This is a genomic window from Mesorhizobium sp. M8A.F.Ca.ET.181.01.1.1 (assembly GCF_004792025.1).
GTDB lineage: Bacteria > Pseudomonadota > Alphaproteobacteria > Rhizobiales > Rhizobiaceae > Mesorhizobium.
Genome location: NZ_SRTV01000014.1, coordinates 1 through 55,589 on the forward strand (window position 1 = coordinate 1; position 55,589 = coordinate 55,589).

The window sequence follows — 55,589 nt, forward strand, 5'->3', positions numbered from 1 at the left end:
AACGGTAAGCAACCAAAGGTCGCCATCGTCGCCGTGGCCCGAAAGATTATGACCATCCTCAGCGCCATGCTTCGACACAACCAACCCTGGTATCCAGACAAAGCCTGAAAACACAGTTGCTCATCCGTCTTGCCGCTTCGCGGCAATCCACCTTCTCCCACAAGGGGAGAAGGAAGGCCCGCGTCGCGCGCCGCCCCCGGGGTTCACCCCTGCCCCGGATACGGCGTTCCATCATTGTGCAAAAACCGCCCATCCCTGCTCGGGCTCATCACGTCGATGTCGGAGCAGGTAATCACATCGTCCTGACAGCGCGAGCCGACTTCCAGATAGCGCGCGGTGGCCGACGAGCGGTTGATCATATGGTGGCCGTTGCCGCTGTTCTTGGCGAAGGCAGCACTGTCGCCCGCCTTGAGCAGCGTCTCGCCGCCATCCTCGACCAGCACCAGTTCGCCCTCCAGCACGTAGACGAGCTCGTCCTCATGGCTGTGCCAGTGGCGCTGGCTCGACCAGCCGCTTGGCGGCAGCGTCATCAGGTTGACGCCGAAATCGCCGAGCCCGCCGGCATCTCCGAGGCGCTGGCGCGTGCGGGTCGCGCAAGGGGCGTCGAAGGGCGCGGGGTAGCCGGAGCCTTTGCGGACGGGCACGGATGCGAGATCGATCTTGGGCATGGAGTGCTCCCGAGGGTGATGCCAGCAGTGTAGTTCATGGCCGGTGGAGGCACAGGGCCATGTTGGGTGTGGGGTTTGCCGCGGGCTAGAGCGCCTGACACCCCCACCTTCGTCATCCTAGGGCGAAGCAGCCGCGGAGCGGCGTCGCGGAGACCCTAGGATCCATGCCGCGACATCAATCGAGGACGCAGCGGAACAGAATTCCGCACTGTAGCGACGCTTTGAAGTCCCGGCATGGATCCTCGGGTCTGCGCCGCGTCGCTGCGCTCCTTGCTCCGCCCGTGGATGACGAAATGAAGGGGGCTCCACCAGCCGGAAGGATGGCCTGCACTCGAACAACTCGCCCAGCCCCTAATGCACCGCCGCCACGTCCTTCAAATGCATCTCGTGCATCTTCAGCACCTCCAGCGTCTTCTTGGCGAATTCCTTCAAAGCCGGGTCGTCGCCGGAGCGGGCGTAGGTGGAAAACAGCGCCACAGCCTGCTTGTGCGCCTCGGTCTGCAAGGTGATGTACCTGGCCTGCAAGGCCTCGCCATCCAGCGTCTTGAGCTGGTCGAGCATTGCCTGGTCCTTCGGCAGCATCGGCGGGCCTTCGGGCTTGATGGATGCCGTGGTCTGGCTCTTTTCCAGCGCCGCCTTGAAATCCTGGCCGGCCTTGGTGTGGTCCTTGACCATCAACGCGGCGAAATCGGCCACATCAGCCGCGACGCCCTTTTTCTGCGCCAGCTTGCTGCTTTCGATCTCGAAGCGGTTGGCGCTGACCACCGTCTTGGTGAAGGTGTCGGTGTCGACCTTGTTCTCCGAGACCGCCGGCAAGGTGCTGACCGCCTGCTGGGCAAAGGCTGAAGGCGTTCCGGCCAGAAGGGCCAGCATGGCAATGGCGAGATGCGGTTTCATCGAAACGCTCCGTGAAGGTGTCCTCGCAGACCCAACGCGGCAGATGCGGTGAGGTTGCCAGCCGCGTCCCTTCTCCTCAGGGAAGCAGCCTTGCGACCGCAACGTGCCCACTCCCTACGGGCGACGAGGCCCCAGCAGAAAGGCTGTCATCATTGCGCTCACGCTCGCCACCGCCAACAACGCCACGGCACCCGAAGAGCTGGGCCTTCGGCGAATTGAAACAAGGTTTTGTGGAGCGGGAGCAGTTTGAACCCACCCGTCCAGGTCGGACCTGCTCCCATGGCGAACGGAATAGGCGCGGGTCAGCTCCGCGCCGAGCAGAAAGATCTCCGATGAATAATAGACCCAGAGCAGGATGACGAGCAGCCCTCCGGCCGCACCGTATGACGATGCGATCGCACTCGTGCCGATATACCAACCGATGAGCGACTTCCCCAATGTGAACAGGGCGGCGGTCACGACAGCACCGATCGCGACATCCCGCCATTCCAAGGCGCGGTCCGGCAGGACCTTGTAGATCGCCGCAAACATCACGGAGATCAGGGAAAAGGAAATCAACGTGTTGATCGCGCTCAGAACAAATTCGCCGAACGGCAAATGAGCGCTGATCAAATTGCCCAGGGCGGAGATCGCCGCACTCGCCACCAAGGACACCAGCAACATAAAGCCGAGGGCGGCGACCAGGCCGAGACTTGCCGCACGCGCCCGCAAGAGACGCGACAGCGAACTCCCTTTCGCTTCAACCTTCCATATTGCATTGAGGGCCTGCTGCATCTCGCCAAACACCGCGGAGGCGGTGACGAGCAAAGTGGCCACGCCGATGATGGCCGCCAGGGTCCCCGATGATTTGCTGGATGCCCCTTCGAGCGCTGTCTGAAGGAGCGCCGCACTTTCTGCACCCATCAGCCCCGATATCTGGGCCGACAAAGCCAACTGTGCCGCGTCATGGCCAAATGCGATGCCCGCTATGGCGACGACAATTATCAGAACCGGGGCCAGCGACGTGGCGGCATAAAAGGCCATCGCCGCGCCATGACTAAGCGCATTGTCGTCGACAAAGCCAACCACGCTTTCTCGCACCAGGTCCCATACGTTTTTGAGTGTGGGTCGCACTTCGAATCCGTGAAAGGGGTCGCAAACCGTCTCCTATCAATGCAGCGGGTCTTCCGATGTTCCGGCCGACTTGAGCGAGAGTTTCAGCAAGAGCGCGCCTGCCTCAGTGACAGCACGCCTCGCCATATTGCAGCTGCTCGTTCCAGTCCGGCCGGCCTTCCGGGGTGAAATCCATCAGATTCCACAGGATCTCGCAGGTGCCGATGGCGCGCGGGTCCTGGCCGGGTTCGGTTGGCGCGAAGCCGAGTTCCGACGACCAGAAATGCCTGATGCCGTCACCATCCCTATGAAACACCGATAGCAGCGGGATCTGCGCACCGTCGGCCGACTCGGCGTTGTAGTCACGCTTGAAGCTGTTGTTGGCCGAAGACACCAGCCGCATGTTGCGCCAGCCGCGATCCCGGCCCAGCGTGACCAGATTTTCCAGCGCCGTCTTGGCCACGACGGCGAAGTTGAAGCTTGCGGCTTCCAAATGGCCGACCGCGCCGTCGAACTGGTCGAGCAGCGCGGTGCAGGACGGGCACGGCTGGTCGGGCCGCGCGAGCTTCGCCGTGCCGCCGCTGGTCGCCACCTCGCGCGTCTCCTGCGGGTGGCGCGGAAACATCATCTGGTAGAGGATCAGCGTGTCCTTGCCGGGCGCGAACAGCTCCGACAGTCTTATCTTCGCGGTCTTGCCGGCGATATCCAGCCCTTCGAACACATAGTCCTTCGGCACCAGCCCGCCCGGCGGCAGGGTGCGCCGCGCCTCGGCCACGGCTTCCATGGCGCGGCGCAGCTCGATTTCCTTTTTCAGCAGCTTTTCGCGCGCGGTGCGGTATTTGGCGGATTCGTTGGGAAAGGTGATCATGATCTGCTCCTTCAAGTCGTGCCGGCGTCCCGGCAGGGTGCTCTACCCCCTAAGGACGCGACACGCCGGCCGGTTCCGACATTTTGCATCGGAACCGCTCCGGCTTTGCGACATTCCCTTCATCGGCTACAGCTTCCAGCACGGGGGGACGAAATGAGCGAGACCGACGAGATCGACCTGCGCTGCCCGCAAGTGGTGGCCGATAACGCCACCAAGGGCTTGCGGCTGCGCAAGCAGTTCGGGCGCGGCGGCACCGAGATCGGCGTCGCGCGGGCCACCGAACTGAAGAACCGCGACAAGCTGGCGCCGTCTACCATCCGCCGCATGGTCAGCTACTTTGCCCGCCACGAGGTCGACAAGCGCGGCAAGAATTACGGCAATGAGGACAATCCCTCCGCCGGATACGTCGCGTGGCTGCTGTGGGGCGGCGACGAGGGCCGCGCCTGGGCGCTGGAGCTCAAGCAGAAGATTGGCAACGCGCCCGATATCTGAGCGCTGGTTCCCTGCTCACCCCTTGACCCCACCGGCGGTGAGGCCGGAGACGATCTTGCGCTGGAAGATCAGCACCAGCACCACCAGCGGCACCGTGACGATCACCGAGGCGGCCATGATGTTGCCCCATGGAATCTCGAACTGCGAATTGCCCGAGAGCAGCGCGATCGCCACCGGCACGGTCCGCCGCGCATCATTGGAGGTGAAGGTCAGGGCAAACAGGAACTCGTTCCATGCGCCGATGAAGGCCAGCAGTCCGGTGGTCGCCAGCGCCGGCCACATCAGCGGCAGAAAGATGCGGGTGATGATGATCCACGGCGTCGCGCCATCGAGGATCGCTGCCTCCTCGACCTCGACCGGCAGGTCTCGCACGAAGGCGGTGAGCACCCAGACGGTGAACGGCAGCGTGAAGATCATGTAGGAGAAGATCAGCGCGAAGAGCGAATTGTAGAGGCCGAACATCCGCACCAGTTCGAACAGCCCGGCCAGCACCGCCACTTGCGGGAACATCGAGACCGACAGGATGGCGAACAGCAATGCCGAGCGGCCGCGAAAACGGACACGCGCCAGTGCGTAGGCCGCGGTGACTCCGAGGAACAGCGAGAGTGCGACGACCGCGCCCGAGACGACCAGCGAATTCAGGAGATTGCGCATGAAGGCACCCTCGGCCAGCACGTTGCGATAATTGTCGAGGCTGGGTGCCTTCGGCCACGGATCGGCCTGGAACAGCTCGGTCCCCGATTTCAGGCTGGTGACGATGGCATAGTAGAACGGGAACACCGCGATCAGCACGATTGCCCCGACCAGCAGATAGAAGGCCGTGCGCTTCAGGAGCCACATCTCAGCGGCCTCCTTCCAGGCTTATCCGGCCGACGCGGATGGTGAGGATGGTGAGCAAGGCGAGGATGAGGAAGAGCAGGGTCGAGGCGGCCGAGCCATAGGCGAACTTGTCGAACTCGAACAGGTTCTCGCGGGCGAACACCGACATCGACTTGGTGTGCGCATTGTTGGGCGTCAGCACATAGATCAGGTCGAAGATGCGCAGCGCATCGAGCGCCCGGAAGATCACGGCCACCATCAACGCCGGGCGGATCAGCGGCAAGGTCACCCGCCAGAAGATCTGCCATGGATTGGCGCCGTCGAGCCTGGCGACCTCGATGATCTCGCGCGGCAGCATCTGCAGCGCGGCCAGGATCAGCAGCGCCATGAAGGGCGTCGTCTTCCAGATGTCGACGATCAGCACCGCCGCCATCGCGGTGTCGGCACTGGCTGTCCAGGCGATCTTGGTGTCGATCAGCCCCAGATTGATCAGCACGACATTGATGATGCCGAACTGGTCGTTCAGCATCCACTGCCACATCTTGGCCGAGACGATGGTCGGGATCGCCCAGGGGATGAGGATCGCCGCCCTGACGATGCCGCGGCCGGGAAATTCGGCGTTGAGCACCAGGGCGACGACCATGCCGAGGATCGTCTCGCAGGTCACCGAAACCACCGCGAACCGCACTGTGTTCCACACGGCGCCCCACCAGACCGGGTCGAGAAGCAGCCCGTCGTGGATGACCCTGCCGCTCGGCATGCGCAGAACCGAGACATAGTTGGCGAGGCCGACCCATTGGCGGGCGTCGAGATCGGACAGCGAGGCATCGGTGAAGCTGAAATAGACCGTGCGGGCAAGCGGCCAGCCGGCAGCGACGGCGAGCACCAGAAGCATCGGCGCCAGGAACAGCCACGCCGAGCGCACACGCTGGCGCATCAGCCGCGAGCCCTGGCGCCGGTCGGCGGCATCAGACGGTCGCGCGCTCACCAGCCCTTGCCTTTCAGCCGGGTCAGCGTCGCCTCGAGGTCGGCCAGATTGTCGGCGGCGCTGCCTTCGCCGGACAAGGTCTTGTGGACGGCGTTCCAGAACTGGCTCGACGCCTCGTTGTACTTATTCCTGGTCACCGCCGAGGGCCGCGGCCCGGCATTGAGGAAGACATCCTTCCAGTGCGGTATGATCGGCTGCTGGCTGGCGATGTCGGCATCGTCATAGAGCGCCTGGATGGTCGGCAGGTTGGCGGTCTTCAGCGTGCGGTATTTCTGCATTGCCGGCGAGGCAATGAACTTGACCAGTTCGATCGCCGCATCCGGGTGCTTGGAATATTTCGAGACCGCGAGGTTCCAGCCGCCGAGCGTCGCCGCCGGGCGGCCGCCCTCGCCCGTGCCCGCCGGCAGCGGCCCGACGTCGAACTTGCCCTTGATCGGCGACCCCTGGCTGTTGCCCAGCGCATAGGCATAGGGCCAGTTGCGCATGAAGACCGCATTGCCGGTCTGCCATACGCCGCGCGCCTCCTCTTCCTGATAGGCGAGCACACCCGGCGGCGCGATGGTGCCGATCCAGCCCTTGGCCATGTCGAGCGCGGCCGCCGCCTGGGCGTTGTTGATGGAAATCGCGCCATCCGGCTCGACGATATGGCCGCCGCCGTTCGACACCACCCATTCGAACGCGTCGCAGGTCAGCCCTTCATAGGCGTTGCCCTGGAAGACGAAGCCCCAGATATCCCTGTTGCCCGAGGCCCGCTCATTGTCCATCACCAGCCTGGCGGTGTCGCCCAGTTCCTTCCAGGTGGCCGGCACCTTGGCACCATATTTGTCGAGCAGATCCTTGCGGTAATAGAGCGCCGGCGCATCGGTGAAGATCGGCAGCGCCACCAGCCTGCCGTCGACGGTCTGCGACTGGATGATCGACGGGAAATGACTGGCCACGACATCCCTGGTCGCCTCGGTCAGGTCGACGAACTGCCTGGCGAGCTGCGGCGCCCAGATGACATCGGTCTGGTAGACGTCGACGTCGCTGTTGCCGGCGGCGAGCCACAGCCTGTACTGGCCGAACTGGTCGGTCCCGGACGACGGCATGGCGACGATGGTGACCTTGTCGCCGCTTACTTTCTCATAGCGGTCGAGGATCTCGCGCAGCACCTTGAGGCCGTTACCGGTGTCGCCCGACACAATCGACAGCTCGACCGCGCGCGCCGGACCCGCAGCGAGCACGGCAGCGACGCTCAGCGCCAGCAATGCGTGGAAAACCTTCATCGCGGTGGATCTCCCTTGGGAGCCGGCGGCGCACAGCACCGGCAGCCGGTCAGACCCCACCGTTCATTGAATGCGGAGCGGCGCTTTGGGTTCCGAACAGGCCATCACCGGTGGTCGAACAGGCCATGACGGTGACGGGTGGGTTAACGCCCCCGGTCAGCCTTCCCAGGCGACCGGCCGCATGCCCAGCCGCTCGTAGAGCCGCACGGCGGCCGCGTTCTCGAGCGTATTGGTCTTGAGATCGACATGGGCGGCACCCCGGTCGCGAAAAATGGCGAAGGCGTGCCACATCAGGGCCTCGCCGACACCCTTGCCGCGTGCCTCCGGATGAACGGCAAGGTCCTTGACGAATGCCGAGCTCCAGCACAGTGCGGCCGCCGCCAGCCGGCCCTTGGCATCGATGACGAGGAAACACAGCGCCGGGTCGAATTCGGGATCTTCGGATATGCGTGGCCACCATTCGTCGAAGGGGCCGTCTGTGCCATCGTCGAACACTTCGCCCAGCAGCGCATGCAGCGGCAGCGCGTCACCGCGCTCGAAGCTGCGCATGACAAAACCGTCAGGCCAGTGCGGCGCAACCAGCGTCTCGTCGAGGATCTTGCGCAGCCGGATGTCGTTTGGAGCCGGCGGACGCGGTTCGGGCATCGCGCTCAGGCGTCGGGCTGAAGACGTCCGCGCTTGCGGTCGACACCGAGGCCGGTCGCCTCCAGCAGGCCCTTGCGCTTGGCGTCGAAATAGTAGCCGGTCTGGTAGAGCCAGTCGGCCTTCTTGGCGTTGCCGTTCGACACCAGCCAGGCGCCGCGCAGATATTTGACCGCGTATTTGAGATTGGTCTCGGCGTCGAACAGGCCCTTGGCCGGCCCGTCATAGCCCATGCCGCGCGCCGTCGCGTGCTTGATCTGCATCAGTCCCCAATGGCCGTTATTGTAGGCCTTGGGATTGTAGGTGCTTTCGCGGTTGACGACATGGCGCACCAGATCCACCGGCACCTGGTAGAAGGCGGCGTATTTGACGATCAGCCGGTCGACGTCGCCGCGCATGCCGGTCGCATGCTGTTCTTCCGCCGGCTCGACCGGCGCCGACGGGAACTGCACCAGGGCAGCCGGGTTCTGCGGCACGACATAGGCCACCTGTTGCACGCCGGGCATTTTCTGGCCGCCCTTGGCAACCGCCGGCACGATGAGCCCCGCGGTCGTGTAGGTCGCGGCGACCCCGACCGGCTGGCCGGCCTTGGACGGCGGCGGCGCCTGCCAGGCATTGGCGGTCATCACGGCGGGGACTGCCGGCGTTGTAGGCGTTGCCCCGGCAAAGGCGGCGGTCGCCGCGGCCGGCTGGGCGGCGGGATCGAGTGCCGGGGTGGCCGGGCCGGGGGTCAACTCGGCCGTCTGAACCGGCGTGATTCCGGAGGATTGAGGCAGCACCGAAACCGTGTCCGGCAGCGGCACGGTGAAGCCGGCATCGCTGCCTGCCATGGTCGCGGTTTCGGTCAGGGACGGCGCGGCCTTCATCTGCGAGGTCGAGGTGCAGCCGCTCATGCCGGCTGCCGCGACGATCACACCGATGGCGATAAGGGTTTGTTTTGCTGGCAAGCCGCGCTCGGAGTCCGGTTTGTCGGGTCGTTAAGATTTCCCTTACACCAGCGATTCTTGGGTAGCAATCGGGGCCATCTGGTGGTTTTCGGGTGGCGGGATGCAGGCGGCGATGCCATATTGTTCCTGATATGTACCAGCAGGAATCCCGGATTCCGCCGCTTTGCGGAAAGGAGCGCAGCATGGAAACGACCTCTTCGATCACAGCTGGCCACGCAGTGTTAGAAACAGTGATCGGCTTCATGGGCATCGCCTGGAGCGAAAAGGGCCTGATCCGGCTCTGCCTGCCCGAACGCAGCCGCGAAGCGGTGGAGCGGCGGCTGATGCGCCACGCCGGTGTTTCCGCCTCCACCGCCCAGCCGTCATGGGTGGTCGAGCTGATTGCCTCGATCAAGGCCTATGCCGCGGGCGAGGACGTCGATTTCACCGGCTTTCCCGTCGATCTCGACGGCATCGACGATTTCCGCCTCGCCATCTACGACGCCGCACGAAAACTCGGCTATGGCGAAACCACCACCTATGGCGAACTCGCCAAGCGCGCCGGCCATGCCGGCCTGCCGCGTGAAACCGGTGCCGCCCTTGGCGCCAATCCGGTGCCGCTGGTCATCCCGTGCCACCGCATCCTGGCCGCCGGCGGCAAGATCGGCGGCTTCTCGGCGCCCGGCGGCTCCGTCACCAAGGAAAAGATGCTGGCCATGGAAGGCGTGCGCGTCGGCCCGCCGCCGCCGGCGCAGGTGTCCTTCGGGTTTTGAGAGCAGTAAGCTGCTCCCGGGTGTGTTGAGATTCAGGTCAGGCCAAGCCGAAAACTGTGGCTTTCGAGAACCGGAGCGGAGCGTACTTGAAGTACGTGAGCACCGGAAGCGGAGGAAGCCACGGTTTGCAGGCCGGCATCACCTGAATATCGGCACACCCTAGTGGCGGCGTATGAAGCGATGCCTGAAACGCTCATTGTCCGGCCGCTTGCAGATATAGACCGGGCAGGACTTGGTGTCGGCGCTGGGCACATAGGCCCGCGTCCTCACCTCGCCCATGGTGCAGAACTGCTGGCTCTGCACGTAGCGGTCGTAGAGCGGCAGCCCCGGCACCCGTTTCGACTGATAGCGCAGGATGACCGCACCTTGGCGCGCGATCGTCGACTGAACCTTGCCGCAGCTCATGCGCGTCGGGTCGTAGCGCGAGATCGCCTGCGCCTGGGCGGCCACCAGCGTGAGGCAGGCGGCAAACAGGATGGTTTTCATGGTCCTCTCCCCTCGATCCGCCGCCCGGGGACGGCGCGATCGTGCGTCACGGTTTCACCAGATTGGGGCGGCCGTTGGGCGGCCCCCGATCACGGCTTTTTCACGCAGTCTTGTTTTTTGTGCGAAAGCAGCCTATATCAGCCCCATTGATATTTCGGCCGATCGATCCGGGCCTCGCGATCTTCGCGTTTGCTGACGTCTATCTCCAAAATCTCGATGCACACCGGCTGGATTTCGGTCCGGTCATACCAAAGCAAATGTGAAGGACTATTTTTATGGCAACTGGAACGGTCAAGTGGTTCAACGCCACCAAGGGTTTCGGCTTCATCCAGCCTGACAGCGGCGGCGCGGACGTTTTCGTCCACATCTCGGCTGTCGAGCGCGCTGGCCTGTCGACCCTGGTCGAAGGCCAGAAGATCAACTTCGAGATCGAGCAGGACCGCCGCACTGGCAAGTCGTCCGCTGGTTCTCTGAGCAAGGCAGCCTGATTTTGAAAATGGCGCGCGCCGGACGAGAGTTCGGGGCGCGCGGCAAGTCACGGATGTACTGACGGTCGCGCGAGAAGCGCGCCGGAGTGGAAAGACCCGACAAGCTGGAACAGCAGATAGCTGCCAGCCCGGACCGGACGCTCCCGATCAGGCTACCGAAATGGGAAGGCGGGATTTATCCCGCCTTTTTATTTGCCTGGATTTTGGCCATCTAAGCCCGGCCTATGTCCCACCGGTGGCACCATATGGCCAACAATGGTACCATCCAGGTCATGACCAAGCTTGAACAAATCGAAAAATCCATCACCGAGTTGAGCCCGGAAGAACTGAAGGCGTTTGCCGCCTGGTTCGAGGCACTGCAGGCGGACATCTGGGATCGGCAGATTGAAGCCGATGTCAAGGCAGGCAGACTGGACAAATTGGTGGCCGAGGCTCGCGCTGAGATTGCCGCCGGTAAATTGCGCGACCTGTGAGACATCGCGCCACGGCAAGTTTTTGGACGATGTATCGGTCCTTGCCGAAATCGGCTCGCCGTTTAGCCGACAAGAGCTTTACATTGTTGAGGGAAAACCCACGTCATCCCTCCCTCCATTTCAAGAAAGTCGGTGAGCTTTGGTCGGCGAGAATAGATAGCAACTATCGTGCCTTGGCTCTGGAAAGTGCTGACGGCTATAACTGGATATGGATCGGCAGCCACGCAGAATACGACCGCCTTACAAATAGCACACAGACCCCAACGCACAATTCGGAACGACCGAGACAGACCTACCCCACCCACTCGATCGGCACATGCCCCGGATCCGCCTCCACGCGGCCGAGCCAGGCCACCACCTCGGGATAGGCGTCGAGCTGGAAGCCGCCCTGCTCCGCGGTGTGGGTGTAGGCATAAAGCGCGATGTCGGCGATGCTGAAGGCGCCGCCGGCGAAGAAGGCGTTGTTTTCCAGATACGTGTTCATGACGCCGAGCGCCTTGTTGCCGCGCTCCAGCGTCGTCGCCAGCCGCTCGGGCGTCGCGTCCGCGGCCCGTTCGGGAAAAGTCAGCAGCGCCTTGCGCACGGCTATGTAAGGCTCGTGGCTGTACTGCTCGAAGAACAGCCACTGATAGGCGAGCCCGCGCTCGTATCTGTCGGCCGGCAGCAAGCGCGTGCCTTCCGCGAGATAGAGCAGGATGGCGTTGGATTCGGCCAGCCGCCGGCCATCGTCCAGTTCCAGCAGCGGCACCATGGCGTTCGGATTCTTGGCGACGAAATCGGCTTTGCGCGTGTCGCCGGTATGCGAGCTCACCTCGACGGTGGTGAAAGCGAGGCCGAGCTTGGCCATCAGCAGCCTGGGCTTGTAGCAATTGCCGCTGTCGATCATGCTGTAAAGTATCATTGCCGGTCCCCGAGCGCTGCTTCTGCGGGCGGACTATCGCAGCGGCGGCATCCTCAACCAATGATTTGTTTTGGCGCGACCATCAGCGCCGCTTATGCAACGGCACGACCTTGTTGTCGAAGCCCAGCAGCCCATCGACCGCAAGCGGCTCTTCGTTGAAAATGGTGCCGGCAAGCGCCGGACGCCCGAGAAGAAAACCCTGCAGCAAATCGACCCCACCTTCGAGCGCGACGCGCAGGTGGGTGGGCTGCTCGATTCCCTCGACCAGCACCTTGGCGCCACGGTCGTGCAGGCTGGACACCAGCGGGCGGAAGAAGCGTTCCGCGGCGGCGTGGCGGCAGAATTCCGCGAACCAGCCGCCATCGATCTTGACGATGTCGGGCTGAAGCAGGCTCACCCGCTCCTCGGTCGAATGGCCGGTCCCGAAATCATCGATGGCGATGCGGATGCCGTCGCGCCGCATTTCACGCACCAGCCTGGCCAGCAGCGCATCGTCCGCCGCCTGTTCGGTGATTTCACAGACCAGCATGGCGGGCGCCAGGCCGAGTTCGTCGAGATGCCGGCTCATCAGCCGGATCTCGGCCAGCGCCCGGCCAGCATGGTCGTTGACCAGTGGATTGTAGTTGAAGAACAGGTCGAGCCTATCGACGCCGATATTGTGGAAATTCCTGAGATGCAGCATCCGGCACATGGTTTCGACGAACAGGCGGTCCGAGGCCGCGACGCTGTCGAAGAACATCCGCGGCGACCCCGGGCGGCCGGCCCGGTGCGGCTCGATCAGGCCTTCCACGGCCACCGGGTGCAAGCTGCCGCCGTGCGGGGCGTAGATCGGCTGGTAGGCGCTGCGCAGGCGGAAGTCGCCATGGATGCCATATTCGATGCCGATCTCATCGACGAAGATCGCATCGCCAATGGTGCGCCGGCGCTCGACACTCATGGCACGATCCTGCGCCCGAAAGCCTTTGCCCGCCGCCCCGTGCGCGGCGCAACCGCGGCGGGAGCGGTCGTATGGCTTGCGGCGGGGACAGGTTCGGGACTGCTCATCGCGAAAACACGGAAACTTGTCGGCGCGAGTTCTGGACGGGCCAGCACGTAGCCCTGGACCATCGAGGCGCCCGATCGCTCGGCCAGCTCCAGTTGCCAGCCTTCCTCGATGCCCTCGAACACGGTGCGGATGCCCTGGTCCTCGAAGCTCCTGACCATGGATGTCAGCAGCGCGAAACCAGCGCCCGATTCCATCAGTTGCGTGATCCAGTGCGCATCGAACTTGACGATGTCGGGGCGCAACTCCTTGACGCGGGTGATGTCGGAATCGTCGGCGCCATAGTCGTCGACGGCGATCCGGAAGCCGTTGGCTCTGAGCGCGGTGACGAAGCTGTGCAGGGTCTCCTGCGATGCCGATCTCTGCTCCGTCACCTCGCACACGACGCGGCCCGGATCGATACCGGCTTCGTGCAGGACCAGCCTCATGTCACGCAAGGCGTTGTCGACGATCGATCGCTCGGTGAACACCGAGGGATCGAAATTCACGAAGATCGATGCCTCCTGCGGCAGGCAGGCGCCGGCATTGAGCAGATGCAGTGTCCTGGTCAGCGCTTCGACATGCAGGCGGTCGGCCGCCGGACATGTCGAGAAGAAGGTCATCGGCGATTGCGGCTCGCCGTCGCGAAACGGGCGGATCAGCCCTTCGAACGCGGCGACCGACAGCTTGCCCTCGCTGAAGGCAAAGATCGGCTGGAAGGCGCTTTGCAGCGTATAAATGCCCCAGACACCGCTCGAGGTGCCGTCATCATGACGGATGATATGGGCAAGTCCGATGCTGCGTGACAAGGGTTCCTCGCTCCGCGACCTGGCGGAATTGAACCGCGATCCTGCCATGCAAGCCTCTACCGCCCGTTAATGAACTTTCTTTTGCCGATCACGCCTCATTGACCGCGCCACGCCACCTGGCCCAGCCGACAAGGCTTGCGCTGGGGGGAATGATGCGACATGAGAAGCGCCGCGGCCGCTCCTGGCCGCGCCTATCCTTTGGAGAGACAGAAGGTCATGGCCTTTCTTGCCGACACCCTTTCCCGCGTTAAGCCTTCCGCCACCATCGCGGTGACGCAGAAAGCCCGCGAGCTGAAAAATGCCGGCCGGGATATCATTGGCCTTGGCGCCGGCGAGCCCGATTTCGATACGCCCGACAACATCAAGAATGCGGCGATCGAAGCCATTCGCCGTGGCGAGACCAAGTATCCGCCGGTTTCGGGCATCGTGCCGCTGCGCGAGGCGATCGCGAAAAAGTTCAAGCGCGAGAACAATCTCGACTACAAGCCCGAGCAGACCATCGTCGGCACCGGCGGCAAGCAGATCCTGTTCAACGCCTTCATGGCGACACTGAACCCCGGCGACGAGGTCATCATCCCCCGCCCCTACTGGGTCAGCTATCCCGAAATGGTGGCGATCTGCGGCGGCACGTCGGTGTTTGCCGACACTTCGATCGACAACGGCTTCAAGCTGACCCCGGCGGTGCTGGAAAAGGCGATCACGCCGAAGACCAAATGGCTCTTGATGAACTCGCCGTCCAACCCGTCGGGCGCGGCCTATACCCACGCCGAACTGCGCGCGCTGGCCGATGTCCTCCTGAAGCATCCGCATGTCTGGACGCTGACCGACGACATGTACGAGCACCTGACCTATGGCGACTTCGTCTTCAAGACCATCGCCGAGGTCGAGCCGAAGCTCTACGACCGCACCCTGACCATGAACGGCGTCTCGAAAGCCTATGCCATGACCGGCTGGCGCATCGGCTACGCGGCCGGTCCGGTTCAGCTGATCAAGGCGATGGACATGATCCAGGGTCAGCAGACGTCGGGCGCCTGCACCATCGCGCAATGGGCTTCGGTCGAGGCGTTGAACGGCCCTCAGGACTTCATCGCCAAGAACAAGGCGATCTTTCAAGGCAGGCGCGACCTCGTCGTCTCGATGCTCAACCAGGCGCGCGGCATCACCTGCCCGTCGCCGGAAGGCGCCTTCTATGTCTATCCGTCCTGCGCCCAGCTGATTGGCAGGAAGACCAAGGCCGGCAAGGTGATCGACACCGACGAGACCTTCTGCTCGGAACTGCTCGAGGCCGAGGGCGTCGCGGTGGTGTTCGGCTCGGCCTTCGGCCTCGGCCCCAACTTCCGCATCTCCTACGCCACCTCGGAGACGCTGCTGGAGGAAGCCTGCACCCGCATCCAGCGCTTCACGGCATCCCTGACCTGATCTGGTAAGTCCAAAACAAAACCCGGCGTCAACGCTCAGGCGTTACCGCCGGGTTCGTCAATCCAGGCTCAGCACTCAGCCGCCATATTGCGCCGGCGTCACTGCTTCCAGCCAGTCGGCATGGATGCCGTCGAGCGCCTCCTGCATGGCGATATGCGTCATCGCCGATTTCGGCGCCGCGCCATGCCAATGCTTCTCGCCGGGCGCGAAGGAGATGACGTCACCGGCCCTGATCTCCCGGATTGGCCCGTCCCATGTCTGGGCCAGGCCGGCGCCCGCGGTGACATAAAGCGTCTGCCCAAGCGGATGCGTGTGCCAGTGGGTGCGCGCGCCGGGTTCGAAACTGACCAGCGTGGCCCTGAGCCGCGCCGGCGCCTCGGTCTCGATGATCGGCGTCTGCAGAACCCGGCCGGTGAAGTATTTGTCCGGCGCTATGATGGTCGGCACGCTGCCGCAAGCAATTATTTTCATCGTCTGTTCCTGGAACTGGTCGGAGCTGGCGAGGCGCCGGCCCCTTGAAGTCAAATGCATTCTCGGCCCGGATTGGCCCGGACGCAACCGGCCGGGTCGCCCGCTCGGCCTGATTTTTCTTGACTACGAACCTTGCCCGCATGGGACGGCCGCGCTGTTTGCCGGGCGCTCGGTCGAACCGCTCGCGCTCAGCGCCTGAGCCGGCCAGCCGCGCCGGCTTCCTATTTTTCTTGCCCTGCCGGCAAACAAGTGGGACGATGCATCAGGGCAGGTGGACATGAAAAGAACCCCGCCCGCGACGGTCGAACAGGCCGGCCGCCGCTCAGGACCGATTGACCACGCCTGAACCATGCATGCCAGTCGGTCCTACGGGAAACGCCTGAGTGGAGGTCAGCCATGGGTACTCGCGCCGGAGGACGACGCACGGGACCGAAATGCATTGCCATAGTCGGTCCCTTCGCAAGCGGTAAGACGACACTTCTCGAAGCCATATTGGCCCGTACGGGCGCCATCCCCCGCCAGAATCCGGTTTCATCGGGCAACACCGTTTCAGATCATTCGCTCGAGGCCCGCGCCCACGCCATGAGCGTCGAGGCGTCGATCGCCACCACAGAATTCATGGGCGAGCAATTCACCTTCGTCGACTGCCCCGGGTCGATCGAATTCTCCTTCGAGGCCGAACCGGTACTGGCGGCCTGCGATGTCGCGGTGGTCGTGGCCGAGGCCGACGAAAAAAAGATTCCAGCCCTGCAGCTCATCATGCGCAAGCTTGACGATCTCGGCGTGCCACGCATCCTGTTCCTCAACAAGGTCGACAAGGCGATCGCGGGCGTGCGCGACACGCTGAAGATGCTGCAGCCGACAAGCGCGGCGCCGCTGCTTCTGCGCCAGATTCCGCTGCGCAAGGACGGCGTCGTCATCGGCTCGATCGATCTGGCGCTGGAGCGCGCCTACATCTACCGCGAGTACGCCGAGAGCGAGGTGGCCGAGATACCCGGCGACGACAAGGCGCGCGAACTGGAGGCGCGCTTCTCCATGCTGGAGACGCTGGCCGACCATGACGACCAGCTGATGGAGCAGTTGCTCGAGGAGATCGAGCCGCCCAGGGACGCGATCTTCGACGATCTCGCCGCCGATCTGCGCGACGGCGCGGTGACACCGGTGCTGATCGGCACCGCCGAGAAAGGCAATGGCGTGCTGCGCCTGTTGAAGACGATCCGCCACGACGCGCCCGACATCGAGGCGACCCGCAAGCGGCTCGGTGCCCCGGACGGCAACGCGACGGTGGTCCAGGTGATGAAGACCATCCACACGCCGCATGGCGGCAAGCTGTCGGTGTCACGCATTCTGTCGGGCCAGGTCGCCGACGGCTTGGAACTGTGGCTGCCCGGCGGCGACACCGCCAAGGTTTCCGGCATCTACAGGATGCTGGGCAAGGACCAGGTCAAGCTGACCGCCGCCAGAACCGGCGACACCGTGGCGCTCGGCAAGCTGGACGCGGTCAAGACGGGCCAGACGCTCAGCTCCGCCAAGGGAGGCATCAAACAGCTCTTCGATGTCGAGCCGCCGCAGCCGGTCTTCGCCTTCGCGCTGCGCCCCAAGGAGCGCAAGGACGAGGTCAAGATGTCGGCGGCCATCCAGCGCCTGGCCGAGGAAGACCCCTCGCTCAGCCTGCGCCAAAACCAGGACTCGGCCGAGACCGTGCTGTCGGGTCACGGAGAGATGCATCTGCGCGTGGTGCGCGAGCGGCTGGAGGGCAAGAACCAGATACCGGTCGAAGGCCATGCGCCGGCGGTGCCCTATCGCGAGACGATCCGCAAACCGGTGCAGCAGCGCGGCCGTCACAAGAAACAGTCGGGCGGCCACGGCCAGTTCGGCGATGTGGTGATCGAGATCAAGCCGCTGCCGCGCGGCTCCGGCTTCCAGTTCACCGACACCATCACCGGCGGCGTCGTGCCCAAGACCTACATCCAGTCGGTCGAGACCGGCATACGCGACTATCTGAAGACCGGCCCGCTCGGCTTCCCCGTGGTTGACGTCGCGGTCAACCTGTCGGACGGCTCCTACCATGCGGTCGATTCCTCCGACATGGCGTTCCAGATGGCGGCAAAGCTCGCCATGAAGGAAGGCATGGCCGCCTGCTCGCCGGTGCTTCTGGAGCCGGTGATGAAGATCGAGATCGTCACGCCGTCGGACGCGACATCGAAGATCATCGCGCTGATCCCGCAGCGGCGCGGCCAGATCCTCGGCTATGACGCGCGGCCCGATTGGCCCGGATGGGATGTCGTCGAGGCGACCATGCCGCAGGCCGAGATCGGTGATCTGATCATCGAGTTGCGGTCGGCCACTTCAGGCGTTGCCAGCTACCGCGCCGCCTTCGACCATATGGCCGAGCTGACTGGCCGTCTCGCCGACGAGGCGATGAACGCCAACGGCAAGGCCGCCTGATTTCACTCGTTTCATGAGAAGCCCCCTCGAAGGATCGAGGGGGCAAAAACCAAAAACGGCGCCCGGGGGGCCGGACGCCGTTTTGTTGTGCGGACCGTTTTCTTGGGAGGAGAAACGGCAGGTCCGCCGCATGTAGGTCGCCGAACTTCGGCGGAAAAGGTTCGGACGCGGTAGCCGCCTGAGCCCGGGCCGTACGAGTGATGCCCCCATCTCCCGTCCGAACCACACCGCGTCCTAGCATCTACATAGCAGCGGAAGGCATCGTTGTCATGTTACCAGAGGTTACACGACACTGTTACGTGGCAATTCTGATGAAATTTTCGCTCGTCCCGCCCGAGTCCGGGCAACAAAAAAGCCGGATCAACGAAGATCCGGCTGAGTTTGATTGGAAGTGCCTGTTAAGGCTAACCTCCAGAGGGGAACACTCGAGGGCGCTAATGGGAGGAGAACGCGCCCAGGAGATGATCTATATATGTGCTCATCATGCCCAAGAAACAAGCATCTATTTTGCAACACACGCATGCAAAAAAACACAGGCTGTGGTCCAACCCATTTGGGGAGCCAATAGGACCAGCAGAATCGTGAAAATGAAGCGTACTTTCGGGTCATTCTCGTCTCGAAAACGCCAATCCCAACCGATTTTGTTCCCAAAATGCCGAAAAACACTGATGATGTGGAATGAGGCACCGGCGGTTCAATTCCAAGGCAGTCAAGCGGAGATCAACCAATGCGTAGGTTTTCGGCGATTGCCGGCAGCGGCATTTTCCTGATTGCTGCCCCCGGCGTGGTCGCCGGGCTGATTCCCTGGCTGCTCAGCGAGCGCTGGAGCCTGCCATGGTCGCCCCTGCCCGGCCTTGTCGTCGCCGGCGGCGTCCTCATTGTCGCCGCGGCCGCCGTGCTGCTACATGCCTTCGCCAGCTTCGCACTGGAGGGGCTGGGCACGCCGGCCCCCGTCGCACCAACCGAAAGACTGGTGATCGGCGGCATCTACCGCCATGTCCGCAATCCCATGTATGTCGCCGTGCTGTCGATCATTATCGGCCAGGCGCTGTTGTTCTCGAGCTGGTCGATCGCCACCTACGCGGCGATCGCGGCGGCTGAAATGGTGACCTTCGTCAAGCTCTATGAGGAGCCGACGCTCGCCGGCCGCCATGGCGCCGAATACAAAGCCTACCGCCACAACGTACCGGGGTGGCTGCCGCGGATTACGCCCTGGAAAGGATAGGCTCGCGGAGCTGACCCTGGATCAGAAGGACCAGCTTCTGGCCTTGGCGATGATGAAGTCGCGGAACACGTGCAGCTTGGCCTGGTTCTTCATCGCGTCGGGATAGGCGAAATAGGTGTCGAAGGACGGCACCTCGGTTTCCGGCAAAAGCTGCACCAGGCCGGAATCCTTGCTGATCACATAGTCCGGCAGCATGGCGATGCCGGCGCCGCCCTGCACGGCGCGCTTGATCGACAGGATGTCGTTGATCTGCAGTGTCGGCACGCGCCGGCCGCTCTCGAAATCACCGACCGTCTCCAGCCAGTTCAACTCCGACAGATGCGACGGCACAGGCAGGCCGAAGGTGACGATGCGATGGCTTCTCAACTCTGCGATCGAGCCCGGCTTGCCGTATTTGGCGACATAGGACGGTGCCGCGTAGAGATGGAAATGCACGGTGAACAGGCGGCGCTGGATCAGGTCCGGCTGTTGCGGCTGGCGCAGCCGGATGGCGCAATCGGCCTGGCGCATGGTGAGGTCGAGCTCCTCGTTGGCGAGGATCAGCTGCAGGCTGATTTCGGGGTAGAGTTCGATGAACTCCTGCACCCGCTCGGTCAGCCAGCCGGCGCCGAGGCCGACGGTCGTCGTCACCCTGAGCACACCGGACGGGCGGTCCTTGGTCTCGGTCAGCCGCGACTTGATGGTTTCCAGCTTCATCAGCACGTCATGCGCCGTGCGGAACAGCATCTCGCCCTGTTCGGTCAGCACAAGGCCGCGTGCATGACGATTGAACAGCGGCACGCCGACATCATGTTCGAGCGCGCTCACCTGTCTCGATATCGCCGATTGCGACAGATGCAGCGTCTCGGCCGCATGCGTAAACGACCCCGCTTCCGCCGCAGCGTGAAACACGCGTAGCTTGTCCCAGTCCAACGCCATGATTTCCCCTCGTTCCGGTTGGCGTTTGAATGAAAAATCAGGCTTTTACACGGCGCTTCTAAGCCGTTTTTTTAACAGTTTTGCGAGCCGCCTATTCCGCTGCCTCGCGATGCACCTCGATGCCGGCCAGATACTTTTCCGCTTCGAGCGCGGCCATGCAGCCGAGCCCCGCCGCCGTCACTGCCTGACGGTAGATATCGTCGGTCACGTCGCCGGCCGCGAACACGCCAGGCACGTCGGTGCGCGTCGAATCCGGCGCTGTCCACAGATAGCCGTTCGGCTTCTGCTTCAGCTTGCCGGCGAACAGCTCGACCGCGGGCGCATGGCCGATGGCCACGAAGACGCCGTCGACCTTGAGGTGGCTCTCGGCACCGGTCACGGCATGCCTGAGCTTCAGCCCCTCCACCGAAGGCGGCAGCGGTGCCTTGCCGGGGCGGCCGGTGATCTCGTCGACGATCGTGTCCCAGATGACGCGGACATTGTCCTTCTTCAACAGCCGCTCGCGCAGGATGCGCTCGGCACGGAAGTCCGAGCGCCTGTGAATGACGGTGACGCTCTTGGCGAGGTTGGACAGATAGAGCGCCTCTTCCACCGCCGAATTGCCGCCGCCGACCACCGCGACATCCTTGCCGCGATAGAAGAAGCCGTCGCAGGTGGCGCAGGCCGAAACGCCGAAGCCCATGAAGTCCTGCTCGGTGGGAATGCCCAGCCACTTGGCTTGTGCGCCGGTGGCGATGATCAACGCGTCGGCCGTGTAGGTCGTGCCGGAATCGCCCTTGGCGCGGAACGGCCGCACATTGAGGTCGACCTCGGTGATGATGTCGTTGATGATGTCAGTGCCGACATGCTCGGCCTGCTTGAGCATCTGCTCCATCAGCCACGGCCCCTGGATCGGGTCGGCGAAGCCGGGATAGTTTTCGACGTCCGTGGTGATCATCAGCTGACCGCCCTGCTGCAGGCCGGCGACGAGCATCGGCTTCAGCATGGCGCGCGCGGCATAGACCGCCGCCGTATAGCCGGCCGGACCGGAACCGATGATGAGAACGGGCGCATGCTTGGTGGTCATTTGGAGCCTCTGCGGGGCGGACACGAGTGTGCCTTGGAAAAAGACGTGGAATGTAGCGCTTAATGTAAGGGCTGCCAGCCACGCCAGCAAGACGAGCGAACCGTCGTCCCCGGAAAGCTTCGGCCCGTGTGGATATTCGCGCGATCAGCGCTTTTCGTTACCTGTCCAAAATCGCGTCGACGAGGGCTGGCTTCGACACAAAAGTCGTTTAATTACAAAATCGCGAAAGATTCTTGCGCCACACTGATCATCGAGAACCCTAATGCCCCTCAAGGCCGATCTTGACGCCATCGACTGGAAGATCCTGCGCGAGCTTCAGTCGGACGGGCGCATGACCAATGTCGAGCTCTCGAACCGCGTCGGCATTTCGGCCCCGCCCTGCCTGCGCCGGGTCAAGCGGCTAGAGGAAGCCGGTATCATCCGTGGCTATCGCGCGCTGCTCAACGCCCCGGCGCTCGGCCTCGATGTCGTCGCCTTTTGCCTGGTCGGGCTGCATCACCAGGCCGATGCCGAACTGCGCATCTTCGCCGACCGCACGCGCGGCTGGCCGATCGTGCGCGATGCCTGGATGGTGTCGGGCGAGTCCGATTTCCTGCTGCATTGCGTGGCAAGCGACCTCGGCAGCTTCCAGACCTTCGTCATCGAGGAACTGACCTCGACGCCGAACGTCGACACGGTGCGCACCGCGCTCACCATTCGTCGCGTCAAGGATGAGGGTTTGGTGTCGTTCGAACGACCCTGAGGCCAGCCGACGCCCGCGCGATAGGCGAATTCCTGACCTTCGCCACACCGGCGCCGCGTTGGTATTCGAAAGACGTTGATATACAAGGCTGAACGGCTCTGCCGGACTTCACTGCTTGACTGGGCGCTTGACTGGTTTCTCAAGCCATTCCAGAAAAAATGTGTAACGGTTTTCCGCCCGGAATTGCTTGAGAACAGATGGCGCGAGCACGTGAAATCCGGAAGAATCCGCATGAGAAGGGGACCATGACCCGTTTTGCAAGCCCGGTCTCGGCGCTCATCATCTGCGTGAACGAGGCCGATATGATCGGCCCGTGCCTGGAAAGCATCGATTTCTGCGCCGAGATCATCATCGTCGATTCCGGCTCGACGGACGGCACCGTCGAATGCGTGAAAAGCTATATCGCCAAGGGCTATCCGATAACGCTGCTGCACAATGACTGGCCGGGGTTCCCCCGCCAGCGGCAATTCGCGCTCGACCATGCCAACCAGCCCTGGTGCCTTTCGATCGACCCGGACGAGCGCGTCGACGGCCGGCTGCGGCAGTCGATCGTGGCCATCACCCAGGCGGCCGGCGGCAAGGCCAGCGGATGGTACATGCGCCGCCGCGACTGGCTGAAGGGCTACGGCTATGCCCATCGCTGGGTCCTGCACAACAGGCTGCTCAGGCTTTTCCGCAGGGAAGGCGCCACCATGGATCTCACCGCGCGGGTGCATGAATCCGTTCGCGTGCCGGGCGAGACCGACACGATCGAGGACGGTGTCTTGCTGCATCGCCGTGAAATATCGGTCGAGGAGGATCTTGCCCGGGCCAACGCCTATTCCAGCCTCAAGGCGGTCACGCTGGTCGAGAAAGGCAAGAAGCCCGGCCTGGTGCGGCTGGTGCTGTCACCGTTCGGCAACTTCCTGAAATTCTACCTGGCCAAGCGCTACTTCCTGTGCGGCCGCCACGGCTTCGTCTACTCGATGTCGGTGATGATCTATTCCTTCGCCACCGAGGCCAAGCTCTACGAAGCCTCGCAGCGCGACGATAAGGCCTAGGCCGGCAGGCCGCGGTCCCGACCGAGCGTCTCCACGGCCGCGAGCAGGCCGCCGAGATCGCGGTCGTCATGCAAGCGCCTGATGGCGAAGCCAGGCTGAAGTGCCCCCTCACCGTCGACCAGCCAGCCCTGCGCCAGGCCCGCGCGTTGGCCCGCCTGCATGTCGGCCAGCTTGTCGCCGACCATCAGGGAGCGCTGGAGATCGAGATCAAGGCGCCTGCCCGCCTCGATCAGCATGCCCGGATTGGGCTTGCGCATCGGATGATCGGCAACAGCGAGAAGCCCGACGCCAGCCTCGTGATAGGCGCAGGCCAGCACCATGTCGACGAACACACCCTGCCCGTTCAGCAACTCGACCACGCGGGCGTTCACCTTGGCGAAAACGTCCCAGCCGAAATAGCCGCGCGCGATGCCGGACTGGTTGGTGACGACGATCACCGGTATCCCCCTCCGGTTGGCGGCGGCGATCGCCGGCAGCATCCGTCGCCTGAGCTCGATCTCGGCCGGATCGCTGGGATAGTCGGTGTCGACATTGATGGTGCCGTCGCGGTCGAGGAACAGCGCCGGCGAGCGTACCGGGAAAACCCGGCCGCCGATCCGCTCCACCCAGAGCCCCGGTTCGGTCAGCGGGTGCGGCGTCCCGATCCCGTCAGCCATTCGACAGGCGCGCTTCGACCACCTCGCACAGATAGTGATAGAGGCACAAATGGCCTTGCTGGATGATCGGCGTCGAGGTCGAAGGTACGTTGAGCAGGATGTCGGTGAGCGGCTTCAGCTTGCCACCGGTGTCGCCGGTCAGGCTGATCACCGTCATGTCCATCATGCGCGCCTGTTCGGCGGCGGCAAGGATGCTCGGCGAATTGCCGCTGGTCGAGATCGCCAGAAGCACGCCGCCTGCGGCCCCATGCGCTTCGACCTGGCGTGAAAACACCGTGTCGAATCCGTAATCATTGCCCCAGGCGGTCAGCATCCCGGCATTGGCCGGCAGCGCAATCACATTGTAGGCCTTGCGCTCCTTCAGGAAGCGGCCGACCAGTTCGGTGGCGATATGGATGGCGTCGCTGGCCGAGCCGCCATTGCCGCAGACCAGCAAGGCCTTTCCGGAGGAAAGCGCCGACACGACGGCACTCGCCGCACGCTCCATCTCGCTGGTCAGATCTCGCTCGACCGTGGCAGTGATGGCGGCCGCCGAGCGGACCAGATAGTCGTTCAATTCGGACATGAGATCCCTCAGTTGGTGGCGCCGCCGGCGCGCAGTTTGCCGATCGTGCCGGTGGTGCTCTTGCCGGCGACGAGGTCGACCAGCACGACGCGGCCGCCCGCCTTCTGCACCACATCGGCGCCGACCACGGTGTCGATCGTGTAGTCGGCGCCCTTGACCAGTATGTCGGGCAGAAGCGCTTCGATCAGCGCCAGCGGCGTATCCTCCTCGAACACCACCACGGCATCGACGGAAGCGAGCGCGGCGAGCACGCAGGCGCGGTCATGCTGGTCGTTGACCGGGCGGCCCGGCCCTTTCAGCCGGCGCACGGAAGCATCGCTGTTGAGGCCGAGCACCAGCCGGTCGCACTGGCTGCGCGCCGCGTGCAGCAGGCTGACATGGCCGGCATGCAGGATGTCGAAGCAGCCATTGGTGAAGCCGACGCTCAGCCCCTCCGCCTTCCATGCCGTCACCATGCGCGCGGCCGAGGCGGCGTCGAGGATAGCGTCCTTGTGGGCGGTCGGACCATGCGAGCGGAACAGGGCGCCGGTGAGTTCCTCGACGCTCAGCCGCGCGGTGCCGCGCTTGCCGACCACGACGCCGCCGGCGGCGTTGGCGATGGAGGCCGCGGCGACAGGATCGGCGCCGGCTGCAAGCGCCAGCGCGAAGGTCGCGATCACCGTATCGCCGGCGCCCGAGACGTCGAACACCTCGCGCGCCTGGGTGGCGATGTGGCGCGCCTCCTCGGGGCCGACCACGCTCATGCCCTTTTCGCTGCGGGTGGCGACGACGAAGTCGAAGCCGTGCGCCGAAATCAGTTCCCGCGCAGCCGCCACGATCTCGTCATCGGCGAACACCGCATGGCCGACGGCCTCGCCGAGTTCCTTGCGGTTGGGGGTGACGGCGGTCGCGCCGGCATAGCGCGCATAGTCGCGGCCCTTCGGGTCGACAAGCACCGGCTTGCCCGCCTCCCGGCAGATGGCGATCAGTTCGGCGGCGACGCCGTCCAGCAAGATGCCCTTGCCGTAATCGGACAGGATGACGATGTCCGCCTGTTGCAGCGCGTCCCGGAAACGGCGGATCAGCTCAGCCCGTTCCGCCTCGCCGAGCGGCCTGATCTCTTCTTCGTCGAAGCGCAGCACCTGCTGGTTGAGCGCGCTGAAGCGGCTCTTCGACGAGGTCATGCGGCCGCGCTGCTGTGAAAGGCCAGCTGTCTCTGCGCCAAGCTCGCCCAGCATCCGCGCCAGGCTGTCGCCGGCGGGATCAGTGCCGATCACCGAGACCGGAATGGCGCGCGCGCCAAGCGAGACGATGTTGGCCACGACATTGCCGGCGCCACCCATGGCCGAGCTTTCGCCGCGCCCGTGCAGCACCGGGATCGGCGCTTCCGGCGAAATCCGCTCGATGACGCCATTGACGAAGCGGTCGAGGATGAAGTCGCCGACCACCAGCACGGCGATGTCGCCGAAGCGCGCGATGGCGCGGTGCAGGGGCTCGGGAGAAGGCGGATTGTGCTTGATCATGTCATCTGCCACGCGCGGGAAACGCCGATCTCAGATAGGTCGAAACACCAGATTTGCGAGGCCGGTCGGTCATGCCTGCCGATATACCGCAATTCGGCGCAGCGCAACGCCGGGGCGGAGGCAAACCCGGACCGGTCAGGTTTTCTGCAGGGCGACGTGGACGCCGAGCCCGACCAGCACCGCGCCGCCGGCCCGCTGCATCAGCCGCTGCGCCCGGCTCGAACGGCGCAGCCGGCCGATCACCAGGCCGGCCAGGAACACGCACACGACATCGGCCGAGGAGAACATCAGGTTTGACGATGGTGCCCAGCACGACGAACTGCAGCCACACCGGCAAGGCCGCGGAGGCATCGATGAACTGCGGCAGGAACGCCATGAAGAATATCGCGGTCTTGGGATTGAGCACCTCGACGGCGATGCTCTCGAAGAACGCTCGGCATGCCGATTTGCGCTCGATCGCCGGCAGCGCCACGTCGCCCTCCACGCGCTTGCGAAACAGCGAGATGCCGAGCCAGATCAGGTACAGCGCGCCGACCAGCTTGACCGCCATGTAGAGCGGCGGAACGGCATGGAACAGCACCGACAGGCCGGCGGCGGCGGCAAAGACATGCACATAGCCGCCGAGGTGAATGCCGAGTGCCGCCGTCAGCCCCGACCAGCGTCCGCGCGCCATGGTCTGCGCGGCGGCGTAGAGCATGGCCGGACCCGGAATATAGGCGAAGATCGCCGTGGTGGCGAAAAACGCGATCAGCAGTTCGGTCGACGGCATTTTTTGTTCCTTTGTCGTTGGGTCTATGACAGGCAGCGCTTACTAACTTCAGCCCTTCGTCTCCGTTTTGGCGATACCACAAATGTTGGGTGTCTTCGAATTCGACCTATGACCTTTTTCTGGCGTTGGCGCTGCCCCTCACCTGCCTGCCGGCATCCTCTCCCCGTATAGAGACGGGGAGAGGGACGCTGTCATCGATGGTTTCGCCAATTTTCAACGTTGCAAGAGAAGGCGGCGAGGTTGCGTCCAGTTTCTTCTCCCCGTCACTATACGGGGAGAAGGTGCCGGCAGGCGGATGAGGGGCGGCGCTGCCCTGACGTGATTGTCAGCAAGAAGCCTATGGCGACTCGCTAGACAGCAGCTTTGGGCCTAATCACGGATCCTGCTTTGTCGACAGCCCGGCCAGCCTCCCTTATAAGGACCGGAATCGCACGCAACCAGAGGCCTTCATGATCATCGTCACGGGCGGCGCCGGCATGATCGGCTCCAACATCGTCGCCGCGCTCAATGCGGAAGGTCATGACGACATCCTGGTCGTCGACGACCTCACCGACGGCCACAAGATCGCCAACTTGGCCGATCTCAGCATTGCCGACTATCTCGACAAGGACGACCTCCTGGCCCACATGGAAGCCGGCTCGCTCGGCCGCATCGAGGCAGTCTTTCATCAGGGGGCTTGCTCGACCACCACCGAATGGAACGGCAAGTTCATGATGGACGTGAACTACGCCTATTCGAAACAGCTGCTGCATGCCTGCCAGGCGCTGCGCGTGCCCTTTCTCTACGCTTCCTCGGCTTCGGTCTATGGCGGCGGATCCGAATTTCGTGAGGAGCCGGCGTTTGAACGGCCACTCAACGTCTATGCCTATTCCAAGAAACTCTTCGACGACTATGTCAGGCGCACGGTGTTCGACAGCGATCATTCGCAGGTCGCGGGGCTGCGCTACTTCAATGTCTATGGCCCGCGCGAGGCGCATAAGGGCGCCATGGCCTCGGTCGCCTTCCATCTGTTCAACCAGGTCGAGCGCGGCGAAAATCCGAAGCTGTTCGGCGCCCATGACGGCTTCGGACCGGGCGAGCAAAGCCGCGATTTCATCCATGTCGGCGATGTCGCCGACGTCAATCTGTGGCTATGGAAGCGTGGCGCGAGCGGCATCTTCAACTGCGGCACCGGCCGCGCCCAGCCGTTCCGCGCCATCGCCGAAACGGTCATCGACGCGCTGGGCAAGGGCGAGATCGAGTTCATAGAATTCCCCGACCATCTCAAGGGCAGCTACCAGAGTTTTACCCAGGCTGATATGTCCCGCTTGCGCGCGGCCGGCTATAACGGGCAATTCCGCACAGTGGAAACCGGCGTCAGAGACTATGTCGAATGGCTGAAAGCCCAACGATCCTCGTGATCGGCCCACGCTGGGTGGGCGATATGGTGATGGCGCAGTGCCTGTTCTCGGCGCTGAAGGAGCTCCATCCCAACGCCGCGATCGATGTGCTGGCGCCCGCCTGGGCGGCACCTCTGGTCAAGCGCATGCCGGAGATCCGCCAGCAGATCGACTTTCCGCTGAAGCCCGGCACGCTCGAATTCAGCCATCGCCGCCGCTTCGGCCGCCTGCTGCGCGGCCGCTACGACTTGGCCTATGTGCTGCCAGGCAGCTGGAAGTCGGCGCTGATCCCGTTCTTTGCCCGCATTCCGCGCCGTTTCGGCAATCTGCGCGAAATGCGCTATGGCCTTTTGACCGACATCGTACCATTGCCCGACGCCGTGAAACGGCGCACCGCGCAGGCCTATTTCGGCCTCGCCCAGGGCGGCAGTTTCCGCGCACCCCGGCTGACCGTGGACGCTAAAAACCAGGCCGCCCTGCTCGACCGCTTCGGTCTGGCGCCGCAAAAATTCGTGGCCCTGATGCCCGGTGCCGAGTTCGGCCCGGCCAAGCGCTGGCCAAGCGAAAGCTATGCCGGCCTTGCCCGCGAATTCATGGGCAAGGGACTGAAGGTCGCCCTGTTCGGCTCGAAGAACGACCGCGACGTGACGGCCGAAATCGCCGCATTGGCCCCCGGCGTCGTCGACCTCGCCGGCCAGACGCGGCTGGAGGACGCCATCGACCTGATCGCGGCCGCCCGGCTCGCGGTCTCCAACGACAGCGGGCTCATGCATGTCGCGGCCGCCGTCGGCACGCCGATCGTTGCCGTCTACGGCTCGACCTCGCCTGAAAATACGCCGCCACTGGCGGAACGGCGCGAACTGGTCTGGCTCGGCCTGTCCTGCTCGCCTTGCCACCAGAAAATCTGTCCGCTCGGCCACCTCAACTGCCTCAAGACATTGGAAGTCGGACGGGTCGCCGCGGCGGCGGACCGGCTGCTGGAAGTTCCGGCCGCGGCATGAAGGTGCTGATCGTCAAGACATCGTCGATGGGCGATGTCATCCACACCTTTCCGGCACTCGAGGATGCCTGCCGCGCGCGGCCTGATATCGCTTTCGACTGGTGCGTGGAGGAGGCGTTTGCCGGCATCGTCGCGCTGCATCCGGCGATCGGCACCATCCACACGGTGGCGATAAGGCGCTGGCGAAAGAGCCTCTTCGACACGAACACCTGGCGCCAGGCGGCGGCCCTGCGCCGTGCCTTGCGCGCCTGCCGATATGATCTCGTCGTCGATGCGCAAGGCCTGCTGAAATCGGCCCTGGTGGCACGCCAGGCGCGTGCGCCGATCGCCGGCTTCGACCGGTCGAGCGCGCGCGAACCCTCGGCGACGCTGTTCTACGACGTCCCCTACGCCGTGCCGCGCGACCTGCACGCCATCGAGCGGACAAGGCGGCTGTTCGGGTTGGCGCTCGGCTACCGGCCCGATCTTTCGACGCTCGACTCCGGCATCGTCGCACCGATGGGCACGATCGCCGGCATCGACGGAAAAGCGGCCTTCCTGCTGCACGGCACCAGCCGCGAGGACAAGAAATGGCCTGCCGAGGACTGGATCGGAACCGCCCGCCTGCTGGTCGAGCGCGGCATGACGCCGGTCACCACCTGGTCGAACGAACGGGAGAAGGCCGTGGCCGAAGCGATCGCCAAGGCCGTGCCATCCACGGTCGTGCTGCCCAAATCGCCGCTGGCCGACATCGCAGCCATTCTCGGCCGCTCGACGCTCGTCATCGGCGCTGATACGGGATTGACCCACCTCGCCAGCGCCTTCGGCCTGCCGACGGTGGCGGTATTTTTGGCAACTGAACCGGGTTTGACCGGGCCGCGTGGGCAATATGCATCGACGCTGCTGGCAGCGTCCGGCGCGCGCGTGACGCCGGCGCAGGTGGTGGCGGAAGCGGAACGACTTTTAGAGCTTAGCCGGGCAAATACCCGGAAATACTGACTTTTCGACCGAACGATTGGAAAGGCTAGCGCCGCCCCTCATCTGCCTGCCGGCATCTTCTCCCCGTATAGTGACGGGGAGAAGGGGCTGAAATACGCGGTCGGCGCCAGCCACTTGGCGAAATCATCGATGACAGCGTCTTTCTCCCCGTCACTATACGGGGAGAAATGCCCGGCAGGGCAATGAGGGGCGGCGCAAACCTTCGCCCGAATAGCGCCTGTCAGCGCGGAGCCTCACCCAGCCGACGCCCTCTCAGATAAATTGCACCTGGACGATTTCGTACCCGCGTGCGCCGCCAGGCGCGTTGACCTCGATGGCGTCGCCGACTTCCTTGCCGATCAGCGCGCGCGCGATGGGCGAAGAGATCGAGATGCGGCCGGACTTCACGTCGGCTTCCTGGTCGCCGACGATCTGGTAGGTCTTCTTCTCCTCGGTGTCCTCGTCGACCAGCACCACGGTGGCGCCGAACTTGACCTTGTCGCCGCTGAGCTTGGTGACGTCGATCACCTCGGCGCGAGCGATATAATCCTCGAGCTCGTTGACGCGGCCCTCATTGAGGCTCTGCGCCTCTTTCGCGGCATGGTATTCGGCATTTTCGGACAGGTCGCCATGCGAGCGCGCCTCGGAGATCGCCTCGATGATGCGCGGCCGCTCTTCCTGCTGGCGCCAACGCAGTTCTTCCTTCAATGACGCGAACCCCTCGCCTGTCATCGGGACCTTGTTCATAGTGCCTGACCTTTCCTGCCGCCGCCCCCGCGTTTCGGGGGAAGCCTTGTCGTTGGGTACAAAAAGAAAACGGTCCGGCAGCCTCGGGCTAACGGAACCGTTTCACCGCAATTTCCCTGAATATAGCAATCTTTGCGGGCTTTTCACGCTCAAAAATCGGTTTTGCAAAAATCATCCCTTCTTTTGTCAGCGAAGGTGGCTGTGGAATGGAGCGAACAAAAACGGCCGCGATCGCTCGCGGCCGCTTCGAGAAACCATGGTGCCCGATCAGCTCCTCATGAAATGTTCGATCTGCTCGGACAGCATGCCGTATTCGCGCGAACCCTTGCCGGTGCGCTTTTCGATCTCCGTCAGCTGCTGCTGGGCGCCGGCCAGGTCACCGATCTGCAGATGCGCCTCGCCGAGATATTCGCGCACCAGCGTGTAATTCGGGTCGATGCGCAGCGCTTCCTCGTAGTAGCCGAGGCCGACGGTAACGCGGCCGGAATGGCGGTGCGAATAGCCGAGATAGTTGAGGATGCGCGGATCCTGCTTGTTGGCGGCCAGAACGAGAACCGAGATCGCCTCGTCGTAGCGGCCGGCCATCGCCAGTGCATGGCCCGCATCATAGATGCTGTCGTCGTCCAGCATGCCTTCCTTGGGCGGCACGCATTTCTGCTTCTTCTTATCCCAGACCTCGCCCTTTTTGCATTGGGTGACAGTCTGGTCGCTGCCACCGCTGCTGCCGGCGGCAAACGCCGGAACGGCGAGGAACTGCAGAGCGACAAGCGCGCTCGCCGCCTGGATAAGCACTCTTTTATGCATGGAAACCTCCTGAGGCTGTGACAATGCCACACTAACGCCGAGCAGTCCGCGTTTCATCCCGGAAAAAAGCCCGCCTGGAGAACATGAGGTGACGGATGCCGCAAATCCGGTATCATCCGGCAAATGACTGACGGAGAGGCCCGTGCAGCGGCGGCGTGAAAAGACCTGGGATCTGACGATCGGACCCGACACCGTGCGGCTGTTCATTCTCAAGGCCAAGGCGCTGAGCGCGGCCGTCAACGAGGACTATGCCGACGGCGCCGAACACGAGGTCGAGTTCGACGGCGACAGGCATGACAACCATCACCACGACGGCCTTGCCGAGGAAAGCTCGGAAAACCTCACCGAGGAAGAGCTGCGCGAGCTGATCAACGACCTCAATATCGACGAGGCCGCCGAGCTGATCGCGCTGGCCTGGGTCGGCCGCGGCGACTACGACGCCTCGGAATGGGCCGAAGCGGTGGCGGCGGCGCGGGAGCGCGCCAACAAACGCACGGCGAAATACCTGCTCGGCATGCCGCTGCTCGCCGACTTGCTGGAAGAGGGGCTGGAAGCAATCGGCGCGTAACGCGGAGGTAACCGATTGTGATCGGGTCGAAGCGCCTGTCCAGGCAACTTCAGCCGACCGGCGCCGTTTCCGAGCGATGGCAACGCTGAGCTTTTCCCGATTCTGCACTCTGGCGCTGCTTTTGGCGGCGGCGGTTCTGCTGGTGACGCCGGCCGACGCCAGACATCGTCACAGACACCACGGGCCGCTAAGCCCGCGCGTGGATCAGCCGCTGACGCAGCGGGCCGACCAGCCGCTGCGGCCAAGAGGCAAGCGACAGTCGAGAGCGCGGGTCAGGCAGCATATCGCGCCAAAACCCGCACCGCAAAAAACGCAGGATGCCCAGCCGTCCGCCGATGTTCCGGTGCCCGAGCCACGTCCGGCGGACGCCCCAAAGGTAGACGCTCCAAAGACGCAGGACCGGAACACCGAAGGTCCGAAGAGCGGCGGAGCGCCCGATCTGCTCAAGGACGAAAAGTCCCATCGGAAAAGCCAGACACCGCCCGAACCACCAGCCGAAACGGAAAGCGAGCCGGAGCCGCCAGCCGTGGTGCCAACACCGACGCCTAAGCCCGACACCACGACGCCCGAGCCTCAGCCGCCGGCCGTCGCCCCCCAGCCGACGCCAAAACCGGCGGATGCGGGCTACGAGGAGAAGATGCTGCCCGATCCGCGCTCGGCCGATCTCCCCGCCGACAAGATGCCGGCTGAGGAAGTCGCCTGCCGCGAGCGCCTGAAGACGCTCGGCGTCGAATTCGAGGACCACAAAGCCGAGAGCAATCCCGAAATCGGCTGCTCGATCCCCTACCCGATCGTGCTGAAGTCGCTCGGCAAGTCGATCGCGATTGCCCCCGGCACCGAACTCAACTGCCCGATGGCGGAGGCGGCAGTGCGTTTTGCCGCCGACGTCATCCAGCCGGCCGCGAAAGCCGAATTCGGCGCGGACCTGAAATCGATCAGCCAGGCATCCGCCTTCGTCTGCCGGCCGCGCCACGGCACGCGCAAACTGTCGGAACATGCTTTCGGCAACGCGCTCGACATCGCCAGCTTTACGCTGTCCGACGGCAAGACGATCGAGGTCGGCCCGACACCGCCGGAAAAGGACGGCAAATTCCTCGACGCCGTGCGCAAGGCCGCCTGCGGACCATTCAAGACCGTGCTCGGCCCCGGCGCCGACGCCGACCACGCGCTGCACTTCCATCTCGATCTCGAACCGCGCCGGCATGGCGGCACGTTCTGCCAATAAATGCGGCTGTTACAGGCTCGCTGCCGCATTTCAGCCGCAGGCGTGAACGCGGGCGCTGAGTTTTCCTTTACCCTTGATCGTTAAAATGCCGGATATCCAACAGGATTCCGCCAATGGCCGGCACATTTCGCGCCGTTTTCCGCGCCGCCGCGCGGCAACTGAAACCTGCATCGCTGCTGGCCGCCGGTCTGGGGATGGCCGCGGTTTCGGCCTGCAACACCGGCAGCGTGCTGTCGTTGCAGCCCGCCGTCGATGTCGGCTCGCAGACCGCGGCCGTGCCTCAATATACGGGCATGCAGAGGCTTGTCCCGTCCAATCCCTACATGACGCAGGCCGCCTATCCACGCATGGATGAACCGATGTCGCCGGTGGAGCAAATCCCAGCCAGCGAAACCGATTGCCGCCAGCAGCTGAAGCGCCTCGATGTCGCCTACACCGACCTGGCGCCGATCCATGAAGGCCAGTGCGGCATCGACTATCCGGTCAAGGTCACCGCAATCGGCGGCATCCAGATGAAACCCGCCGCGACGCTGACCTGCGACATGGCCGCCACCTTCGCCGCCTGGACGAAGAACGAACTCGTTCCCTCCGCCCGCTGGCGCTATTTCTCCGGCGTCAGGACCATCCACCAGGGCTCGAGCTATTCCTGCCGCAACATTGCCGGTGAGGGCGTGCTGTCCGAGCACGGCAAGGGCAACGCGCTCGACGTCATGAGCATCGAACTCAACAATGGCGATGACATCGACGTGCGCAAGCCCGGCCTGTTCGCCTTCCGCACCCGGGGCTTCCTCAACAATGTGCGCGCCGACGGTTGCCAGTATTTCACCACCGTGCTCGGCCCCGGCTACAATTACGACCACCGCAACCATTTCCACTTCGACATCAAGAACCGCAAGAACGGTTATCGCGCCTGCCGGTAGAGCACCGCAATCAAGGACGATGGAATTTAGCCGGAGCCGGTACTTCGTCATCCTAGGGTGGAGCAGTCGCGAAGCGACGTCGCGGAGACCCTAGGATCCATGCCGTGACCCCTGAGCAGGTGCGACGGTGAGATGCTATCAGAAGAACGTGTGTCCACTCTCAGGCAGTTCCGCTCATTCTGAACCGCTGTATTCTTCGGCCGTTGTCGTGGCATGGATCCTAGGGTCTGCGCTGCGTCGCTTCGCTCCTTGCTCCGCCCTAGGATGACGAAGGCATGGTGGCAGCAACGAGACAGTGAGTAGATGATCCACGGAAGCCTTCGACGACGCGTAACGATCTGGCTGGTGGCAGGTCTGGCCGCCTATGTGGCGCTCGCCTATGTCGTCGCGCCGGAATTCTGGACATTCCGCGATCGCGGCTTTCGCAACCAGCGCTTCGAGATGGTCACCCACACGCCGCAAGGCATTCCCGGCGACCCGATCAATGTCGGCCTGGTCGGTACGGAGAAGGAGTTGGTGCACGCTTTCGCCGTCGCCGGCTGGGACACCGCCGACGCCGTCACCTTGAGGACCGCCATCGATATCGGCGAGAGTGTTCTGTTTTCCCGCCCCTATCCCGATGCCCCGGTGAGCCGCCTGCTGTTCGAGGGCCGCGCCCAGGAACTCGCTTTCGAAAAGCCGGTCGGCGACAGTGCTGACCGGCGCCACCACATCCGTTTTTGGCGGACGGATACGGTCGGCGACGATGGCAGGCCGCTCTGGCTGGGCGCCGCCAGCTTCGATCGCGGTGTCGGCTTGAGCCACGACACGGGCGCCATCACCCATCATATCGGTCCCGACATCGATGCCGAACGCGACTTTGTGATCGGCGATCTCAATGCCGCCGGCCTGTTGTCCTCGACCAGCGACCTGGCGGGCATCGGCGCCACCAAAACCGGCCGCAACGGTGGCGGCGACCCCTATTTCACCGATGGCAGGGCGATCGTCGGCGTGCTGAAGCAGTTGCGGTGATCACAGGTCAGGCCGTGGCGATGACGATCTTGCCGAACGGCCCCTTCTCCAGATGCTCGAAGGCCCGCGGCACCTCGTCGAAACCAAAGACCTTGTCGATGACCGGCTTGATCGCCAGCGCCTCGATCGCCTCGTTCATCCGTTCGAAGGCGCGGCGATGGCCGATCGAAATGCCTTGCACGACAATACGGTTGCGCAGGAAGGGCACGATCGGGAAGCTGAGTTCCATGCTGCCCAGCAGGCCGATGATCGACAGCCGCCCATCGGCGGCCAACGCGTCGAGCGATCGCCGCGCATTGTCGCCGCCGACCATTTCGAGGATATGGTTGACGCCGGCGCCACCCGTCAACTCACGCGCCACCTCGTCCCATGCCGGTTTGGCGCGATAGTTGATCACCTGCCAGGCGCCGAGCGTCTTTGCCCGCTCGAGCTTGCCGTCGCTGCTTGACGTGACGATGGCGCGCAGGCCGAAGGCGTGGGCGAATTGCAGCGCAAACAGGGAGACACCGCCGGTGCCCTGGATCAGGACGGTCTGGCCGGGCACCGGTCGTGTCGCCTCGGCCATGGCGAACCAGGCCGTCAGCGCCGCGATCGGCAGCGTCGAGGCCTCCGCGTCGTTGAGCGAGGGCGGCGCCAGCACGGCGGCGTCCTCATTCAGGAGCAGATAGTCGCTCAACGTGCCGGGCAGCGACGATCCCAGCGTGTGCTGGTGCAGCACCGGCGGCGCATCGCCATCCGGCCAGTCGGCGATCACCTGCCCCAGCACGCGCTGGCCGGTCCGGAAACGGCTGACACCGCCGCCGACCGCCACCACTTCGCCAACGGCATCGGAGGTCGGCACGAATGGAAAGGCAAGGTCGGGGATCAGCACGCCATCGACGATCATCCTGTCCTTGTAGTTCAGCGATATGGCCTTGATCCGCACCAGCAGTTCATGCGGCCCGGGCTCGGGAATCCTCCCTTCGGCCAATTCCAGCCTGGGCAGGCCGAAGCCGGTCATCCGCCAGGATCTGTTGATGTCGCTCTTCATTGCGTCTGCTCCCGATTGCATGGCTGGCGGGATATTTACGCCGTTTCACTGTGGAAAAAAGCGCTTCCATGATCCATAATCGGAAACGAGTTGGTGATCAGATTTCTACAATGGGAATAGATCGATGGAATCCGCGGATCTGCAAGGCATCGTCGCCTTTGTTCAAACGATCGAGGCCGGAAGCTTCACCGGCGCAGGCGAGCGGCTGCGCGTGACGAAATCGGCGGTCGGCAAATCGGTCGCGCAACTGGAACAGCGGCTTGGCATCCGCTTGCTCAACCGCACCACGCGCAGCCTCAGCCCGACCAGCGAAGGCCTGTGCTATTATGAAGCCTGCGTCAGGGCGCTGTCCGAGATCGAAGCCGCCCAGGCGCTGCTGGCCTCGCGCCGGCAGGTGCCCTCGGGCCGCCTTCGGGTCGACCTGCCCTCGGCCTTCGGCCACCGCTGCGTGGCGCCTGTGCTGTTCGACATTTCCAGGCGATTTCCCGATCTGGCCATGGAGATTTCCTTCAACGACCGCCGCGTCGACCTCATCGAGGAAGGCATCGACCTCGCGGTCCGCATGGGCGACCTCGACGACAGCCTGTCGCTCGCCGCACGCCGGCTCTATACCCAGCGCTCGGCCATATGCGCCGCCCCCGCCTATCTCGACAGAAACGGCAGGCCACGGACGATCGAGGACCTCGCCGGCCATGACCTGATCGGCTACACCCGCAACGGCGTCGCCCACGCCTGGAGCATCAGGCAAGCCGATGGCCATGTCGCGAAATTCACGCCGCGGGCAAGGCTGGTGCTCGACAATGGCGAGCCGATGCTGGGCGCTGTCCTTGCCGGCTGCGGCATCACCTTCCTGCCGACCTGGCTGGTGGCGGACAGCCTCAGGAGCGGCGCGCTGGAAATGGTGCTGGTGGACACGCTGGTCGAAAACATTTCCGTCCATGCCATCTGGCCGGCGACACGAGCCTTGACGCCCAAGGTGCGGGTCGTCGTCGACGCGCTGGTCGCGCACTTCTCGTCGCCACCCTGGGATGCCGCCTGATCGGCCCGTATCGCCGTCATCTTTTTAAAATGGTCGCCGACTATTTTCGAAAGCCGTGCGGCAATGCTATTGACCCCTCATGTTATACGTTGAAATCGCCACCGTGGTCGTCCTCATCTGCGTGAACGGCCTTCTGTCGATGTCCGAACTCGCCATCGTCTCGTCGCGGCCGGCTCGCCTGAAGGCGATGATCGACCGCAACGTCAAGGGTGCCGGCCGCGCTCTGGCGCTTGGCTCCAATCCGGGCAAATTCCTGTCCTCCGTGCAGATCGGCATCACGCTGGTCGGCGTGCTGTCGGGCGCCTTTTCCGGTGCCACGCTCGGCCAGAGGCTGGCGCAATATCTGGCCTCGACAGGCATCCGCGAGACCATCGCCGACCCGCTCGGCGTCGGCATCGTCGTGGCCATCATCACCTACGCCTCGCTGATCATCGGCGAACTCGTGCCCAAGCAGATCGCGCTGCGCGATCCCGAGCGCGTTGCCGTGAGAGCCGCGCCGGCGATGACCATCCTCGCCACCATCTCGGCGCCTCTGGTCTTCCTGCTCGATATTTCGGGCCGTGCCGTGCTCTGGCTGCTCGGCCAGCGCGGCGAAAGCGAGGAAAAGGTCACCGACGAGGAGATCAAGATGCTGGTCGCCGAGGCCGAGCATCACGGCACCATCGAATCCGACGAGCGGCGCATGATCGCCGGTGTCATGCGGCTCGGCGACCGCGCCGTGCGCGCCGTCATGTCGCCGCGCACCGATGTCGACTGGATCAACCTGCAGTCCGATGAACCCACCATCCGCAAGCTGCTGATGGACACCCAGCATTCGCGCCTGCCCGCCGGCGACGGCGGGGTGGACGCCATGATCGGCGTCATCCAGACGCGCGACGTGCTGGCAGCACTGCTCGGCGGCCGCGCGCTCGACCCCCGCAAATACGTGCGCGCGGCACCCATCGTGCACGACCAGGCCGACGCCCTTGACGTGCTGCAGAAGCTGAAGGAGAGCGACGTGCCGATGGCGCTTGTGCATGACGAATACGGCCACTTCGAAGGCATCGTCACGCCCGCCGACATTCTGGAAGCCATCACCGGCGTCTTCCGCTCGGACCTCGAGGCCGGCGAGGAAGAAAGCGCCGTCCAGCGCGACGACGGCTCATGGCTGCTCGCCGGTTATATGCAGGCCGACGAGATGGCCGAAGTGCTGGGCATCGACCTGCCGGAGAACCGCGATTACGAAACCGTCGCCGGCTATGTGCTGTCGCACATGCACCATCTGCCGGCGACCGGCGAATGCGTCGACGCCCAGGGCTGGCGCTTTGAGGTGGTCGATCTCGACGGCCGCCGCATCGACAAGCTGATCGCCACCCGCCTGCCCAGCGGCCACCGCGAAGTGGCGCGCTGACCGTTCAAATGTCCAAGGCCGACGGCGGTTATTAGAGCAATTCCAGGAAAAGAGTGAAACGGCTTCCGTTCGGAATTGCGTAAAAACAAAGAGTTGGAGCCGTTCGCGATTCCGTGAAACGCGGAACGGCTCTAGCGGCGCGCCGGTTCACTGCCGGTCGGCGGTCTACTGCTCAGCGAAAGCCCGCGCGAATGAATCGAGCAGCGGCCGCGCGAGATACTCCAGGAAAGTGCGATCGCCGGTGCTGATGAACGCCTCGACCGGCGTCCCGGGGTAAAGCTGCTCGCGCCTCACGCCGGGCGGCAGGTCGGCGGCAATCGTCAGCTTGGCGCGGAAATAGGGTTCACGCGTGGCTGGATCGATGAGCCGATCCGCCGAAATCTGTGTCACGGTGGCTGAGACCTCTGGCGTGAGCCGCGCGTTCAAGGCGGATAGTCGCAGTTTCGCCGGCTGGCCGACACGGACCTGATCGATGTCCTTCGGCCGCAGCTTCGCATCGACGACCAGGCCAGACGCGGTGGGCAGGATTTCCATGATCTTTTCGCCCGGAGCAATCACGCTGCCCTTGGAATTGTAGGTCGACGACACCACGATGCCTGCCGCCGGCGCCTTGATCGTCGTTCGCCGCAGCACCGCCTCCGCCGTCCTGATCTGTTCCTCGACATCGGCCAGGTTGGAGCGAACGTCGTCGAGTTTCGTCAGCGCCTCCTCGACGCGTTGCGTGGTCAGGCGCTCGGTCTGCTCCTGGGCCTCCACGATCTGGGTATTGGCCGTCGCCAGATTGGCCTCCAGCATCCCGGCTTGCCCGACGAGATCGGCCTCGCTGCGCAAAAGCTGGGAGTATTCGGTACGGTTGGTGAGGCCCCTGTCGAGCAGGCTGGTCTTGATGCCGAGTTCTTTCTTGACGACTTCGGCTTGTTGCTGAATGGCCTGTTTCTGGGCCTGCAATCCCACCACCGACTGCCGGTGCATGGCGACCCGTTGTGCCAGGATCGATTGTTCCGACCGGAACCGGGCGAGCCTGGCGTCGAATTCCTTTTGCTGTTCTCGAATCAGGATCTCGAAATCCGGCTGGAAAGGTTCCGGCGCCGCTTTGGCGATTGGCGCCAGCCTGTCCAACCCGTCGCGTTCCGCCTCCAGCCGCGCCGCACTTGCCCTGAGCGCGATCGACTGTCGCGTCAGCCGGTTGAGCTCGGCCTGCGCGGCCGTTGGATCCAGCACGACCAGATCCTGGGCCAGTTGCACGCGATCGCCTTCATGGACCAGCAGTGCCTGGACGATACCGCCCTCGCGATGCTGGATCTGGATGTTTCCGCCGGTTGCCGAGATCGTGCCTTGGGTGATCACCGCGCCCGACAAGGGGGCGCTGACGGCCCAGTAGCCGAAGCCGCCCGCCAGCAGCGCCATGGCTGCATAACCGGTAAGCGCCACGCGTCTTATGTCGGTGCGTGGCTGGCCGTCCAAGGCGATGCTCTGTGTCGTCATCTCACGATCCGAAACTGCCACCCGCGCGGATCGTCGGGACGAACGACCCGGTCACCACCGTGCTCTGCTGGACGCCCTTGCCGATGACCGAGCGCCGCAGCATCTCGCTGCTTGGGCCGAAGGCTTCGATCATGCCGCCGCGCAAAAGCATCACGCGATCGCAAGCAGCCGCGATCGAAGGCTGATGGGTGATCACGATGACCGTGACGCCCGCCGTCCGCGCGGCCGAAAGCGCCGCCTCTAGCGCGGCCTCGCCGCTACCATCGAGATGGGAACTGGGCTCGTCGAGCACCAGGAGCCGCGGATTGCCGTAGAAGGCGCGCGCCAACCCGATCCGCTGGCGCTCGCCGCCCGACAACGCCCTGTCCGACGGGCCGATCATGGTCTGGTAGCCGTCGCGCTGCGCCAGGATCAGCTCATGCACCTGGGCGCGCCTTGCCGCGTCCACGATGGCGGCATCGTGCGCCTCCGGGTCGAAGCGGGCGACGTTCTGCGCGATCGATCCCGGAAAGAGCTCGACCTCCTGCGCGAGGTAGCCGACATGCTTTCCGAGCTGGCTTTCGTCCCAGGTCCCGAGGTCGGCGCCGTCGATCCTGATTGAGCCGCCGGTCGGCCAGGCGGCACCCACGAGCAGCCGCGCCAGCGTCGATTTGCCGGCGCCGCTTGGGCCGACGATGGCCAACGCCTCGCCCGCGCCGATCGCGAAATTCAGCCGCTTGAGGATGGGCTCGGTGCCGGGCCGGGCATTCGGCGCCATGAAGAAAACATCCTGCGCGGAAATCGCGCCTGCCGGATCGGGCAGGATCAGTTTTCGCGGCTCGGCCGGACGCGCCGCAAGCGCCTTCTCCAGCCGCGTCCACGCGCGCCGGGCGTCGGCGATCTGCCGCCAGGCGCCGATCAGCTGGTCGAGCGGCTGCAGCGCGCGCGACGAGACCAGCGACGAGGCGAAGATCATGCCGGCCGTCATCTGCCCTTGAAGCACCAGCCATGCGCCGGCGCCGAGGATCGCCAGTTGCAGCATCATGCGCAACGCCCGCGAGGCGCCGCTGAAGATTGCATTGGCGCTCGAGGAGCGGTCATGGAAGGCGAGCGCCGCCGCTACGTGCCGTCCCCAGACCCGCGAGGCATTTTCCACCATGCCCATGGCGCGCAGCGTCTCGGCATTGCGGGCAAAGGCCTGTTCCGCCTGGCTGGCCAGAGCCGAGCGCTCCGTGGACAAGGCGTCGTTGCGGCCGATGGCGAGCTGGTTGGCCACGACCAGGAAAATCAGAAGCACCGCGCCGGCGACCGTCACCCAGAACAGCACCGGATGGATGAGATAGAGCAACGCAAGGAAGACAGGGGCAAAGGGCAGGTCGAACAGCACCGCCACGCCGCGCGACCTGATGAAGGCGCAGACCGAGGCGAGGTCGCGCAGCGGCGAAAGAACGCCGGCATATTTTGCGCCAAGCGAAACGGCGAAGGTGCTGGCACCCAGCTTGCGGTCGACGGTCGCCGCGACGCGCTGCGTGTAAACCGCCCGGATCGCGTCCAGCAGCCCGAGGAAGGCGAGCGCGAGAACCGCGATGCCCGAAAGATAGACAAGCGTCTCGACGCTGGAGGACGGCAGCACGCGGTCATAAACCTGCAGCAGGTAGAGTGGAATCACCAGCAGCAGGATGTTGATCAACAGCGAGAAGACGCCGACATCGGCGATGGCACGTATGAACACTGGGCGCAGGCCGGACGGTCCGGTCATTTGCGCATTTCCCGCCGCTGCATGACCCGGGACCTTACACGTGGCCCCCGAATTCGGAACCGCCGTGCAGCGTGCTGCTGGCGATGCTGTGCGTGGCGGTGCTGCTGGTGAGGTGCAGGGCGCTCGCCGGCGCATTGTCCAGCGTATAGGCGCGGATGTAGTCGATCTTCATCTCTGCAGGCGTCGCCAGATGATCGGGAGGCGCGCCGGCAAAGCCGCCGACCGCGAGATCGGCCAGCATGTACATGGGCTTGTTCATGTCGGACGGCGTCGCCGCTTCCGCAACCTGCACACCGTCATAGGTCCAGACGAGCTTGTCCGGTGTCCAGAGCAGGCCATAGGTGTGGAAGCCGGCGGTATCCATGGTATTCACCGTCGACGAGACCTTGGTGTGCGTTCCCGTTTCATTCGAGTGCGCCGTCATGATCAACGAGTTCGGGTCCTGCCCGCGCGTTTCCACGACATCCAGCTCCGGCGGCCACGAACCGTCTTCCGGCAGCAGCCAGAAGGCTGGCCAGGCGCCGGCGTTCTCGGGCAGGTCGGCCCGCATTTCGAAATAGCCGTAGGTTTGGGAGAAGGTGTCATGCGTGGTGATGATGCCTGACGTGTATTCGTAGTTGTTGATCAGCGGCTTGATGTCGGCCGGCGCCTGCGCGGCGGTGATGGTCAGCACGCCGTTGTTCACGCTGAACGGGTGGACGGAGCTCGTCGGCGCGTAATTGGCGTCGATGTACCATTGCAACTCGCCATTGTTGGTCAACGTGCTGCCGTTGGGCGCTCCCCACGAGAAATTGGTATCCCATGTGCCGCCCTGGTCGTTGTGAAGATTGAGCGAGTTGAACTCGTCGCTGAACGACAGCTTCATTGCCGACATGTCGATCGGCAGTTCGAACTGGCCGGGCTGCATCTTGTCGATGGTCGTGTCCTTGAACTCGAGAATCTCACCGGATCCCAAATTCAACAGCACGTTCGATCCAGCCTGGATCATGTTGGAATGGATGGCGTCGAACGACGTGAACCCATAGCCATTGAGGCGGACCGTGTCGGTGGCGGCAAAATTCGCGATCAGGTCGCTTCCATTGCCCTTCGAGACGATGAACGTGTCGTAACCGCCGCCGCCGTCGATCAGCACATCGTTTCCCGCGCCGCCGTCCAGGGTCTGGTGTCCGACCGTGGCGGTGATGATGTTGTCCAACCCATTTCCGAAGGCATAGTTGTTGGCGTGTGTGACGATGAGGTTCTCGACATTGTCGGGGAGCTTGTAGCTCATCCATGTGCTGATCGTGTCGATGCCTGCGCCAGCCGCCTCCGCCACCTTGTTGCCGGCCCCATAGAGGTAATAGATGTCGTCACCCGTGCCACCATGCATGGTGACGTTGACATTGCCTGCGCCATAGAAGGAGTCATTTCCGGTGCTGCCGTACAAGTCCGGCCCGGATCCCGCCGCCGAGTACCAATGGTTGGAAGCGCCGCTATAGGGAAGAGGAACGCCCACGGCGTTGACGAAGAAGCTCATCGGATAAACCCTTCTCGTGATGCCTGGCCAGTTCGCATCGTTCGATTCCCGCAGGCCGCATCCGGACCAACGTTGCCTTGCACGATATCGTTCCAGGAATTTGCCACATAGTCTGTCATAGCATCGACCATTCGGTGACATTTTCTGAGCGGACAGCACAACAGACCAACATAAAGTCTATGGACCGTAATCACGCGGGCGAAATATTTAATAAAAATTTCATGATGTGCAGAAGTCTACTTGCGGCCCGCCTGATTCAGGTCCGCGGATGAAGCTCTGCTTTTTGGCGAGCCCATACAATTGCCGCTCCGGGAACGAGGTCGAGCAAGGCTGGCGCTTCCACGTCGCCGATCTCGGCGACCGCCGCATCGATGGCGAACCACGCTTTTTGATTACCCGACTATCTCGGCATACTCGTCGATGACGAGAAACGCCTTGTGGACCCTCTCGGGATCCAGGCGCTCATCGACGACCAGATAATGGAAATCCCTGAAGATGCCGATGATGCTTTGCGCGCCGCGAATCTGGCGGCGTGCCTCGAAGGCCGCGCCGCCCGTGCTGGCATATCCCGCCGACCAGTCGACCTGGCCCTCGCCGACGATGAGGCCGACGGCGACGTGGCCACGCGTCGGGGACTGATCGTCCCATCCGCTCCAAGCTATCAACGCTTCATGCGCCTTCATGTCATCGCCTCGCGGCATAAGCATAGGACGCTGGCTTGATGGCTTCAAACGCAAATGAGGGATTTGCAAATTTCAGGCTGAGCACTGCCGGGAGCGGTCCACCGCCGGTCCTGGAAACCATGCCGCGCCCGTTGCGCCCGGCAGTTTCGCCGCCATCCAGCCACACAAGGAATTACTTATATATACTGCTTATATGCAGAAAATCTAATGTTGCGTTGAAGTAACGGCAGAAAAAAATCAGTAACGAACGCATCAACTGCGAGACAGGAATCAAACCCGGAGTTAACCTATTGCCGGTTTGGTTCGGCGCGAGCCACCCGAACCGCGACATTCGGCATGGCAGGCAGCAGAGTTTCGAGCGGGGCAGACTGATGAAGGCGAACGGCGGCGCGCTTCGGCGCATTTGGGACGGCACGCTCCTTGCGGGTGTGAACGGCGCGGCGGTCGCCTGCCTGTTTCCAGGGATGGCATCGGCGGCGCAATACGACGTCGCCAGCCTGGGCGAACTCAACAATGCCCTGGCCACGATCACTTCGACGGGTGACCCAACGCCCGTTATCGTCCTGAGGTCCGACATCACGACCAGCATCAACGTCCTGACTTCGACCAGCCCGCTGACGATCGACACGAATGGATACACGCTGACGGCTCCTCAATTCAGCGGTGGACAAGCGGTGATCGTGACCGGAACCGGCAATGTTGTCGGACTGAGTAACGTGGCCGGGCTTGTGGTTAATAATGGGGCTAACGTCACCAATGAGGTATCGGTTGAAGGCGCCTCATTCAGCACTCCGGGCACCACCGGACAAATTGGCGCGAGCGTCATGAACAATTCGACGCTTGCCAACAGCGGCAGCATCGTAGGCGGCAACGGCACCACGGCTGGCGGTCCAGGTGTGCAAGTGAGCTCCGGTGGCCAGTTGATAAACAACGCGGGCGGCACCATTCAGGGAGGTAGCGGTAGCCAAGGACCGGGAGGCATCGGCGTTGCGATTGGGAGTCCCGCCGGCGCGCAGACAAAGCTCACCAACAACGGTACCATCCTGGGTGGCGAGGGTACGACCAGCGGTGGCATCGGCGTAGTGGTGCGCACCAGTAATGTCGGGACGATTATCAACACCGGCAAAATCCAGGGCGGCACCGGGGCGGCCGCAATCATGACCAACAGCGTCGCGGGGTCGCTCAGCATCGTCAACAGCGGCACCGTTAGCGGCGGCGCGGGCGCCAATGCCATTTCTCTTATCGCAGGCTCGACAGGGAGCCTTAAGCTTGAACTTCAGGCCGGTTCGGTGATCGTCGGCAATGTCGTGGGCGGAAGTGGAGCCAATGACGTCCTCACCCTCGGCGGCGACAACTCCGCGGTCCTCGACGGCATGATCGGCGATACCGGCCAGTACCGGAACTTCGACGTACTCGAAAAGACCGGCGCCGGCACCTGGGCGCTGACCGCAGACAACACCGCCACGCAAGCCTGGACGATCTCGCAGGGAACGCTTCAGATCGGCAATGGCGGTACGACCGGCAGCATTCTTGGCAATGTCACCAACAACGGCACGCTGGCCTTCGACCGCTCCGACACCTACACCTATGCCGGCGTCATCTCCGGCAGCGGCGCGGTGAGCCAGATCGGCACCGGCACGACGGTGCTCACCGGTGCCAACACCTATAGCGGTGGAACCACGATCTCCGCCGGCACGCTCTCGGTCTCCGCCGACAACAATCTCGGCGATGCTTCCGGCGGCCTGACCTTCAATGGCGGCGTGCTGCAGGTGACCGGAACCGCCTTCACCGGCACCGACCGCACCATCACCTTGGGGTTGCTGGGCGGCAGCTTCGACATCGCCGACGCCGGTAACGCTTTCACCGCCAGCCAGGCGGTCACCGGCAGCGGCGCGCTGACCAAGCTTGGCGCCGGCACGCTGATCCTGACCGGCGACAGCAACTACGGCGGCGGCACGACGATCTCGGCCGGCACGCTGCAGCTCGGCAATGGCGGCACATCAGGTTCAATCACCGGCAACGTCGCCAACAATGGAACCTTGGCCTTCGACCGCTCGGACACCTATACCTTTGCCGGCACGATTTCAGGCAACGGCGCAGCGATCCAGCAGGGTTCGGGCACAACGATCCTGACGGCCGACAGCAACTACACCGGCGGCACGACGATCTCCGCCGGCACGCTGCAGCTCGGCAATGGCGGCCTGTCGGGTTCGATAACTGGCAACATCACCAACAACGGCACCCTCGTCTTCGACCGCTCCAACGGCTTGGTTCTTGCCGGCGTCATCTCGGGCAGCGGCGGCGTGATCCAACAGGGTTCGAGCACCACCGCCCTGACCGGCGACAACACGTACAACGGCGGCACGACGATCTCGGCCGGCACCTTGCAACTCGGCAATCGCGGCACATCCGGTTCGATAACAGGCGACGTCACCAACAACGGCACGCTCGCCTTCTACCGCACGGATAGCTATACCTTTGCCGGCACCATTTCCGGCAGCGGAGCGGTGAACCAGTTGGGGTCCGGCACCACGATCCTGACCGCCGACAACACCTATGCCGGCGTCACGACGATCTCGGCCGGCACGCTGCAGCTCGGCAATGGCGGCACGTCAGGCTCGATAGCAGGTAATGTCATCGACAACGGGACGCTTGCCTTCGATCGTTCCGATGCAGTGACCTTTGCCGGCGTCATCTCCGGCAGCGGCGCGGTGAGCCAGATCGGCACCGGCACCACGATCCTGACCGCCGACAACACCTATGCCGGCGTGACGACGATCGCGGCCGGCACGCTGCAGCTTGGCAATGGCGGCACGTCAGGCTCGATAGCAGGCAACGTGACCAACAACGGCACCCTCATCATCGACCGCTCCAACGGCGTGACCCTCGCCGGCGCGATATCCGGCAGCGGCTCAGTTGTGCAGCAGGGCGCCGGCAGCACGACGCTCGCCGGTACGAACAGCTACGGCGGCGGCACGACGATCTCCGCCGGCACGCTGATCGGCCAGGCAACGAGCTTCGGCACCGGCAACATCCTGAACGACGCCGCGCTCGTCTTCGACCAGCCGGCGAACGCCACCTTTGCCTCCATCATCGAAGGCAGCGGCACGCTCACCAAGCGGGGCGCCGGCAATCTCGATCTCACCGGCATCAATACGCTGAACGGCGCGACCACGATCGAGGCCGGCAAGCTCTCGGTCAATGGCTCCCTTGCCAACTCGGCCGTCACCATTCTCGGGGGCGGAGCGCTTGGCGGTAACGGCACCGTGGGATCGACGACACTCCAGGCCGGCGGCGTCATCGCGCCCGGCAATTCCATCGGCCTGCTGACCATCCAGGGCAATTTCGTCGGCGCGGGCGGCACGGTCGAGATCGAGGCTATTCTCGATGGCGACGCCTCTTCCACCGACAAGCTCGTCATCACCGGCAACACCTCGGGCACCGCCAACGTCAAGGTGATTGGCCTCGGCGGTGGTGGCGCGCAGACCGTCGACGGCATCAAGATCATCGATGTCGGCGGCACGTCGGCCGGTACCTTCAACCTTTTGGGCGATTACGTCTTCCAGGGCGACCAGGCCGTGGTGGCCGGCGCCTATGCCTACCGCATGTATCAGAACGGCATTTCCACGCCGGCCGACGGCGACTGGTACCTGCGCTCCGCGCTGATCAATCCCGTCGATCCCGGCGGCCCGACGTCGCCGCTCTACGCTCCCAGCGTGCCGGTCTACGAGGCCTATGCCGGCGTGCTGCAGAGTTTCAACCAGCTCGGAACGCTGCAGCAGCGCGCAGGCAACCGCTCATGGACCGGAGCGGCGCAACCCGATGCGGACGACCGCGTCGAGGGTGGCAGTCCGATCTGGGGCCGCATCGAAGCCGCCCACAAAAAGTTCGACCCCGGCACGTCCACGACCGGCACCGACTACGACGCGGATCTGTGGAGAGTGCAGGCGGGCCTCGACGGCCAGCTCGCGCAAATGGCCTCCGGCGTCCTGATCGGTGGCGTGACCGTTCATTACGGTACGGTGAAGTCGGATATCTCCTCGGCTTTCGGCCTCGGCTCGATCGACACGACAGGCTACGGCTTCGGCGGCACGCTGACTTGGTACGGCAACAGCGGCTTCTATGTCGACGCGCAGGCCGAACTGACCTGGTTCGACAGCGACCTGTCCTCCGCCACGCTCGGCAAAAGGCTGGTCAAGGGTAATAACGGCTTCGGCTATGGCCTCGGTATCGAAGCCGGGCAGAAGATCGGTCTCCAGGGCAACTGGTCGCTGACGCCGCAGGCGCAGCTCAGCTATTCCTCGGTCGATTTCGACAGCTTTACCGACCCCTACGGCGCCGTCGTCGCCAATGGCGGCAGCGACAGCCTGATCGGCAGGCTCGGCCTGTCGGCGGACTATGAAAGCCGATGGAAGGACAAGACGGGCAAAACGAGCCGCTCGCATGTCTACGGCATCGGCAATCTTTATTACGACTTCCTCGACGGCTCCGATGTCGATGTCTCGGGCACCGTGTTCAGCAGCAAGTCGCGGCAGCTGTCGGGCGGGCTCGGTCTCGGCGGCTCGCTGAGCTGGGCCGATGACCGTTATTCCGTCAATGGCGAGGTCTTGGCACGCACCAGCCTGGAAGACTTCGGCGACAGCCGCTCCATCGGCGGCACGGTCGGCTTCAAGGTCAAGTGGTAAGTCGAGCCAGGCGCGCTTTCCCCGGGAGACGGGCAGCGCGCCTGGTGTGAGCCCGGCGGCAAACCTGCCCTCAGACCGCGGCTTCGATCGGCTCGGCAAGCCTTGGATTGGAACGCGCCGCGATCAGGCAACTGGCCACGATGAGGCCCGCTCCCGCCAGCGTGGTCCAGGTCACCGCCTCGTCGAAGAAGAACCAGCCAAGCGCGATCGCCCAGATGAAGGCCGAGTACTCCGTCGGGATCAGATATTGCGCTTCGGCACGCGCGTAGGCCCAGCTCATCAGGAACTGGCCGGCGAGCGACAGCGCCGTCACCCCGGCGAGCGGAAGCCAGAGCTCGCCCGGCAGGGCAATGGCGAGCCAGGGCGCCGCGAGACCGAGCATGACCGCCACGCACAGGTTCTGGAACAGCATGATCTCGATCGGCTTGGCCACCAGCGCCTGCTGCCGCGCAAGGATCAGATTGTAGGCGTAGAACACCGTCGATACCAGCACCGCCGCCGTGCCGAGCAAGGCATCCCTGGCATGGTTCGCCTGCCCGAACTGGCCGCTCACGATGATCGCGACGCCCGCTATGCCGGCCAGCGAGGCCCAGATCGCCTGCCGCTGTATGCGCTCGCCGAGCAGCAAGGCGGCAAGCAGCAAGGCAAACAGCGGCGCGACGAAACTGAGCCCGATCGCCTCCGCCAGTGGCAGGCGGGCGAGCCCCCAGAAGAAGGAGAGCAAGACAAAGCCGACGACCGCGGCACGCAGCGCATGCAGCCTGAGCACGGGAAGCGCGGGCAGCCTGCGTGGCCCCATCGACCAGCCTGTGCCCGCAACCACGGTTGCCAGCATGCTGCGCCACAGCACCGTGTTGTAGACGCCTACCGCGATGACCAGGACCTTCATGGCCGCGTCCATCCCCGACAGCAGGAAGATGCCTAGAGCGCAGACAAGCACCGGGACCATGGGAGAAACGGCGCCTGCCAGGCTAGATGACTTCACGAGGCCCCTCATGTGATGGATCGCAGCCGGATATATCAGGGCGGACCGGCGGGGCCAGATGGCAGCCTCGCCGATATGGCGGTCCAACACGCGTTCGAGATCCGGGATTCGAAGTTTCTCCCGCGCCTGTCGATTTCACCATGGCCCGTTCGTCATATGATTGAACCAACCCAACCAAGGAGAAGACCATGCGGTTCATGATGCTGATGATCCCCGGCGGCTACGCGGAGGCGGCGCCCGATGTCATGCCCAGCGCCGAGGCGGTGGAAGGGATGATGAAGTACAATCACGAGCTGAAGAAAGCCGGCGTGCTTCTGACGCTCGACGGCCTGCATCCGCCGTCCGCCGGGGCGCGGGTCAGCTACAAGGGTGGCAAGCCTCTGGTCGTCGACGGCCCCTTCGCCGAGGTCAAGGAAGTGCTGGGCGGCTATTGGGTGATCGACGTGCGCTCACGCGACGAGGCCATCGAATGGGCCCGCCGCTGCCCCGCTGGAGAAAATGACGTGATCGAAATCCGCCAGGTCTTTGAAATGAGCGAATTTCCCGAGGACGTCCAGAAGGTGGCGGATCGTCTCGGCAGGATCAAGGATTGATCGCCAACAGAACCATCGAGGCCGTCTGGCGGATCGAGCAGCCGAAGCTCACCGGCAGATTGGCACGCACCCTCAGGGATGTCGGGCTGGCCGAGGAAATCGCGCAGGACGCCTTCGTGCTGGCGCTGGAGCGCTGGCCTCGCGACGGCATCCCGCGCAATCCGGCCGCCTGGTTGACGCAGGTCGCCAGGAACCGGGCGCTCGACCGGCTGCGCCGCACCACCATGATCGACGGCAAGCATCGCACGCTCGCCATCGACCTCGCCGAGCTGGAGCGCGAGATGCCCGACATCGAGACGGCGCTCGACGAGGATATCGACGACGACCTCTTGCGGCTGATATTCACCGCTTGCCATCCCGTCCTGCCCGCCGAGCAGCGCGCCGCGCTGGCGCTGCGACTCCTTGGCGGGCTGTCGACGCCGGAGATCGCCCGCGCCTTCCTGGTGCCCGAAGCCACCGCTGCCCAGCGCATCGTGCGCGCCAAGCGAACCCTTCGCGATGCCGCCATCCCGTTCGAGACGCCGCGCGCGGAAGAGCGCCGCGAGCGCCTCGCCGCAGTGCTGGAGGTGGTCTATCTCATCTTCAACGAGGGCTATGTGGCGACCGCCGGACCGGACTGGCTGCGCGCCGATCTCTGCGCCGAGGCGCTGCGCCTCGGCCGCTCGCTGGCGGCGCTGATGCCCGACGAGCCCGAGGTGCGGGGGCTGGTGTCGCTGATGGAGCTCAACGCCTCCCGCTTCGCGGCCCGCACCGGCAAAGCGGGCGATCCGATCCTGCTGCTCGACCAGGACCGCGGCCGCTGGGACTGGTCGCTCATCCGGAGCGGCCTCGACGGCCTGAATCGCGCCATGGTCCTGACCTCGGCGCCCGGCCCCTATCTGCTGCAGGCGATGATCGCGGCCTGCCACGCCCGCGCGGTCACCGCCGCCGACACCGACTGGATCGCGATATCGGCCTATTACCAGGCGCTTGCCTTGGCGGCCCCCTCGCCCATCGTCGAGATCAACCGGGCCGTGGCCGTCGGCATGGCGTTCGGTCCGGCGCAAGGCCTCGCCATCGTCGAGGCGCTGAAGGACGAGCCGCGCCTGAAGGACTCGCATCTCCTGCCCACGGTGCGCGGCGATTTCCTGGAGAAGCTCGGCCATCGGGCGGAAGCCAGCGCCGCGTTCCGCCACGCCGCCCAATTGACCGGCAATGACAGAGAGCGCGCGCTGTTGCTGGCCCGTGCCACCCTCAATGAGCGTCCGGCGGCGGCGCCTTCGGCGTGACATTGCGCAGGAACGGAACCAGCGCCGTCGCGATGACGAAGGCGGCCATGATCGCCAGGAAGGCGTCGGCGTAGGCCATGGTGGATGCCTCGCGATAGGCGAGCGCCCATAGCTGCTTCAGCGAAGCGGTGTGACCGTCGGCGACGGCACCGGGCAACTGCCCGTAACGCAGCGCGACGTTGTCGACCAGACGCATCGCGGCTTCGTTCTGCGGCGTCAGATGCGAAGCGATCGTCAGGAAATGGAAATTGGTGCGGTCGTTGAGGATCGCGCCGCAAATGGCGATGCCGACCGCGCCGCCGAGATTGCGCATCGTGTTGAACAGGCCGCTGGCATATTTCAGCCGTTCGGGCGGCAGGCTGCCAAGGCCGAGATTGACGCTCGGCGCGACGGCGAACACCTGCGGGAAACCGCGAAACAGTTGCGGAATGAGCAGCTCGGCCGCACCCCACTGGCTGGTGATGGCGCTGAAACTCCACATCGAGGCGCCGAAGGAGGCCAGCCCGAACATCATCAGCCAGCGCGTGTCGAAGCGCTTGGCGAGGAAGATGTAGACGGGAACGCCGACCATCGAGGCGACGCCGGTGGAGAACACAGCGAGCCCGGTCTGCAAGGCGTCGTAGCCCCTGACATAGCCGAGGAACAGCGGCGTCAGATAGATCGTGGCGAAGATGCCGATACCGGTGACGAAGGAGAGAAAACAGCCGATGGCGAAATTGCGGTTGCCGAAGGCACGGAAATCGACCACCGGCTGCGCAAAGGTCAGGCTGCGGATGACGAACAGAACCATGGTGATCCCGGCGACGATGGCGCCATTGCGGATCGTGGCATCGTCGAACCAGTTCCAGCGCGAGCCTTCCTCAAGGACGTATTCCGCCGTGCCCAGGCTGACCGCCATCAGCACCATCCCGATATAGTCGGCCCCCCTGAGCAGCGACGGATCGGCCTTGTCGATCTTGACCAGCAGCGCAACGAGGATGGTGATGATGGTGCCCGGAATGACGTTGACATAGAACAGCCAGTGCCAGTTCAGCGTGTCGGTGATCCAGCCGCCGATGACAGGCCCGAGCGTCGGCGCAATCGAGGCGATGCTGCCGACCACCGCTGCGGCATAGACCCGCCTTGGCCCCTGGAAATAATGGAACGACGAGGTGAACACCGTCGGGATCATCGACGCGCCGAGCAGCCCCTGCAGCGCGCGGAACACGATCATGCTTTCGATGCTCCAGGCGAAGCCGCACAGCATGCTGGCGAGCGTGAAACCGGCCGCCGAAATGGTGAACAGCCAGCGTGTCGAGAACACCCGCGTGAGCCAGCCCGACAGCGGGATGACGATAATTTCCGCCACCAGATAGGATGTCTGCACCCAACCGATCTGGTCCTGCGCGGCCGACAGGCCGCCGCCGATGTCCTGCAGCGACGACGCCACGATCTGGATGTCGAGAAGCGCGATGAACATCCCGACGCACATCACCATGAATGGCAGAATGCTGGCGATGAAGGATTGCGGGACGGCGCGCTCAGACATGGCGTCCTCAGTGCGCGCCAGTATCGACCATGACCGTGGTCGACAAGCCTGGCCGCAACGCGACCTTTTGCGCCTGGTCCTGGTCGATGGCGATGCGAACGGGCACGCGCTGGACGATCTTGGTGAAATTGCCGGTCGCGTTCTGTGGCGGGATCACGCTGAAGATCGCTCCCGTCGCCGGCCCAAGGCTGGTGACATGACCCTTGAGCGGCGCGTCCGGCGCGATGTCGGTATAGACCGTCGCCGCCTGCCCGTCGGTCATGTCGCGCAACTGGTCTTCCTTGAAATTGGCATCGACCCACAGGCCTGAAGCCGGAACGATGGTCAGGAGATAACTGCCCGGCGACACATAGGTGCCGACCTGCGCCAGCCTGTTGCCGACGATACCGTCGATGGGCGAGCGGACCTCGGTAAAGCCGAGATCGAGCTGCGCTGTATCGACATCGGCCCTGGCGGCCGCGAGCGCGGCGGTCGCTTCCGAGATCTGGGTGTTGAGCACATCGAGCCGTTGCGTGGCGGCCGCGAGCCCGGCGCGGGAGGCGGTCACCGACGCCCTGGCCTGGCCATCGGCGGCAAGGCTTCTCTGCGCGTCCTGCTGCGTGCCGGCTTTGGTGCTGGCCAGCGCCTCATAGCGTTTGGCGTCCTGGGCGGTGAAGACGGCCGCCACGTTCTTGGCCTCGAGATCGGCTTGCGCCTGCTCGATCAGCGAATTCTGCAGCGAGACCTGGGCGCGAAGATTATCGAGGGCCGATTGCTGCTGCTGGACGGCGGCCCGCGCACGGTCCAACGCCGCCATGAACGGCCGGTCGTCGATGCGGATGACGAGCTGGCCCGCCGTGACATGCTGGTTGTCCTCGACGAGGATCTCGTCGATGTGCCCGGCAACGCGTGGCGCCAGCGGCGTGACGTTGCCGCCGACATAGGCATCGTCGGTCGAGACGAGGAAACGGCCTGCCTGCCACCATTGGAGGCCATACCATCCGGCGACGCTGACAGCGACCAGGGCGCCCAATACCAGCAACGGCTTGCGGCGCTTCCTTGCCGGCGCGGGAATTTCAACGGTCGAGGGCTGCACTGGCTGCAACTCGGCAGCGGAGAGAACCTTGTTCATTTGCTCCGCGCCTCTTCACGGCTTTGATCAACCAGCGCGTTGTCGACAAGCGGCAGGCCGGAGCCGTTGCTGGTGAAGCGATATCGCTGGCGCATGCGGTCGGTGGCCATCGGCCCCGTGGCCATGGTGAAATCATCGCTGTCGAGCTGCCTGCCGCTCTGGCGATCCACCAGAACCGGCTCGGCCCAGCGACCATTAGTCTTGTCCACGACCACCAGGCTCGGGCCCTCGGGCGCCAGATGCTTGTTTCCCCAGGCGAGCAAGGAAAGCAGGACCGGGCGGAAATCGCGCGCCTTGGCGGTCAGCACATATTCGTGACGAAGCGGCCGTTCGCAATAGACGCGCTTTTCGAACAGCCCGCGCTCGACCAGGCTGTTCAGCCGCCGCGTCAGGATGTTGGGCGCGATCGCCAGGCTCTTTTGAAACTGGTCGAAGCGCGTCAGCCCCTGGAATGCGTCCCGCAGAAGCAGGATGCTCCACCACTCGCCGACATCGTCGAGGCTGCGCGCGATCGGGCACGGGCGTGTTTCGAAGCTTGTTTTCGCAACCATGATCGACAGCCTCTTTCAAGATGAAAGTGACTTGTAGCCAAGTTAGTTGCATTATGCAAGTCACTCGGTCGTGATCATGCGAGTGGGCGCGAGAGACGCAATTGACTGCGGGCGCAGCCGCAACTTCTTTGCAAGAACCCCAATGAAAAAGGGCGGCGCAAGCGCCGCCCTTCGGGAGGATGATGATCTGCTACGAGATCAGGCCGCCTGGGCTTCCCCAACGACGGCATCGGCGGCACGAGCGGCTTTCAGTACCTTGGCCCACCAGGCGACGTCGTTGACCAGCGCGGTGGCGGCCTGGTTCAGGTGCTCGAGATCTTCGAGCTTCTTCTCGCCCTGGCGCACGGCAAGGAAATCGCCCCAGGCGATATGGACGGCGGACTTGACCGGCGCCATCTGCAATTCGACGGCGTGCAGACGAAGCTGCTCGACGGCGCGCGAGCCGCCGACACTGCCATAGCCGACAAAGCCTGCCGGCTTCTTGTTCCACTCGTTGGCGGCGTAGTCGATGGCGTTCTTCAGCACGGCCGTCGGGCCGTGATTATATTCGGCGGCGGTGAAGATGAAGCCGTCGAATCCGGCGACCTTCTTCTGCCAGCGCTGTGCGACTTCGTTCTGCGACGGCGCCCAGGCCGAAGACGCTACCTCATCGAAGAAGGGCAGCGGAAAGTCGCGCAGATCGACAATTTCGACATCGATATCGGCATGTGCCTTGGCGATCTTGGCGATCCACTGCGTCGGCACGTCGGCGAAGCGGGCGGCGCGCGTCGAACCGATGACAATGGCGATTTTGGGCTTGGACATAAGGGGCTCTCCTTGCGGGAATTTTTGGTATCGTTTGGATACCGGCGCTATATGTGATACTGACAAACAGGCGCGCAAGGAGGCACGTTTTTGTTACTGAGGCACCCGCATAACACCGAGGACTGCCGGGCCGTGTCGGAGAT

At 64.1% G+C, this 55,589-nt stretch carries 53 protein-coding genes and 2 pseudogenes (1 of these 55 running past the window's edge); 23 read left to right on the forward strand and 32 right to left on the reverse strand.

The features are described 5' to 3' along the window. Positions 1–108: pseudogene (locus EN824_RS36290) on the forward strand (IS110 family transposase); the annotation flags it as partial. 95 nt (positions 109–203) lie between these two features. On the opposite strand, the gene EN824_RS31045 reads toward EN824_RS36290, so the two are convergent. The 4 genes from EN824_RS31045 to EN824_RS31060 all read right to left on the reverse strand — a co-directional run bounded on the left by EN824_RS31045 (position 204) and on the right by EN824_RS31060 (position 3,525). Next, positions 204–668 carry a cupin domain-containing protein gene (locus EN824_RS31045; RefSeq protein ID WP_135933048.1) on the reverse strand — a complete coding sequence of 155 codons (465 nt, stop codon included), beginning with the start codon at positions 666–668 and terminating at the stop codon, positions 204–206. Between the two features lie 351 nt (positions 669–1,019). Then, on the reverse strand, positions 1,020–1,565 hold the full coding sequence (locus EN824_RS31050; RefSeq protein ID WP_135933049.1) for a DUF4142 domain-containing protein: 546 nt from the start codon (positions 1,563–1,565) through the stop codon (positions 1,020–1,022). A 114-nt stretch (positions 1,566–1,679) separates the two neighbouring features. Then, complete coding sequence (locus EN824_RS31055; protein WP_245521054.1) at positions 1,680–2,633, reverse strand: YihY/virulence factor BrkB family protein; 954 nt, start codon at positions 2,631–2,633, stop codon at positions 1,680–1,682. A gap of 148 nt (positions 2,634–2,781) precedes the next feature. Continuing rightward, on the reverse strand, positions 2,782–3,525 hold the full coding sequence (locus EN824_RS31060; RefSeq protein ID WP_135930943.1) for a DUF899 family protein: 744 nt from the start codon (positions 3,523–3,525) through the stop codon (positions 2,782–2,784). A 153-nt stretch (positions 3,526–3,678) separates the two neighbouring features. On the opposite strand from EN824_RS31060, the gene EN824_RS31065 reads away from it, so the two are divergent. Beyond that, the gene (locus EN824_RS31065; RefSeq protein ID WP_135930942.1) at positions 3,679–4,017 is read left to right on the forward strand and encodes a hypothetical protein; all 339 of its coding nucleotides are present in this window, start codon (positions 3,679–3,681) and stop codon (positions 4,015–4,017) included. A gap of 15 nt (positions 4,018–4,032) precedes the next feature. Here EN824_RS31065 and EN824_RS31070 read toward each other — a convergent pair whose 3' ends face one another. From EN824_RS31070 to EN824_RS31090, 5 genes are all read right to left on the reverse strand, one after another. Continuing rightward, positions 4,033–4,857, reverse strand: coding sequence for a carbohydrate ABC transporter permease (locus EN824_RS31070; RefSeq protein WP_135930941.1), 825 nt, complete (start codon positions 4,855–4,857; stop codon positions 4,033–4,035). 1 nt (position 4,858) lies between these two features. Next, complete coding sequence (locus EN824_RS31075; RefSeq protein ID WP_135930954.1) at positions 4,859–5,773, reverse strand: sugar ABC transporter permease; 915 nt, start codon at positions 5,771–5,773, stop codon at positions 4,859–4,861. A 47-nt stretch (positions 5,774–5,820) separates the two neighbouring features. Then, positions 5,821–7,089 (reverse strand): ABC transporter substrate-binding protein, encoded by a 1,269-nt coding sequence (locus tag EN824_RS31080; protein WP_135933051.1) that lies wholly within the window; start codon positions 7,087–7,089, stop codon positions 5,821–5,823. A 156-nt stretch (positions 7,090–7,245) separates the two neighbouring features. Next, positions 7,246–7,734: a GNAT family N-acetyltransferase gene (locus tag EN824_RS31085; RefSeq protein WP_135884107.1), complete on the reverse strand. Its 489-nt coding sequence runs from the start codon at positions 7,732–7,734 to the stop codon at positions 7,246–7,248. 5 nt (positions 7,735–7,739) lie between these two features. Beyond that, positions 7,740–8,678 carry a lytic transglycosylase domain-containing protein gene (locus EN824_RS31090; RefSeq protein ID WP_135930939.1) on the reverse strand — a complete coding sequence of 313 codons (939 nt, stop codon included), beginning with the start codon at positions 8,676–8,678 and terminating at the stop codon, positions 7,740–7,742. 182 nt (positions 8,679–8,860) lie between these two features. On the opposite strand from EN824_RS31090, the gene EN824_RS31095 reads away from it, so the two are divergent. Beyond that, positions 8,861–9,430 (forward strand): methylated-DNA--[protein]-cysteine S-methyltransferase, encoded by a 570-nt coding sequence (locus EN824_RS31095; RefSeq protein ID WP_135930938.1) that lies wholly within the window; start codon positions 8,861–8,863, stop codon positions 9,428–9,430. A 159-nt stretch (positions 9,431–9,589) separates the two neighbouring features. On the opposite strand, the gene EN824_RS31100 is transcribed toward EN824_RS31095, so the two are convergent. Continuing rightward, positions 9,590–9,916 carry a hypothetical protein gene (locus tag EN824_RS31100; RefSeq protein WP_135933052.1) on the reverse strand — a complete coding sequence of 109 codons (327 nt, stop codon included), beginning with the start codon at positions 9,914–9,916 and terminating at the stop codon, positions 9,590–9,592. Between the two features lie 275 nt (positions 9,917–10,191). Between EN824_RS31100 and EN824_RS31105 the strand changes: the two genes are divergently transcribed. Continuing rightward, positions 10,192–10,404, forward strand: coding sequence for a cold-shock protein (locus EN824_RS31105; protein WP_015316174.1), 213 nt, complete (start codon positions 10,192–10,194; stop codon positions 10,402–10,404). A gap of 272 nt (positions 10,405–10,676) precedes the next feature. Next, a complete protein-coding gene (locus EN824_RS31110) occupies positions 10,677–10,877 on the forward strand; it encodes a hypothetical protein (RefSeq protein WP_127873492.1) in 201 nt (66 codons plus the stop codon). A gap of 292 nt (positions 10,878–11,169) precedes the next feature. On the opposite strand, the gene EN824_RS31120 is transcribed toward EN824_RS31110, so the two are convergent. The 3 genes from EN824_RS31120 to EN824_RS31130 all read right to left on the reverse strand — a co-directional run bounded on the left by EN824_RS31120 (position 11,170) and on the right by EN824_RS31130 (position 13,608). Then, on the reverse strand, positions 11,170–11,778 hold the full coding sequence (locus tag EN824_RS31120; protein WP_135915227.1) for a glutathione S-transferase family protein: 609 nt from the start codon (positions 11,776–11,778) through the stop codon (positions 11,170–11,172). An 82-nt stretch (positions 11,779–11,860) separates the two neighbouring features. Beyond that, positions 11,861–12,715, reverse strand: a complete 855-nt coding sequence (locus EN824_RS31125; protein WP_135930937.1) for an EAL domain-containing protein — start codon at positions 12,713–12,715, stop codon at positions 11,861–11,863. Continuing rightward, positions 12,712–13,608, reverse strand: coding sequence for an EAL domain-containing protein (locus EN824_RS31130; RefSeq protein WP_127873459.1), 897 nt, complete (start codon positions 13,606–13,608; stop codon positions 12,712–12,714). The genes EN824_RS31125 and EN824_RS31130 overlap by 4 nt, the downstream gene beginning before the upstream one ends. Positions 13,609–13,824: 216 nt before the next feature. Here EN824_RS31130 and EN824_RS31135 point away from each other — a divergent pair, with 216 nt between their 5' ends. Next, positions 13,825–15,027 carry a pyridoxal phosphate-dependent aminotransferase gene (locus EN824_RS31135; protein ID WP_127279114.1) on the forward strand — a complete coding sequence of 401 codons (1,203 nt, stop codon included), beginning with the start codon at positions 13,825–13,827 and terminating at the stop codon, positions 15,025–15,027. Positions 15,028–15,102: 75 nt separating this feature from the next. On the opposite strand, the gene EN824_RS31140 is transcribed toward EN824_RS31135, so the two are convergent. Next, entirely contained in the window at positions 15,103–15,498 is a 396-nt protein-coding gene (locus EN824_RS31140) for a cupin domain-containing protein (RefSeq protein ID WP_127279112.1), read from the reverse strand. A gap of 396 nt (positions 15,499–15,894) precedes the next feature. Between EN824_RS31140 and EN824_RS31145 the strand changes: the two genes are divergently transcribed. Together EN824_RS31145 and EN824_RS31150 are read left to right on the forward strand one after the other, a co-directional pair. Beyond that, the gene (locus tag EN824_RS31145; RefSeq protein ID WP_135867438.1) at positions 15,895–17,946 is read left to right on the forward strand and encodes an elongation factor G; all 2,052 of its coding nucleotides are present in this window, start codon (positions 15,895–15,897) and stop codon (positions 17,944–17,946) included. Positions 17,947–18,673: 727 nt separating this feature from the next. Further along, complete coding sequence (locus tag EN824_RS31150) at positions 18,674–19,171, forward strand: isoprenylcysteine carboxylmethyltransferase family protein (protein ID WP_135933053.1); 498 nt, start codon at positions 18,674–18,676, stop codon at positions 19,169–19,171. A gap of 21 nt (positions 19,172–19,192) precedes the next feature. Here EN824_RS31150 and EN824_RS31155 read toward each other — a convergent pair whose 3' ends face one another. Further along, positions 19,193–20,089 carry a LysR family transcriptional regulator gene (locus tag EN824_RS31155; RefSeq protein WP_127873461.1) on the reverse strand — a complete coding sequence of 299 codons (897 nt, stop codon included), beginning with the start codon at positions 20,087–20,089 and terminating at the stop codon, positions 19,193–19,195. A gap of 91 nt (positions 20,090–20,180) precedes the next feature. Then, the gene (trxB, locus tag EN824_RS31160) at positions 20,181–21,155 is read right to left on the reverse strand and encodes a thioredoxin-disulfide reductase (protein WP_135867440.1); all 975 of its coding nucleotides are present in this window, start codon (positions 21,153–21,155) and stop codon (positions 20,181–20,183) included. Between the two features lie 262 nt (positions 21,156–21,417). On the opposite strand from trxB, the gene EN824_RS31165 reads away from it, so the two are divergent. Further along, positions 21,418–21,897 (forward strand): Lrp/AsnC family transcriptional regulator, encoded by a 480-nt coding sequence (locus EN824_RS31165; protein ID WP_127873463.1) that lies wholly within the window; start codon positions 21,418–21,420, stop codon positions 21,895–21,897. A 245-nt stretch (positions 21,898–22,142) separates the two neighbouring features. Further along, complete coding sequence (locus EN824_RS31170; RefSeq protein WP_127278287.1) at positions 22,143–22,937, forward strand: glycosyltransferase family 2 protein; 795 nt, start codon at positions 22,143–22,145, stop codon at positions 22,935–22,937. Here the strand turns inward: EN824_RS31170 and gmhB are convergent. The 4 genes and pseudogenes from gmhB to EN824_RS31190 form a co-directional block, all read right to left on the reverse strand. Next, on the reverse strand, positions 22,934–23,593 hold the full coding sequence (gene gmhB, locus EN824_RS31175) for a D-glycero-beta-D-manno-heptose 1,7-bisphosphate 7-phosphatase (protein WP_135867441.1): 660 nt from the start codon (positions 23,591–23,593) through the stop codon (positions 22,934–22,936). The two genes, EN824_RS31170 and gmhB, sit on opposite strands and share 4 nt — an antisense overlap. After that, on the reverse strand, positions 23,586–24,158 hold the full coding sequence (locus EN824_RS31180; protein ID WP_127278285.1) for an SIS domain-containing protein: 573 nt from the start codon (positions 24,156–24,158) through the stop codon (positions 23,586–23,588). The genes gmhB and EN824_RS31180 overlap by 8 nt, the downstream gene beginning before the upstream one ends. 8 nt (positions 24,159–24,166) lie before the next feature. Continuing rightward, entirely contained in the window at positions 24,167–25,660 is a 1,494-nt protein-coding gene (gene rfaE1, locus EN824_RS31185) for a D-glycero-beta-D-manno-heptose-7-phosphate kinase (protein WP_135867442.1), read from the reverse strand. A 135-nt stretch (positions 25,661–25,795) separates the two neighbouring features. Then, a pseudogene (locus EN824_RS31190) lies at positions 25,796–26,429 on the reverse strand (LysE family translocator). 449 nt (positions 26,430–26,878) lie between these two features. Here EN824_RS31190 and rfaD point away from each other — a divergent pair. Genes rfaD through waaC form a run of 3 tightly spaced genes read left to right on the forward strand, consistent with a single transcriptional unit; the run spans position 26,879 to position 29,786 of the window. After that, on the forward strand, positions 26,879–27,829 hold the full coding sequence (rfaD, locus tag EN824_RS31200) for an ADP-glyceromanno-heptose 6-epimerase (RefSeq protein ID WP_135867443.1): 951 nt from the start codon (positions 26,879–26,881) through the stop codon (positions 27,827–27,829). Next, on the forward strand, positions 27,802–28,809 hold the full coding sequence (waaF, locus tag EN824_RS31205; protein WP_135867444.1) for a lipopolysaccharide heptosyltransferase II: 1,008 nt from the start codon (positions 27,802–27,804) through the stop codon (positions 28,807–28,809). Before rfaD ends, waaF begins: the two co-directional genes overlap by 28 nt. After that, a complete protein-coding gene (gene waaC, locus EN824_RS31210; RefSeq protein WP_135867445.1) occupies positions 28,806–29,786 on the forward strand; it encodes a lipopolysaccharide heptosyltransferase I in 981 nt (326 codons plus the stop codon). The genes waaF and waaC overlap by 4 nt, the downstream gene beginning before the upstream one ends. Positions 29,787–30,038: 252 nt before the next feature. On the opposite strand, the gene greA is transcribed toward waaC, so the two are convergent. Further along, complete coding sequence (greA, locus tag EN824_RS31220; protein ID WP_023671981.1) at positions 30,039–30,512, reverse strand: transcription elongation factor GreA; 474 nt, start codon at positions 30,510–30,512, stop codon at positions 30,039–30,041. A gap of 267 nt (positions 30,513–30,779) precedes the next feature. Further along, positions 30,780–31,316, reverse strand: coding sequence for a tetratricopeptide repeat protein (locus tag EN824_RS31225; RefSeq protein ID WP_127873473.1), 537 nt, complete (start codon positions 31,314–31,316; stop codon positions 30,780–30,782). Between the two features lie 142 nt (positions 31,317–31,458). Here EN824_RS31225 and EN824_RS31230 point away from each other — a divergent pair, with 142 nt between their 5' ends. The 4 genes from EN824_RS31230 to EN824_RS31245 all read left to right on the forward strand — a co-directional run bounded on the left by EN824_RS31230 (position 31,459) and on the right by EN824_RS31245 (position 35,040). Then, a complete protein-coding gene (locus EN824_RS31230; protein WP_135867506.1) occupies positions 31,459–31,884 on the forward strand; it encodes a DUF3775 domain-containing protein in 426 nt (141 codons plus the stop codon). 199 nt (positions 31,885–32,083) lie between these two features. Further along, on the forward strand, positions 32,084–33,109 hold the full coding sequence (locus EN824_RS31235) for an extensin family protein (protein WP_245521055.1): 1,026 nt from the start codon (positions 32,084–32,086) through the stop codon (positions 33,107–33,109). Positions 33,110–33,222: 113 nt separating this feature from the next. After that, positions 33,223–34,029, forward strand: a complete 807-nt coding sequence (locus tag EN824_RS31240; RefSeq protein ID WP_135867447.1) for an extensin family protein — start codon at positions 33,223–33,225, stop codon at positions 34,027–34,029. 303 nt (positions 34,030–34,332) lie between these two features. Then, positions 34,333–35,040 (forward strand): LssY C-terminal domain-containing protein, encoded by a 708-nt coding sequence (locus EN824_RS31245; RefSeq protein ID WP_135867448.1) that lies wholly within the window; start codon positions 34,333–34,335, stop codon positions 35,038–35,040. 7 nt (positions 35,041–35,047) lie between these two features. Here EN824_RS31245 and EN824_RS31250 read toward each other — a convergent pair whose 3' ends face one another. Continuing rightward, positions 35,048–36,070 (reverse strand): NAD(P)-dependent alcohol dehydrogenase, encoded by a 1,023-nt coding sequence (locus EN824_RS31250; protein WP_135867449.1) that lies wholly within the window; start codon positions 36,068–36,070, stop codon positions 35,048–35,050. Between the two features lie 124 nt (positions 36,071–36,194). Between EN824_RS31250 and EN824_RS31255 the strand changes: the two genes are divergently transcribed. Together EN824_RS31255 and EN824_RS31260 are read left to right on the forward strand one after the other, a co-directional pair. After that, positions 36,195–37,109, forward strand: coding sequence for a LysR family transcriptional regulator (locus EN824_RS31255; RefSeq protein WP_135867450.1), 915 nt, complete (start codon positions 36,195–36,197; stop codon positions 37,107–37,109). Positions 37,110–37,188: 79 nt separating this feature from the next. Then, the gene (locus tag EN824_RS31260) at positions 37,189–38,499 is read left to right on the forward strand and encodes a hemolysin family protein (RefSeq protein ID WP_127873480.1); all 1,311 of its coding nucleotides are present in this window, start codon (positions 37,189–37,191) and stop codon (positions 38,497–38,499) included. A 165-nt stretch (positions 38,500–38,664) separates the two neighbouring features. Here EN824_RS31260 and EN824_RS31265 read toward each other — a convergent pair whose 3' ends face one another. The 4 genes from EN824_RS31265 to EN824_RS31280 all read right to left on the reverse strand — a co-directional run bounded on the left by EN824_RS31265 (position 38,665) and on the right by EN824_RS31280 (position 43,921). Continuing rightward, complete coding sequence (locus tag EN824_RS31265; protein ID WP_127873481.1) at positions 38,665–39,984, reverse strand: HlyD family type I secretion periplasmic adaptor subunit; 1,320 nt, start codon at positions 39,982–39,984, stop codon at positions 38,665–38,667. A gap of 1 nt (position 39,985) precedes the next feature. Then, positions 39,986–41,722, reverse strand: coding sequence for a type I secretion system permease/ATPase (locus EN824_RS31270; protein WP_135915222.1), 1,737 nt, complete (start codon positions 41,720–41,722; stop codon positions 39,986–39,988). A 34-nt stretch (positions 41,723–41,756) separates the two neighbouring features. Further along, positions 41,757–43,238, reverse strand: coding sequence for a family 16 glycosylhydrolase (locus EN824_RS31275; RefSeq protein WP_127279449.1), 1,482 nt, complete (start codon positions 43,236–43,238; stop codon positions 41,757–41,759). A 392-nt stretch (positions 43,239–43,630) separates the two neighbouring features. After that, positions 43,631–43,921, reverse strand: a complete 291-nt coding sequence (locus tag EN824_RS31280; RefSeq protein WP_127279450.1) for a hypothetical protein — start codon at positions 43,919–43,921, stop codon at positions 43,631–43,633. 371 nt (positions 43,922–44,292) lie between these two features. Between EN824_RS31280 and EN824_RS31285 the strand changes: the two genes are divergently transcribed. After that, on the forward strand, positions 44,293–48,606 hold the full coding sequence (locus tag EN824_RS31285; RefSeq protein WP_135897782.1) for an autotransporter outer membrane beta-barrel domain-containing protein: 4,314 nt from the start codon (positions 44,293–44,295) through the stop codon (positions 48,604–48,606). Positions 48,607–48,676: 70 nt separating this feature from the next. On the opposite strand, the gene EN824_RS31290 is transcribed toward EN824_RS31285, so the two are convergent. Beyond that, positions 48,677–49,603 (reverse strand): DMT family transporter, encoded by a 927-nt coding sequence (locus EN824_RS31290; protein ID WP_127280568.1) that lies wholly within the window; start codon positions 49,601–49,603, stop codon positions 48,677–48,679. A gap of 176 nt (positions 49,604–49,779) precedes the next feature. Between EN824_RS31290 and EN824_RS31295 the strand changes: the two genes are divergently transcribed. Together EN824_RS31295 and EN824_RS31300 are read left to right on the forward strand one after the other, a co-directional pair. Then, the gene (locus EN824_RS31295) at positions 49,780–50,184 is read left to right on the forward strand and encodes a YciI family protein (protein ID WP_127280567.1); all 405 of its coding nucleotides are present in this window, start codon (positions 49,780–49,782) and stop codon (positions 50,182–50,184) included. After that, a complete protein-coding gene (locus tag EN824_RS31300) occupies positions 50,181–51,452 on the forward strand; it encodes an RNA polymerase sigma factor (protein ID WP_135867453.1) in 1,272 nt (423 codons plus the stop codon). Before EN824_RS31295 ends, EN824_RS31300 begins: the two co-directional genes overlap by 4 nt. Here EN824_RS31300 and EN824_RS31305 read toward each other — a convergent pair. The 4 genes from EN824_RS31305 to EN824_RS31320 form a co-directional block, all read right to left on the reverse strand. After that, positions 51,418–52,980, reverse strand: a complete 1,563-nt coding sequence (locus EN824_RS31305; protein WP_135867454.1) for a DHA2 family efflux MFS transporter permease subunit — start codon at positions 52,978–52,980, stop codon at positions 51,418–51,420. The genes EN824_RS31300 and EN824_RS31305 overlap by 35 nt on opposite strands. Positions 52,981–52,987: 7 nt before the next feature. Further along, positions 52,988–54,091, reverse strand: a complete 1,104-nt coding sequence (locus EN824_RS31310) for an HlyD family secretion protein (protein WP_127873487.1) — start codon at positions 54,089–54,091, stop codon at positions 52,988–52,990. Next, positions 54,088–54,642 (reverse strand): helix-turn-helix domain-containing protein, encoded by a 555-nt coding sequence (locus EN824_RS31315; RefSeq protein WP_135933055.1) that lies wholly within the window; start codon positions 54,640–54,642, stop codon positions 54,088–54,090. Before EN824_RS31315 ends, EN824_RS31310 begins: the two co-directional genes overlap by 4 nt. Before the next feature lie 198 nt (positions 54,643–54,840). Then, positions 54,841–55,446, reverse strand: coding sequence for an NADPH-dependent FMN reductase (locus EN824_RS31320; protein ID WP_127873489.1), 606 nt, complete (start codon positions 55,444–55,446; stop codon positions 54,841–54,843). 90 nt (positions 55,447–55,536) lie between these two features. Between EN824_RS31320 and EN824_RS31325 the strand changes: the two genes are divergently transcribed. Next, positions 55,537–55,589, forward strand: the start of a protein-coding gene (locus EN824_RS31325) for a helix-turn-helix domain-containing protein (protein WP_127281183.1). It continues 316 nt past the right edge of the window; the window shows 53 of its 369 coding nt (coding positions 1–53); it begins with the start codon at positions 55,537–55,539; its stop codon lies beyond the right edge, outside the window.

What these genes read in the sequence shown, in the direction of transcription:
- EN824_RS31250 (WP_135867449.1), bottom strand. Translation starts at nt 36,070, where the DNA reads ATGAAGAGCGACATCAACAGATCCTGGCGGATGACCGGCTTCGGCCTG.
- EN824_RS31135 (WP_127279114.1), top strand. Translation starts at nt 13,825, where the DNA reads ATGGCCTTTCTTGCCGACACCCTTTCCCGCGTTAAGCCTTCCGCCACC.
- EN824_RS31265 (WP_127873481.1), bottom strand. Translation starts at nt 39,984, where the DNA reads ATGACGACACAGAGCATCGCCTTGGACGGCCAGCCACGCACCGACATA.
- EN824_RS31245 (WP_135867448.1), top strand. Translation starts at nt 34,333, where the DNA reads ATGATCCACGGAAGCCTTCGACGACGCGTAACGATCTGGCTGGTGGCA.
- EN824_RS31165 (WP_127873463.1), top strand. Translation starts at nt 21,418, where the DNA reads ATGCCCCTCAAGGCCGATCTTGACGCCATCGACTGGAAGATCCTGCGC.
- EN824_RS31110 (WP_127873492.1), top strand. Translation starts at nt 10,677, where the DNA reads ATGACCAAGCTTGAACAAATCGAAAAATCCATCACCGAGTTGAGCCCG.
- EN824_RS31060 (WP_135930943.1), bottom strand. Translation starts at nt 3,525, where the DNA reads ATGATCACCTTTCCCAACGAATCCGCCAAATACCGCACCGCGCGCGAA.
- EN824_RS31120 (WP_135915227.1), bottom strand. Translation starts at nt 11,778, where the DNA reads ATGATACTTTACAGCATGATCGACAGCGGCAATTGCTACAAGCCCAGG.
- EN824_RS31050 (WP_135933049.1), bottom strand. Translation starts at nt 1,565, where the DNA reads ATGAAACCGCATCTCGCCATTGCCATGCTGGCCCTTCTGGCCGGAACG.
- rfaE1 (WP_135867442.1), bottom strand. Translation starts at nt 25,660, where the DNA reads ATGATCAAGCACAATCCGCCTTCTCCCGAGCCCCTGCACCGCGCCATC.
- waaF (WP_135867444.1), top strand. Translation starts at nt 27,802, where the DNA reads ATGGCTGAAAGCCCAACGATCCTCGTGATCGGCCCACGCTGGGTGGGC.
- waaC (WP_135867445.1), top strand. Translation starts at nt 28,806, where the DNA reads ATGAAGGTGCTGATCGTCAAGACATCGTCGATGGGCGATGTCATCCAC.
- EN824_RS31085 (WP_135884107.1), bottom strand. Translation starts at nt 7,734, where the DNA reads ATGCCCGAACCGCGTCCGCCGGCTCCAAACGACATCCGGCTGCGCAAG.
- EN824_RS31305 (WP_135867454.1), bottom strand. Translation starts at nt 52,980, where the DNA reads ATGTCTGAGCGCGCCGTCCCGCAATCCTTCATCGCCAGCATTCTGCCA.
- EN824_RS31320 (WP_127873489.1), bottom strand. Translation starts at nt 55,446, where the DNA reads ATGTCCAAGCCCAAAATCGCCATTGTCATCGGTTCGACGCGCGCCGCC.
- EN824_RS31080 (WP_135933051.1), bottom strand. Translation starts at nt 7,089, where the DNA reads ATGAAGGTTTTCCACGCATTGCTGGCGCTGAGCGTCGCTGCCGTGCTC.
- EN824_RS31285 (WP_135897782.1), top strand. Translation starts at nt 44,293, where the DNA reads ATGAAGGCGAACGGCGGCGCGCTTCGGCGCATTTGGGACGGCACGCTC.
- EN824_RS31155 (WP_127873461.1), bottom strand. Translation starts at nt 20,089, where the DNA reads ATGGCGTTGGACTGGGACAAGCTACGCGTGTTTCACGCTGCGGCGGAA.
- greA (WP_023671981.1), bottom strand. Translation starts at nt 30,512, where the DNA reads ATGAACAAGGTCCCGATGACAGGCGAGGGGTTCGCGTCATTGAAGGAA.
- EN824_RS31170 (WP_127278287.1), top strand. Translation starts at nt 22,143, where the DNA reads ATGACCCGTTTTGCAAGCCCGGTCTCGGCGCTCATCATCTGCGTGAAC.
- EN824_RS31225 (WP_127873473.1), bottom strand. Translation starts at nt 31,316, where the DNA reads ATGCATAAAAGAGTGCTTATCCAGGCGGCGAGCGCGCTTGTCGCTCTG.
- EN824_RS31260 (WP_127873480.1), top strand. Translation starts at nt 37,189, where the DNA reads ATGTTATACGTTGAAATCGCCACCGTGGTCGTCCTCATCTGCGTGAAC.
- EN824_RS31275 (WP_127279449.1), bottom strand. Translation starts at nt 43,238, where the DNA reads ATGAGCTTCTTCGTCAACGCCGTGGGCGTTCCTCTTCCCTATAGCGGC.
- EN824_RS31145 (WP_135867438.1), top strand. Translation starts at nt 15,895, where the DNA reads ATGGGTACTCGCGCCGGAGGACGACGCACGGGACCGAAATGCATTGCC.
- EN824_RS31075 (WP_135930954.1), bottom strand. Translation starts at nt 5,773, where the DNA reads ATGCGCCAGCGTGTGCGCTCGGCGTGGCTGTTCCTGGCGCCGATGCTT.
- EN824_RS31150 (WP_135933053.1), top strand. Translation starts at nt 18,674, where the DNA reads ATGCGTAGGTTTTCGGCGATTGCCGGCAGCGGCATTTTCCTGATTGCT.
- EN824_RS31270 (WP_135915222.1), bottom strand. Translation starts at nt 41,722, where the DNA reads ATGACCGGACCGTCCGGCCTGCGCCCAGTGTTCATACGTGCCATCGCC.
- EN824_RS31070 (WP_135930941.1), bottom strand. Translation starts at nt 4,857, where the DNA reads ATGTGGCTCCTGAAGCGCACGGCCTTCTATCTGCTGGTCGGGGCAATC.
- EN824_RS31140 (WP_127279112.1), bottom strand. Translation starts at nt 15,498, where the DNA reads ATGAAAATAATTGCTTGCGGCAGCGTGCCGACCATCATAGCGCCGGAC.
- EN824_RS31280 (WP_127279450.1), bottom strand. Translation starts at nt 43,921, where the DNA reads ATGAAGGCGCATGAAGCGTTGATAGCTTGGAGCGGATGGGACGATCAG.
- rfaD (WP_135867443.1), top strand. Translation starts at nt 26,879, where the DNA reads ATGATCATCGTCACGGGCGGCGCCGGCATGATCGGCTCCAACATCGTC.
- EN824_RS31045 (WP_135933048.1), bottom strand. Translation starts at nt 668, where the DNA reads ATGCCCAAGATCGATCTCGCATCCGTGCCCGTCCGCAAAGGCTCCGGC.
- EN824_RS31180 (WP_127278285.1), bottom strand. Translation starts at nt 24,158, where the DNA reads ATGTCCGAATTGAACGACTATCTGGTCCGCTCGGCGGCCGCCATCACT.
- EN824_RS31065 (WP_135930942.1), top strand. Translation starts at nt 3,679, where the DNA reads ATGAGCGAGACCGACGAGATCGACCTGCGCTGCCCGCAAGTGGTGGCC.
- trxB (WP_135867440.1), bottom strand. Translation starts at nt 21,155, where the DNA reads ATGACCACCAAGCATGCGCCCGTTCTCATCATCGGTTCCGGTCCGGCC.
- EN824_RS31100 (WP_135933052.1), bottom strand. Translation starts at nt 9,916, where the DNA reads ATGAAAACCATCCTGTTTGCCGCCTGCCTCACGCTGGTGGCCGCCCAG.
- EN824_RS31105 (WP_015316174.1), top strand. Translation starts at nt 10,192, where the DNA reads ATGGCAACTGGAACGGTCAAGTGGTTCAACGCCACCAAGGGTTTCGGC.
- EN824_RS31290 (WP_127280568.1), bottom strand. Translation starts at nt 49,603, where the DNA reads ATGAGGGGCCTCGTGAAGTCATCTAGCCTGGCAGGCGCCGTTTCTCCC.
- gmhB (WP_135867441.1), bottom strand. Translation starts at nt 23,593, where the DNA reads ATGGCTGACGGGATCGGGACGCCGCACCCGCTGACCGAACCGGGGCTC.
- EN824_RS31255 (WP_135867450.1), top strand. Translation starts at nt 36,195, where the DNA reads ATGGAATCCGCGGATCTGCAAGGCATCGTCGCCTTTGTTCAAACGATC.
- EN824_RS31095 (WP_135930938.1), top strand. Translation starts at nt 8,861, where the DNA reads ATGGAAACGACCTCTTCGATCACAGCTGGCCACGCAGTGTTAGAAACA.
- EN824_RS31315 (WP_135933055.1), bottom strand. Translation starts at nt 54,642, where the DNA reads ATGGTTGCGAAAACAAGCTTCGAAACACGCCCGTGCCCGATCGCGCGC.
- EN824_RS31240 (WP_135867447.1), top strand. Translation starts at nt 33,223, where the DNA reads ATGGCCGGCACATTTCGCGCCGTTTTCCGCGCCGCCGCGCGGCAACTG.
- EN824_RS31295 (WP_127280567.1), top strand. Translation starts at nt 49,780, where the DNA reads ATGCGGTTCATGATGCTGATGATCCCCGGCGGCTACGCGGAGGCGGCG.
- EN824_RS31310 (WP_127873487.1), bottom strand. Translation starts at nt 54,091, where the DNA reads ATGAACAAGGTTCTCTCCGCTGCCGAGTTGCAGCCAGTGCAGCCCTCG.
- EN824_RS31125 (WP_135930937.1), bottom strand. Translation starts at nt 12,715, where the DNA reads ATGAGTGTCGAGCGCCGGCGCACCATTGGCGATGCGATCTTCGTCGAT.